We start from the raw sequence: 57671 nt of genomic DNA, 5'->3' as shown, positions 1-57671 counted from the left end.
TATAAAGCCATAAAAGGCTGTATCCATATTGGGCACCAATCATAGATGCTGTTGTAATCGCCCCTGGACCAATGACAATACCGGTCAGGATAATCCCTGGTCCCACCTTTTTCATCAATTCTAAAAATGTAAGCTTCTTAACCTTTGATACATCAAAAATTTCTTTCTCTGCGCTGGAGATATTTACATCATTCATATTCTATTCGTATGGTTTTTAGAGAACCATACCACCCTCCCTTCTCATGAAGACTGAACGTTTATCGCCCACCACGTTTTTTCCATACAATAAGCTCCCCTGCTTTCCATAATGAATATTGATACAGGGGCTGCCGCCAGCCCCTGATATCCGAACATTAATTCTGGTATTGACTCATATCAACGTCCGGAAGTTCACTGCGCTTAAGCCCAAGCGCAACCCAATCCTTTTCCTCCTGATTCAGCGGAAGCACCGGCTTCCTCATCAGAGCTGAGGAAAATACTCCTCTTTGTACCAAAGCCTCTTTCAAACGTGCATGAGCTTCACCGGATGGCTGTCCACCGCCATAAATAGCCTGAGAAATATGGTAAATACGGTCCGACCACTCTTGAGCCTCCTTTAATGTATGCTTTTCCGGATTCTTAAAAACTTCCCATGCCGGACAAATCAATTCCGGAACACAGCCGGCAAATCCAATTAGAGCACCATCCATTCCTGGGAACCAGCTTACGCACAAAGTCTCATCGTGGCATGTAATCAGAGAAATATCCGGGCATTCCTGACGGAGCAGGCGTACATCATGCTCGTAAATAGAAGTAACGCGGGTCCCCATCTTGATACACTTTACGTGGTCGATTTCCTTGCACATTTTTATCAATGACTCTACCGGATAATTCGCCCTGCTCGTTGCAGGATACAGATGGATTACAATGTCAATATCAGCACCTTCAGCCACATCCTTTATATACTGGAAAGGAGCCTCCTCGCTCATTCCAAACCGCAGCCACATATGAGGAGGCATCAGCAGAATTCCATCTGCACCGGCTTCCTTAGCTTCTTTTGCCATCTCAATGGATTCAATTGTATTTTCGCAGTTGATGCCGGACACAATCGTCATAATATCCCCGCATTCTTCACTGCAAATTTCAACCACACGCCTGCGCTCTGCACGGGAAAGACCTGTAACCTCACCCGTATGCCCATTGCACACCAACCCTTCGATCCCCTGTCCATAAAAGCTCTTAATCCAGCGAAGATATGCACGGAATTCTTTTTCATCAATTGAGGAATCAGCATTTAACGGAACAGACACTGCCGGGAAAATTGTTTTAAAATTTTTTGCTTTTGCCATAACTTTGATTCTCCTTTAAACTGTTGTTTGTTATTTTGTTCATAAGCACTGCGCAAATGCTTTTTAGATATATACAAACGTTTGTATATCTTGTGGTTATTTTATATCATGCTTCAATATCTGCGTCAATATTTTATAGAAAGTCTGCAATTATTTGTATATGACATGCAATTTTTTGCACATTTTAACAAAATAATTCAATCGACTAGTGAATAATTGTTTATTTTATTCCATTTTTATATTGAATTTTGGGTATAATTTTATTATACTTTCTATATGCCAACGTTTGTATATCAATGAACTAAAGGAGTGTGAAACATGGCAACTTTAAAAGATGTTGCTCGTATGGCTTGTGTGGATGTGAGCACCGTATCCCGTGCAATCAACAATACTTCTTATGTACATCCCGACACAAAAGCCCGTATTTTTGCAGCAGTAAAAGAACTGGGCTACCAGCCTAACGTCATTGCCCAAAGCTTGAGACAGGGCAGGCGCCATACCATCGGGGTTGTGGTTCCCCGTCTGCATATGACTGTATTCGCAGATATCATGCAGGGAATTGAGGAAGAAGCAAGAAGATTGGGCTATGCAACTCTGATCTGCAACACGGAAGATGACCCAAAGATAGAAAGGGAATGTCTGACCCGCCTTCGTAACGGTTTTGTAGACGGAATTATTATAGCCGGAACCGGACACAATGGACGGCTGCTCCGTGACATCCAGTCCAGCGGCTTAAAGATAACCCAAATCCTGCGCCAGCAGGATACCTCTATAAACAGTGTGATTGTCAATTATGAAAGCTGCGGCTATGAGGCTGCAAAGTATCTGGCTTCCAAAGGCTGCCGGGAAATCGGTCTCATCAATGGAACAATGAAACTCTCCCCTTTCCGGGAGCGGTATAATGGATACTGCCGTGCCTTAAAAGAATTAGGTCTGCCTGAAACAAGCGCCATTTCATCTTCACCGGTAAACAGTCTGGAATATGGTTACCAGTGTGCCCTGGATCTCCTGGAACAAAATCCTGATCTTGATGCCATTATGGCTGCTGTTGATGTTCAGGGTATCGGTGCAATGCGCGCTTTAAAGGTACAGGGAATAAAATTTCCTGATCAAATCCGCATAATCAGCCTCACCGGACACATTATCGGCGGAATGCTGGAAACCACCATGACCTCAATGGAAATGCCTGCACGTGAAATGGGGATGCGGGCAGCGCTTATGACAATCCATGATATTGAATCTCCCTCCGGTCAGAATACTTCCCCGCAGCATCTTGTTTTTACCTCCTCACTGGTTGAGCGGGAAAGCAGTTAAACCATGTCCAAAAGAAATATGAAAAACAGCGGCTTTGGATACAGAAAAACTTCCTGCCCCAAAACCGCTGTTTAAATATATAACCTACCGAAGCTCCGGCCAGAACTCCTTATTTACCTCAATCTGCTGCTCCATTAATCCCTTCTGAAAAACAGGAACTTTCCCCATAGACAAAGCTCTGGTGCGTTTTTTTCTACAATACAAGGAACTCCGTTATTTACGCTTTACTTTTTCCATAGGCAGACCGCCATATCGACCCGGCCATCCGGGAGAAAAGAAACTCCTTCAGCTTTCAAAATGGATTTACGTATTTCTGGAGAACCTCCGTTTGCAAAGGAACCATCAGCCATCACCACCCGCTGCCACGGCAAATATTCCGGGCAGAAACGCATTGCCCGACCGACCTCCCGTGCGGCACGGGGTCTTCCAAGCATATATGCGATTTGTCCGTATGAAATCACTTTCCCGCGGGGAATCTTCTCTACAACATCATATACCTGAGTAAAAAATTGATTCATAATCTCCTTCTCTCTTTCATTAAACGCTGGTATTCTGGTGAAGCTGCCAAAGTTGCCAAAGCTGCCATAACTTCATTTATTCGGTCAGATTAATGGTGATTGCCTTAGGTCTTGTCATTGCTTCTATGGAATACTTTACACCCTGGGTGCCCATACCGGAGGCTTTTACTCCTAAAAATGGAAAATGATCCGGGCCTCTTTCTGTTTTATTATTAATCTGCACCGTTCCCACCTCTAATTTTTCAGCAATGCGAAAAGCCTTATTGATATCTTTGGTAAATACGGAAGACTGCAGGCCATATTCTGAGCGGTTGGCTATCTCTACTGCTTCCTCCATATTTTTCACCCGGATAATGGGAAGAATCGGTGAAAACGGTTCCTTCCACGCAATCTCCATATCAACTGTTACGTGATCCAGCAATGTAGGATAGATCAAATTTCCTTCTCTCTTATTTCCCACAATAAGCCTGGCACCTTTTGCAATGGCATCCTGAATTAAAAATTCGGCAAAATCAGCAGCCTTCTGGTCAATCAAAGGAGTGACCACCACATGATCCCTGGGATCTCCTACAGACAGCTTTTCAATTCCGGCTTTTAGCATATCTGCTAACTGGTCTGCCACTTCATCTGTGGTAATTATGCGTTTCACCGCCGTACAGCGCTGGCCGGAATAAGAGAATGCACCTTCCACAATATTTTTTGCCGCATATTCTAAATCAGCATCTTCCAGAACAAGAGCCGCGTCCTTGCCGCCAAGCTCCAGAAGCAAAGGAGTCATGCAGGATATCTGGGATAAATGCCTGCCCACCTCCGTACTGCCTGTAAAATTAATAAAGTCAATGCCTTCATGAGTTACAATATAGTCGCCGATCTCGCTGCCTTTACCGGTAACGGTCTGCAGCACTCCTCCAGGCAATCCTGCATCCTGCAACGCATTTACAAGGTGAAGGGCACTGATGGCTCCCTGTGTGGCAGGCTTTAATATAACCGTATTGCCCCCAATCAGCGCCGGAGCTATCTTGGAGGCCGACAAATTAATGGGGTAATTAAAAGGTGATATGGCTAATACAGTTCCAAGGGGAACTCTCTTCACATAAGACATCTTGTTGCGGGAACCTCCCGGGAAATTCTCCCCGCTCACCGCTATCCCTTCCAGACTCTTTCCCGCATCTGCAGTAAACCGGAGAAAATCTGCAGTTCTCTTCACTTCTGATACAGAAGATTTCTTATCTTTTGCAATCTCCATCATCAGGATATCCGATATTTCTTCTGCCCTTTCCTCCAAAAGCTCTGCTGCTTTGTACAATATCCCAGCCTTTTCATATATTGGAACGCTGCTCCACAAAGAGAGACTTTCTTTGGAATACCGGATAACCTCATTAACCTCTTCTTTGCTGAGTGCCTGAATCTCACCCACAAGAGAACCGTCTGCCGGGGATGTTATGGTAATGACCTTACCCGATGCTGATTCCACCCACTGTCCATTGATTAAATTTCCATAAATAAGCTTTTCATTGCATAATCCAGACATATCGATCTCTCCTTTCCATATCTCCGCGATTTTCATATGATTATAATATATCATAAATATGAGAGTCAGATACCAATAATATTTTAATAAGCACAGCTTATTGGCTTACAACCTTGTCAACCAGACGCAAAAACGCCTGCACGCCTATTTCCAGCTTATCATCGGGTGTATGTTCTTCTTTACAGTGAGATAATCCGCCTTCCGACATTACGAACATCATAACTGTCGGTACCTGGGTTGCCATTTCTACTGCATCATGCAAAGGTCCGGAATACATATTAGTTGGTTCTCCAGTTTGTTCTTCTACTGCAGTTTTACACAATTCAATCAAATGGTCATCGAATAACTGAGGAGCCACAGTACAAATCTTGTCCCATTTTGCAGTAACGCCATGATCTTTTGCCGACTGCTCAGCAACCTGCCGTGCTCCCTCGTGCATTTTCTTTAAATCAGCAGGATCAATGGTCCTCTGATCCAGAGAAATTACACATTTTCCTGGTACAATGGTTACAACATCAGGCTCCACACGTACCTGCCCAACTGTACATACAGCATTGTATTTCAAGGCAATTTCTTTAAAAGCCAGGGCAGATTGAGCTGCTGCCAAAAAGGCATCCTGGCGCATTCTGGTGGGGAATGAACCGGCATGTGAAGATTGTCCGGTGAATTCAATAGAATAGCGTTCTACCCCTGCAGCACCATAAACACAGGAAACATCTTTACCTGTGTTCTGCAGAACCGGTCCCTGTTCAATATGCAGTTCAAGGTAGCTCATCAGATTACGGGCTTTCATTTGGGTATGAGCATCCAACATATTTGCCGGTTCAACATCATACTTTCTCACCGCATCCTCGAATTTTACTCCATTTACATCTCTTCTTCCCATCAGCTCATTGATATCCAGGGAACCGCTGGCCGCCGAAGAACCAAGGCAGCTGTAACCAAATCTCGCCCCTTCTTCATCAGCCCAGTTAACAGCATATATGGTTTTACTGGGCTTGACGCCATTTTTATGGTATTGTTTTAAAACTTCCAGTCCTGCAACAACTCCCAGTGCGCCATCCAGACCTCCGCCATTGGGAACACAGTCTAAATGACTTCCGATTGCCACTGCTTCTTCTGTTTCACCTTCCATTTTTGCCCATTGGTTACCGGCAGAATCTATGGTAACCACGGCACCGCATTCTTCCGCTTTCGATTTAAACCAGTCCCTGGCTTTCTGCCATTCCGGTGTCCACGCTACACGCTGTGCACCTTTTTCATCAGCAGTAAGCGCTGCCAGCTCCTTTAAATCCTCTACGGTGCGTTTTGCTCCTTCATCTAAGTTGTAACTCATAAGGGTATCTCCTGCTTTCCTCTAAAATATAATGTTCCTTTTACACATGCCGTCCTCCAAACTGGCACAATCGGTACAAATGCTGCAAAAACACAAAATATACTGCTGCTGTCAGAGGATTCATCATCAAAAGCCAAAAGGCTTTCCAGCTCATTCTTCCTTTATTCTCCTGCATCAAACACATCCTCCGAATTCTTACTCCATATTTTGCTGCTGTTCCTGAATCAAGCGAATGTTGGACTGTTCTATTTCACTCAGAATATGTTCATCAAAATCTTCCGGAGCAACCGTTCCTTCATACCAACTGCATTGATTAAAATATCTCTGTAACTCTTCATCATTAAACCGCCTGCCATGTCTTGCATAAATCTCGTTTCTTGCAATCCGCAGCCGGCTGGCTGAAAGATTCCATAAGTCCGGCTCCTGAAGCAGACTGTTGCTGCTGTTAGGAAATACAAATTCATATCCGTCATATTTTGCCGTATCAGACTGAATCCGGAAAGTCTCCCGGATTTGGCTGATTTCATTTTTCATTTTCTGGTATTCCTCCATGATGGCGCTGTCTTCCATATAAAATGTCACATCGGTGGGCAGTGACATCGCATATACGTAGGGACCGTCATACCCCCATACTTCATAATCCGGCAGATTGACATAGCTGCCATCGGAATATGATTGAATAAAGAATAAAACTCCATCACCTATCAGATCATAGGACTTTTTTTGGTAGTAGCTGCACCCTCCCTCAAACTCTTTTCTGATCGCCAGACTGTTCCAATCCTTTGGCATATCCATTTCAAAGCCCGGAGCCTGAGAAGCGGAAGACTGTAAAGCTGACTCCTGTTCCGTTTCAGGCTGCTCTGTTTCTATGGTTTCATCTTCTGCCTTCTTTGTATTATTAATTTTCGGCGCAGACTTCTCTGCTTTCGTCTCCTCATATACTCCCGTTTTACCTGCTCCCCGAAGATACGTCCCCATAAACATCAGGCCTCCAAGCATTGTGTAAATAACAACTATTCCGGTTATAACAATCCGAAACCCAAGCCCGGCCTTATCTTTCAGAAAATCTGAAGGTTCCGTATAGGTACAGGTTCCATATCTCATTGCCTCCCTGACCGATGTGTTTTCGGGGCTGTACGAAAGCAGAGAGTTGCAGATATCTTTTGCCTTCTCAATTTCACCTGCCTGTTCATAGACTTTCATTTGAATGGGCATAATAGGAATGCGGTAATAAGCATCCGGATAACGTTCACAATATACGTTCACATAGGCTTCCACCTGTCCAGATTTCTGTGCCATATAGGCACTCCTGATTTCACCTAACAGAAGCACCGCTTCCCCCGCCCGTTTTAATGAAGGATGCTGTTTTATAAGCTGTTTATGATACGCAAATTCTGCTTCTGCATCTTCATTTCTTCCCAGCCCCAGAAAGCATACCCCCAGCAGATTGCTGTGAGTCATCCGCATCATTTTCTTTTCCCGAACACCATTCCAGTCATAATCTGCAAGCTCCAGCGCCTGAGCATATTTCCCGGCCCGGGCAAGTCCGACGGCAGCATTATGTACTTGTTTCTTATAGTAAGACCGAAGCCAATAAAAACCATATGCTGTCTCCATCAAAAAGGCGAAAGAAGCGGTAAGCGGCCGATTTTCCTTTATAAGTATCTCCATATATTTTTTCGCCCAATAAAATTCCAATGTATATGCTAAACTCGCAATTGCAAGAGTTAAGGTAAAAATAATTCCCATACCGTCTCTTGAATTCAAAAAAGTCCATTTATATAAATATTCCTGAAAAAAGTAAAAAAACAATCCAAAGATTAAAAACAATTCCAGACAGCGATTCCAATACCGCCTCCTGTCATGAATCAAAAACCATCGCTTTCCTGCTTCAAAAGCTGCCTGATTCTCCGCATTCTCCGCAAATTCCAATAGTTTTTCTTTTGCATAGTTTCTCCTTTTCCTGTTATTAAAAGGCAGAAGTAAACATATTACCTCAAATGTGATAACAACATAGGAGTATGCCCGGATATTTGCTATTTCTCCTTCGTCGTATATAATTGAAGACAGCCCTACCCCACTTAATATTTCCCATTCCCATTTTTCTGTGTTGTCAAAACCAAGCAGCAGAAGGCGGATGGGCGCACCATCTAATGTTTTTTCCCTGATATTTCCCTCAATTGTCAGCCTCGTCCGCTTCTCATCTGATCTTTCTACATAGCTGACCTTAACTCGAACATCTTCTTCCGCAGAAAAAACTTGTACATTCCCGCCATTTGCCTCAACATTAATGATAAACGTCTGTTTCGACGGAATAATTTCCATCTCTATCGCATGCAGCCGCTTTCCTTCACTGAGAAAAAGCCACAGTGCAAAGCAGCCGGCTAAGATGAGCAGCCCATAATACAAGATACGCATTTTACTTAACTTCACTCCGCTTGTTTTATCCATTCTTCCACCCCTGCAAAAATATATAGAATAAATTTAATGATAGCATAAAAACAAATTAAAAGAATAGCAAATTCATTAATATTTTCTAACAAATTGACTTTTTATTTTTTTAAATCTATTTGCTCACAAATATTTTCCTCTTTTTCTCCGGCTGTAAACGGCTTGTTCTTTAAGACAAAACAAACAGCCATTGCGGCAGCCGTAATCAAAAGCCATCCAAAGATGGTAATGTCCCAGCCCGCATGCTGTACCAGAACGCCGATCCCATAGGTGGAAATGGCGCACCCCAAGTATGCCATTGCATTTAAAAATCCGGACACGGTTGACACTCTCCCCTCTCTCTCAAAATGAAGCGGAAGCAAATTGACGAACAAAGTATTGACCGCCATCATGGAAGCCGTGATCACGGACAGCAGGCCCGCTGTTAAAAACATGTTGACCGCGCTGAATCTCCACAGCAAAAACAATGCACCTGTAGCCGTAAGAAAGAAAAACGTGGCCGTTTTTACCTCCTGTCTGCCGAAATATCTGCGGTACATAAACTGGGCCGCATAGGCACCTGTCAAGTTGATGACCGGAAGCATGGTAGTCACCAGTATGGAAATCGTGGGTGAGGCCAAAAATGTCTCACTGATATAGGTTGGCACCCAGGAAGTCACTCCATCCTTTAATACGCCGTGCACCACCACCGGAACCAATAAGAAAACCAGTCCTGAACTCACCAGCACCTGGGAAAACGGCATAGCAGAGACTGTTTTTTCATTTCCTTCCACTAGTTTCTCAGACTCATTCTCCTCATACTTTTGTGCATATGCCTCCACTTTGGCAAATCCGCCCCTAAAGACAAGAGCTGCTGCGCACATGCAGACAGATGCCGCATAAAATACGTACCGCCAGCCAGCCGCCGCAATCATGGCTGCAGAAAGCAGATAAGAAGCCAGTGTTCCCACCGCCATGGTGGAAGTGATATGAATGCAGTACTTCATTTTCTTTTCTTCCGTCATCATTTTCGCAAAAATCCTCATAATTGGAGGCCAGATCATAGCCTGGGTATACCCATTGGCACACCAGAACAGTGCCATCATTCCAAAATTTGACAAAAACCCCATGGCTAGATTTAAAAGACCGGAAGCGAACAATCCGGCAAAAATCATTTTACCAGGGTGAAGCCGGTCTGCCAGTATTCCGTTTAGAAACTGCCCCGCGCCATAAGCGAAGAAGTACACCATACTGATGAACCCCGCCTGGGAGGCGGTGATGACGGAACCTCCGATCATAACAGGCATAGCCGACGAATAATTGAGTCTCCCGATATAAGAAGCAAAATACACCAGCCAGCACAGCAGGAACAGTACGTCCTGGGTGTGGCTGTCATGGATTCTGTTTAAATTTTTCTGCATGTTTCTCTCCCGTACATTCTAATTTTATATTTCAACGGCAAACCTATCAACTTCCGCCACTTTTCTATTCCTTCATAGGAAATCCCATGATACACTGCTATTGGTATTGATGAACAGAAATAAGATGCTGTGTCCGCCCTCCCTAGAAGCTATCGGCACAACACCTTACATTTTTAAGATTATTTGTAATATTGTTTTACAATTCATATGTGGTAAAAATAAAAATATTTCTAAAGTACTATTTTATTTTATGAGAAATGGAAAGAACGGCGCAGATTGACTTTGTGAAGAAGCGAGTTTATAATAAAAGCGGTATTAAAAAATATTGAGCGCTATCTACGGATGCAGAATGGGGGTAAATATGAAAGTAACCATGTATGGGTCAGAAATTTGTCCTGATTGTGTTAAGGCAAAAAAGAGCTTAACAGCACTTAACAATATTGAGTTTGAGTATAAGAACATTACCAATGACACAGCCACTTTAAAGGAATTTTTAGCCTATCGGGATAACGACAGCATATTTCAGGAGGTTAAGGAATCCGGGAGAATTGGAATACCGTTTTTTATATTGGAAAATGGAGAAAAAACGTTTGATATCAGTGAATATATAAATATGTCTGCTGAAACCGGAGAATTTGAAAGCTCTGTTGCTTTTTGTTCTATTGACAAAAAAGGGCAATGCTGATCATTTAAAATCTAATTTTTCACACTTATTGATAGCAAAAAATAGGAGTAGGGACGTTTTTCCCTACTCCTATTATAGTACAATCCGACCGCCTTCAGGCATTATATTTTTTTCAGCTATAGAAAATTTCAGAAAACAGCATTGACCCTATTCTTAAAATATGCCAGATTAACCGATTATATTGCATCCAACATTTTCTATACAAGATTTAATTGAATCTTCGTCCGTTGATTCATTGTATCCGACTTCAATGGAACCTCTTGCCGCATCGATATTGACCATAGAAATTCCTTCTATTTTATCTAATGCATTTTTCAACTGGGTTTTAACCTCTGAATTGTTTACGCCTGATATATCATAATGAATTTTGTTCATAAGCTAACTCCTTTCCCGTTTAAGTTATATTTTTTGAACGTTGAAAGCAGATAGGCCTTTATCGTCTTGTCTAACATCAAAATTGACAGACTGGCCCTCATGCAAATCTTTATTATGAGTCTTTTCTTTGACTTGCGAATGATGAACGAATACATCCTGACCTTCGTTGGATGAGATAAAGCCGTAGCCTCTTTCGTTATCAAACCACTTAACTACACCAGTATAGTTGGACATGTTGGGAACCTCCTTTTTGGGAAAATAGACCCATACCTAGCTTTTGGGAGCTTTAAATCCTAAGATTCTTTATCTTTTGAATTATCTGCCTTTAATCCGAATACAGCCCGGGCGCTCTCTGCTTGTGGGTTATGATTAATATGCTTTGAATGAAAAGTACCATCTTCTTTTTTATGATTCTTTTTACTTTTTTTGGAATTATCTCTGCTCATAATTTACCTCCTTTTATTATAGAACTATTTTTAGTATGCCATTCATTCAAAACCTGCATTCTATGATTACGTTCCAATTTGAGCCATTTGTTTTTCTTTTCAAAATAAAAAGGCCATGCTTTTCATTTTGAAAAACATAACCCCATATCTATACCTGCTATTCTTCAATTACGATACAGTTCCGGTTTGCTTTTGCCCGGTACAGGCATTCATCCGCTTTTGAGATAAAGGCATCTGTATCCTTACCCATTGCTAATTTGTATTGAGCAACTCCAATGCTGATTGTGATCTTTATCAGAGTAGAATTATAATAGATATTTAACTCTTCCACATCCGTTCTCAGCTGTTCAGCAATGCCTGCTGCCTCCGATAATACGGTATCTGCAAGACATACTACAAACTCATCTCCCCCAAACCTTCCTAAAAAATCATGAGGACGCAGTCTGGACTGTGCACACTCCGTAAAATACTTAAGGACAATATCGCCTCCCAGATGCCCGTACTGGTCATTGATATGTTTAAAGTAATCTATATCAATCAAAAGTAAGGACATTGCAGTATTTCCGAACTGCGCGCGCTCTATCTCTATTTTTAACTTCTGAATAAAGCTCCCCCGATTAAAAGCCCCTGTCAAATAATCAAAAGTCGCAAGAAAAATAATTTCTTCATTGCTCCTTATAAGATTTTCCACACTGCGCTTATAGAAAGTAATATCCCGGAAGGTCATTGAGGTAAGAATAAATCCTTCTTCATCCTGAAAGATTGTTGACGTACATTCTGCCAGAAATTTACTTCCATTGCTTTTTATGAATGTCAGGATCTCTCTCGTCGATCCTAACCTGTTTCTTTTTCTCATTGCAAGCGCCACCTTCGGATCACCCAGATCAACAATAGCCGCACGGCCGTCACGGCATAATTCTTCTTCTGTTTTTCCAAATAGTTTGCAGGCTTCCGGATTTGCACGGCAGATTTCACCCGACACTGTTGTAATTAATATGGCATCCATGCTATTTTCAAACAATAATCTGTAATGACTTTCTTTAAATATAAAATTCGTATTTATCACCTCCTTGGAACAGGATTTAAAATCAATCCGTGAATTAAAACCATTCCTCGTTCAAACTTTGCTGTAACTTACTTCTTTTCAGAGTAATGCCTCGCATAGTAACCGTGAGCGCATCCGGCAACGGTATCTCCAAAAGATCATCACCAACTTCCACTTCCTGGCTTACCGGCCTTGACAACAGTATGTCAAATCCTGTATCATGGCACAGTACGTACCGGGAAAATAAGCGTTTCATCATACGTTTCCTCCTTCTGTCTCCGCTTCTGGAATATAAGAGAATCTTCTTATTTCTATCTTTTCTTACAATATTCCAATTATGATTATAGCATCTGCCACTCAACGAATTCTCAACACAACAGCATAAAACAAAGGAACCGGACTAAAATCAGCCTTGTCAGCCAATCTTAATCCGGTTCCTTTATACTGTTTTACTCTGCTGCACTTTTTCCTGGGGCAGATAACCGCTCCAGTAATCTCTGCTGTTTCATTGCATAAACCGCTCTTTTTCCCCTTGCCCAGTTCCAGTCCTCATATGCCAGATAGTCTTCCGTATACAGTGCTGCCGCCTCACTTCCTGCGGCAGAACTGCCGGTTGCCATAAATTGCTCAAACACCTCATCATACCGCCTCACATCCCACTGAGAATCCTTCAGATTGAGAATATAGCTGTCATTTGCATAGGCAATGGACGCCCCGGAAATCCCATATTCACGCAGACATTTGCGAATAGCCCAAACCGCCGTCTGCAAATTGCGCAGTGCCTGATCGGGGCTGTTTTCGGGCCAAAGATCATCACAGATTTTGAACTTATCCAGCCAAATGCCTTCATTTGCAAGAAAATATGCCAGCAGCTCTCTTGGCTTGCTTCGGCTCCATTTGACAGCTTCTTTTCCCATATAGATACCAAATTTTCCAAAAAACTGTATCCTGAGAGTCTCCGGCTCCTGGGGGATTCTCCGTTTGCACCGTATCCGTTCCATGGTCTTTTGCAGCCGTTCCGGACGGACAGGTTTTAGAATATAGTCAATGGCATTGATTTCAAATGCTTTCACTGCATACTGGTCATAGGCCGTAACGAACAGCACGTTCAAATCTGGGTTTCGCTGCAGCAGCAGCTCAGCAAGCTCAAGCCCGCTCAGGGTACGCATTTCTATATCCAAAAAGGCCAGCTCAGGCCGTGTTGATTCTATTTCTTTTAATGCTTCCATAGGATCTGTATAGCTGCCCACAATCTCCAAATCAGGATAGTCTGCAAGCAGCTTTTCCATCTCGCGCACAAGCAGCACTTCATCATCCACTAAAATTGTCTTCATGCACTACCTCCCTATATGGAATTTTGAGAGTCACTACCGTTCCCATTCCCTCTGTGCTTTCAATCTTCAGCCGGGCGCCTTTGTAACGCTCAAGCCTGCTCCGTATATTTTTTAATCCTACTCCGGCAGAGGGGCTGTCCCCCCGGCGGATTCCCTCTAATAATTCTTTGGGAATTCCAACGCCGTTGTCCTCCACCCGGATCACGGCAAAATCATGTTCCCTGAATATCTGCAGCCGGAGTCTGCCGCCCTCCGCCCTTTTAAAAATACCGTGGCGGACGGCATTTTCCACAATGGGCTGGATGCTTAGAAGAGGCACCATGGTATCCAGCTCTTCCTCTATGCAATACTCCACCTCCAGTAAATCCCCAAACCGGGCCTGTTCTATGGAAAGATAGGCTTTTACCGTATTCATTTCATCAGACAGGGGAACCATGCCGTCATGTGCTTCAAAATGAAAGCTTCCCCGCAGATAATCAGTCAGGTCATAGAGCAGATTCTTGGCCTTTTGAGGTTCCTCGGTTGTCTGCGCAGCGATAACACTGAGGGAATTGTAAAGAAAATGCGGCTTGATCTGTGCCCGCAGAAAAGCGATTTCCGCATCCTGAGCCTGCTTCATAGAACGGCGGAGACGGTCAACGGTATTGCGGTACTCCATGGACAGATCTGCAATCATTGCTACAGTGAAAAGCAGAATAAATACCTGCATAGAGCTGGAGCCTGACTTAATTCCCAGAGAAAACAAAATCGTATCTGCAGAATACAGATTGACCGATAACAGGGCTACAAACAGTAAAAACCCTTCCCCATTCCGGACATATAAATGAACTGCCCGGACCAAAAGCAATAGCAAAACAACTGTGTTGAACGCCATCACTGATGCATGGATTTTATAGTATACATGGATGGGAAGTACCAGAATTATCACCAAATAGATGGTATAGATCAGCGAAACCAGCCGGGCTAAGCGCAGCTGCAGCAAACCGCTCCTGAATTTATAAAATATCCAAATCACAACAATAAAATCTGCGGACAGGCAAATGTCCTTGAGCTTAAAGGCCAAAGTAAAAGGCATATCCGGCAGGAGCAGCAGCAAAGAACGATGATCAGACAGCCCGTTTCCCCACGCAAGTAAAAGGCAGAACAGAGAAAAGAGCAAAAGCATAGGATTTTTCAGTACACCGTCCCAGGTAATAGCAAAGAAAATCATATATAAAAGGGCAATTGTGCACAGTGCTGCAAAAATCAAAAGCGCCGACAGATGATTACGCTGATGCTGCTTCAGCATGGTATGCTCCCGCCCAAGCTGGGGGGATGAAGGAATGCCTGAATTGATATACTCATAATTAGCTACCTGAATTATAATCTCGATTCTTCCGCTGCCATGTTTAAAAAAAACCAACTCCGGTGTATTGCCGGAACGGTAGTCCTCTGCCCGCTGTGCAGGAATGCCATCAGTAAGCAGCTCCTGTCCATTAACGTATACCCGGCTGGAAAAACGTGCGTTGACTTTTTTCAAAACCAGCTTTCCCTGAAACGGGACATTCTCTATCACCAGACGATAGGTTGCACAGCCAAAAACCGGAAGATTTGTTCCCTGAACGGTCTTATTATTCCATAGAGAAGGGACCTGCATATAAACAGCGGATTGTACAATGCTTTCATCCTGGAAGTCTTCCGGCGTAAGCAGCTTATTCCAGTAAAATTCCCACTCACCGTCCAGGCGGATGACCGGATCACGCTCTATATTCCACTCAGAGGCATCCATTCTGCCCTGTATTGCCGTCGGTCCGGCATCCGGGACCTGTGCTTTGCCACACAGTATGGAAAGCAATAGTGCAAGCACACCGGATATGGTGACTGCACTGATGATCAAAAGCCGTTTTAGCATCCTATTTCCTCAATTACTGTAATTTTTTACGATCATTGGTTGCGGTTTTATTATACTATGTTTTTTGTCGAATTTCCAGAATCTTCTTTCTCAGGTTTTTCAGAAATGCCTGCTGCCTCCAGTTAATGGCTGTTATATTACAAGGCCCCATCTCCCGACATGCCGTCATATCCTAAGACTGCAGCAAAAAATGTCAAAGCCATGCCCTGTCCCCAGCCCTGAATCCATTTTTTCGAAACATTCCGATAGCCATCCCGGTCCTTCATAACGGCAGTTCCGCCAGAAACATCGGTCACTCTTCCGTCAGAAGCTACATGATCCAAAATTCCGTCAACAGACTTTTTAATATACTTAATATAAAGGGAGTTTCTTTTTAAAATCATGGCTGCTGCGATTCCGGCAGATGCGGATACTTCCTCATAGGATTCTTCATCATTTAAAATAGTTCTCCACAGGCCATTGCCCGTCTGCAAAAACTTTATAGCCGACAACTGCTCATTTAAGCTTCCTACGATTTCCAGGTATTGAGGATAAAGGTAACACTCCGGTAAAATAACTCCTGCTTTGCTCATGGTATAAGCTGCCCAGCAATTAGCTCTTCCCCAGTAAAAGCCCGACATATGGTCCTTTGTTATATTATTATAGCCGTGATACCATAATCCTGTCTCCTCATCCTGAAGATATTGAATATGCCAATAGTACTGATTCAGTGCATCATCAATTAAAGATGCATCCTTAGTCATAACTCCCACTCTTAAAAGAAAAAAAGCAGCCATAAATAAGGTGTCTGCCCAGCACTGCTCGGGGAAATCATTGGTGGCTGAAACCGTATGCTGCAGCACGTTGTCTCCAAATCGGAGGGCATCCTTCCTCAAATACTCTACCTTGGACTTTATAATATCCATATATTTTTCTTCCCCTGTAGATTCATACAAAGTGATCAGACAATGCCCCATAGCACAGGTGTTAACAGTCCACCTTGGAAGTCCCAGCCCAATCAGTTCATCCACACGCTCTTTAAGAAATTTCAGATAGCTTTCCTTTTTTGTTGCTTCATAGGCTTCCGAAATGCCATAGTATGCCACACCGCAAGGCCAGTCCCATGGCATATCCATTCGTTTTGTACGGTTGAGAATGCGATCCATTGCCTCCTCGATTCTCTCTCTGTCATAATGAATCTCACTCATATCTTAATCCTCCTTTTTTCATCTGTACCTGCTTGAATTACCATATGAGAAAATCTCGTTTCAACAAGCGCAGAATTCCCTCTGTTAAAAAATAGTCTCCATAAATAATTGGCACCTGGCGGTCGGATTCACGGTCATATCGGGCAGATCCAAAGGATACAATGGAATCCTTCTCCGGGTCCCACTGGCAAAATCGGTCTGTAACCGCTTTTAAACAGCGGACTGCAGACTTCACATAGAGATCCTTTTCCTGAATCCTCACATGCCCGGAAAGCTCCAGAAGCCCGCAGGCTGCACATACTCCGGCGGTCGTATCATAATAAACCGGCTGTACAGGCGCCCGGAAATCGATGAGCGGAATGTAATCATTAATTGCCAGATTTGCACAAAAATAATGTGCCACACGTTTTGCAGCGTCCAAATAGGCCTCATTTCCGGTGTAGCGGTATGCCAGAGACATCCCATAAATCGCCCAGGCCTGTCCGCGGCTCCAGGAAGATCCCCTTTCATAGCCCTGTCCGCCAGGGTTGTCCAAATACTCCCCCGTGGCCGGATCAAATTCCACCATATGATTACAGGATCCATCTGGTCTGATAATATAATTCAGAGCCATTTCCGTATGATTGACGGCAATCTGCCTATAAGCGCTGTCATGTAATTCTTCAGCCGCCCAGTATAAAAGGGGCAGATTCATCAGACAATCTACGATGGCAATACCTGCCCGTTCCCCATTCCACGCCTTAATATACCTGCCCTTTGGATTATAACGCCCAGCCAGAATTCCTGCTGCATGAAGTCCCCTGGTGCGGGAAACCTGGCTGCCTGTAAGCCGGTAATCAGCTACCGCCGTATGCAGCCAGAGAAACCCCACATCGTGATCCAGCTTTGTAAATGCCGCCAACGCCTCATCCAGCCGTTCCTCAATTCCGGCTGCAGCGTCCTTATAACACTCTTTTCCTGTTGCATGATACATCTGCCATAGCATCCCGCTGTAAAAACCATTGGTCCATGCAGTCAGCTCCTTCTTCCCCATATCCTCATACGTTCCATTGATCGGAACATACGGCATCATGGATCCAAGCCTCCTGCATTCTGCCTCCAGCTTAATCTCCAGTTTTTCCCAAACAGATTCTGCCCAGTTCAGGGTTTCCTTCTCAATCTCGTAATGCATAGCAGTTTCCTCCTCCAATCACAATCTCCTTGTCCGTAAATTCCGTTTCTATCAGTGTTTCGATTTCAGTCACTCCTGGTTTAATCTCAAATTGGATTGCCGGAATGCATACATTGGGAAACACAAGATTCATATTGGGATACGCCGCAATGACAATTCCCTTTCCCTGGTTCGATCCGATCCGGCTCCCTCCATTTTTATCTGAAACAGCAGCAAATCCCTTTACCTCCTCCTTCGCAGTCTCCTCCATACAATTGGGATAGGAAAAGCCGCAGTCATATGCCAGGCAGTTTAAATTGCTGGTAACCCTATGCCGGCGCTTATGGCCGTTTGGAACCGGCATGATCCAGGTTTCCACCTCAATGCCTTCCACAGGACTCCATCTGGCATAAACCTCTTTATCTGTGACATGATATTCCAGGCAGGTTCTCCGCACATAATACATGCCATGAGCATAAAAAGCCAGCATGCTGTCAGTTCCCGCCTGCTCCAGATGATGATAAGAACGAGGTACACAAAAGCCAAACACAGAAGAATAAGCAAACTTTGCATATTTCTCTGCCCCATAGGGATGCTCCATCACCGGATACTGGCCTGCTGTCAGGGCCACCACCTCATGCTTCCTGTGGCAGAGCACCATGTCACATTCCTTCACCGCATATATTTCTTTCAGTTCCGGCAGCTCTTCGCACTGAGCCTGCCAAAACGGATGATCATCAGGCAATGCAAGGAACACAAAAGTCTTCAGCGCCCAGTATGGGGAGCCCGGGGCATTATAGGCCTCAGACATCAGCAGATTGGGATAGGTATACCCAACCGTAAGCACTCCTCCATTGTCAAAAATCGGCTGCCGCAGCCAATAGTCCATATGCCTTTTTATTAATCCTTTCATGACTCCCCAGGAAAAGCATTCCACTCCCGCCAGAGCGCAGGCGCTGAAAAATGCGGCCTGTGCAAAACGGTACGTCAGGGAACGTCCAAAAGGAAGTGCCTTTCCTGCATCATCAAACCAGTAAATAAACGTTTTTGCAAAAACTGCTGCCCGCTGCTTAAAACGCTCTGAAGTCTCAGGGTCTTCTTTTTCCATAAATTTTGCATATAACAGGCAGTAAAAATGAATGCCAAAGGACGTATAATAATCCTTTTGAGGCCGGTTTCCATCGGAATACCAGCCATTACCCAGATAAAAGGATTCGTATCGGTTCATAGCATCCCTTACCTGATCCCGGTCCCATTTCTTTCCCACACTTTTCAAAGCCAGATTTGCAATGACCTTAAAATACTGCCAATTATTGTCTGCCTGGGAATAAAGGTTAATCTGATACAGCCAGTCTGCCAGGTTCTGCTTTTCTGCAGCACTCAGGGGAGCCCACAGCTTTTCCGGAACCATCAGGATTCCGTAGCTGATAGCAGCCATCTCAACCATTCTCTGGTCTTTATGATGCAGATCCCCCCAGTATTCCTCTGATGCAGGGTTGGTACCTGTACATAGTCCCTTTTGATAAACCGGCAAAAGGCTTTCATCATTTCCTCCCCCGGCCCAATAAGATGCCATTCCCCATAAAATACGGGAAAACCCTTCCATTCCCGCAATTCGGTTGCCATAGCCTGCTGCAAATGCTCCAAGCTCCAAGCCGGCGCAGTTTTCGCTGTAATATTTTTTCAGCGGCTCTACCAGACCCAGCAGCATTTCCTGATAAAATGCCTTATCCTTCATATGTGTCTCCATTCTCCACTCGCTTCCATCTGATTAAAGCAAAGGATGCTGCAAAATATAATTTTACAACACCCTCCGCTCTGTGATTTACTATTTCTATTATTTATTTCCTTTCAGTTCATCCAGAATTGTCTGATACTGCTCTGCCAACTCTTTTGCTGCTTCCTCTGGAGTAATATCTCCGTAAACAACCTCCTGGATCAGGTCTTTCCGTACTACCTCAAGCTCGGTATTTCCGCTGATCATATTGTTAGTATAAGAATTAGGCTCAGAAATTTCGACACCCTTTTTCTGAATTTCACTTACAACGCCGGCTGCAATCAGAATGTCATCAGACTGCTTAGTGGGGCAGTATCCCACATCGGTTTTGCAGATTGCAATGGACGCCGGATCATTCATCAGGAAATCCAGGAATTTCGCAGCCTCATCCTTATGTTCAGAATTATCATTGATTGCGAATCCCCTGTCTCCGCTGTATGCAACGCCGCTGCTTTTCGCATCATTGGTAACGGGCATGGGAATGACATCTAAGGGGCTGTCAATAGAAGCAATATATTTAGGTGCACTTCCTGTATAGTCTACGATCATGCCGATCTTTCCATTAATCCACTTGTTATTCTGATCTGCCTGTCCTGCAAAAGTTGCTGCTTCTCCAAATGGCTCCAGGGTATTGGTTTCATACAGATCCACAATATTCTGAAATGCCTCTGCCGCATCCTCTTCTGAAAAATTCATGGCATAGGTTTCCTCATTAATCAGAGGCTTTCCCGTCTTCTGTACCAGGTAAGGCTGGACAAATAACCGGTTCAGCATATCCGCATCTGCTGTCATCAGATATGCATCGCCATCCTGCTCATGAATGGATTTCCCCAGTTCCTTAATCTCATCCCAGGTATAGGTCTTGCTTAAATCAATTTCATACTGCTTTGCAAAATCAGTATTAATATAAGTAACAGAGCCTCCAACAGTACATGGGAACACATTGGGTTCACCGTTATAAGTACCTGCGATTTCCAGCAGACGATCCTTTAAGGTGCTTAAGTCCACCGGCAATGCGGATAAATCTGCCAGATAATGCTTGGCTCCCTGGATATCAGGCAGCCATTCTTTGCTCAGCTGGATAATATCCGGTGCAGTATTGCTGGAAAGGGTTGTCATGATCTTCTCATAGTATCCGTCATATCCCTGATACTCTGCTTCCACTTTTACATTGGGATTCTTTTTTTCATAGGCTTCAATCACAGCCAACAGGGCTTTATGCCTGCTGTCACTTCCCCACCAGGAAAAACGCAGGGTTACAGGTTCTCCCCCGGCTGTCTGCTTTCCGGTCTCTGTACTCTCCGCCCCCGTGCCGCTCTGAACTGCTGCGGTGGTTTCCGTACTTTTAGCACCTGAACCGCAGCCCATCAGGGATACTGCCGCCATGGAAGCTGCCATAAGCAGGGCTGCGCTTTTTTTGAGTTTCTTTTTCATAAAATCTTTCCTCCTTCTCCTTTATCAGGTTTCCCCTTAATTTTGATATTTCCATTCTACCATAAATCAGATATTTCAAACCCCTGTTCAGATTACAGATGCATATCTTTAAAATCTATCTTCATATTGTTCATCTATCATTTTTTTATCCCTTTATACCCCCGGCAGTGATTCCCTCTACAAAATACTTCTGTGCAAAGAAGTAGAGCAAAATCGGCGGAATTAAGGATACAAAGGACATTGCAAGCACTTGGTTCCATGGCGTAGAGGCTCCCTGGCTGTCAATGGACATTTTTAAGGCCAGGGACAGGGTATAATTCTTCACACTGCTGATATACACCAGATTATTGAAATAATCATTCCACCTCCAAAGAGTCTGGAAAATTACAACGGAAAAAACAGAGGGTTTTAAAAGCGGAGCCAGTACCCTTACATATACCATAAAGGGATTGCAGCCATCCATATAGGCCGACTCGTCCAACTCTCTGGGGATTCCTCTCAAAAACTGAATCTGCATGAAAATCAGGAAAGGATAGCAGGCCAGGATTGCCGGAACCCAGAACGGCAGGTAGGTATCAACCCAGCCGAATTTGTTGAATGCAACATATCTTGGAATCATAATAACCGCATCCGGCAGCATCAGAGTAGAAATCATCAGCATAAACAGTATCTTCTTAAATGGAAATTGGAATCTGGCAAATCCGTATGCAACAATTCCTGTGGACAGGGCTGTAAATACCACAGTAGGAATGACCAGCTTAAAGGTATTTAAGTAAAATGTCAGGTAGGTAAACTGCCCGCTCCCTTTCCACCCTTCCTTGTATGCACTGAAAGAAAAAAGCTCCGGAAGCAGACTCATCTTTCCGAACAGTTCCTTATTGTCCTTAAATGTGGCAAAGAACAGCCAAAACAAAGGATAGATCATAACGGTTCCTACAACAATTAAAATAACATACGCCATAAAGTTGTTCTTTTTCATTCTCATTAATCCATCCCTCCATCATTATAGAATACCCAGGCACTCGATGAGCGGAATACAAGAAGCGTGATCAGAAGAATGGCCACAAACATCACCCATGAGGAAGCAGATGCATATCCCATTTTCAAGTTTTTGAATGCGTCTTCATAAATCTTAACTCCCATCAGGTAGGTTCCATGGTTAGGCCCGCCGTTGGTAATAATGAAGGCAGAAGTAAACTCCTGCAGGGCATGAATGATCTGCATAATCAGGTTAAAGAAGACAACCGGTGTCAGCATGGGAAAAGTAATACGCCAGAACTGGACCCACTTAGTAGCCCCATCAACCTCTGCCGCTTCGTATAACTCTGTCGGCACGTTTTTAAGACCCGCCAGAAACAGAACCATGGAAGAGCCAAACTGCCAGATGACCAAGAGGCTGATGGTTACCAGTGCAATATCCGGATCTCCAAGCCAGTTCACTGCCGGAATACGTAAAACCCCTAAAAATTTGTTCAGCATACCTTCCTTCATAAACATAAATCTCCATAAAATAGAGATAGCCACGCTGCCTCCCATAATGGAGGGCAGATAGTATATAGTACGAAACAGGTTGATTCCCTTTAAACGCATGTTCAGGATCATCGCCACAATCAAAGCCATGATTAACTTCATAGGCACTGACATGAGAGCGTACTTAAAGGTCAATAGAAATGATTTTACGAAATACTTATCCTTTGTAAACAACTTGATATAATTCTCCGGACCAACCCACTTCCCTTCCGACAGAATCGAAAAATCTGTAAAAGAGTAGTACAGCGACATTACCAGCGGATAAGCCTGGAGCACACAGAATCCCAGCAGCCATGGCAGAATAAAAAGCAAGCCCCATCTCCAGTTTTTCGGATACTTTCTCACAGACGGCATTCCCGCAGCATTGGATTTTAACGGTGACATAGATAATTCCTCCTTCACTCATTTGCCGGTTCCATTGGAACACAGCTCATTATCCGTATTTTATCATGGTGCTGCGGCTGTGCGCCCTTGTACCCATTATATCTCTCTATCATTTCAATCTATCTTTATTTTACCCAGCTATCTTTATTTTGGGGAAATGTCCTTTGGCAGCTATCACCTTTGACTATCATATTGCCGCATGCTATAATTTTTTCATATCAATGTAATATAGTGGGGAGGAAAGGAAATGTATGAACTTCTGATTGTTGATGATGAAGCAAATTCCCGCAATATGCTTGCGTCCTGTTTTCCATGGAATGAACAAGGGTTTCATGTATGTGGTCAGAAAGACAACGGTCGGGAAGCTATAGAATTTTTAAAAGAGCAAACAGTGCATGTGATTCTGACTGATATCAGCATGCCTGATATGGACGGGATCGAACTGGCAAAGATGGTTTCAGAACTGACAGGATTCAGACCAACAGTGGTCTTCTTAAGTGCCTATGATAACTTTAAATACGCTCAGAATGCAATCCGGTACGGTGTTCGTTACTATGTACTAAAGCCTACCAATTTTTCAGAGCTGAAGGAAATCTTCGGAACAATAAAAAAAGAGTTGGATTTAAAATACAATATCGCTCCTGACCATAATCCCAGCCATTGCTCCGATGAGATTATAAAAAAGACTCTGGCCTATTGTATCCAAAATTACAGGGAAGGCTCTCTGGCCTCTCTTGCAGAATCCCTGTATTTAAATCCCTCCTATCTCAGTCAGTTGATTAAGATGAAAACATCCAAGACCTTTTCAGATATACTCAATGAAGCCAGGATGAAGCAGGCCGCTCTTCTGCTCAAAGACCCTGATACAAAGATATACAACATCAGCAATATGATCGGATATGTAAATCCAAATAACTTCGCAAGAGCCTTTAAGGCATATTGGGGCATCACTCCCACTGAATACAGAAATCATGAAAAATAATTCACTTTTTGATAGTCTAAATAAAAAGCATCATTCCACAACCGTCCGTTTTTTCATCCGCAGCCTGTTGATCAACAGCCTGCTGATTTTAATACCGCTTTTGCTCATTGGTTTATACAGCATTTTCCGAACAGCAAAGGAAAGCACACAAGAAGCCGAAAAGCGGGCTTCCCGTATTCTAAATCAAACAGACGATATACTGGAAACATTTTATACACACGTAGATAACGCATATCTTTTTTTTGCCTCCAATCCCAGGGTAAACTTACAGCTAAAAAATGCGTTTGTAGAAAAGTCGCTCTCCTTAAATTCCATAAAATCTGTTGAAAACATTTCTCTGAACTTTCAGAATCTGATTTACACGGATGATTATCTGCAGAATATTTACATTTACTATAAAAATGATTACAGCCGTATTTTTATTCCCTTAAGCGCAAAACTAATTTCTTTTCCTCCTAATGAGGAGAAGGAAATTCTAGTTTCCTATCACCATGCCGGAGCAGAAGACGTGTGGATGGAATTCTCTGATGATCCGCTGCTGTATACCGAATACCCTGCTCCCAGCCTGGTCATTTACAGAAAACTATACCACAGAACCACTGATGTACAGAACGGCTTGATTATCTTCAGTTTCAATGCAGACCGGCTGAAAAATAAGCTGCAGAAGTTACTGGAGTACGAAGACCAGCAAATTTTCTTAATTGACTCTGACAACCGTATTGTCTGGCCTTCCACCAGTGAATTTTCAGAAGAAACGCTCCTGTCTCTTTCAGAGAAGATAGCCTCTGATTACCAACAGAGTGCTGCTGCAGTAGCAAGCCAGGATTATTCCTCCTATTCCGCAACCTATCTGCACTCCCCCCGTTCCTATGGATTCTCCTATTTATTACTGACTCCTAAGGATAAAATCTATGAAACCACCATAAATCTGACCAGCATGTACATTTTCATTACATTGGCAGCCATTGGGATGGCCTGTATGATCGCTTTCTTTAAAACCCGGCATGATTACAAATATCTTCGCAGAATTATCAGTACTTTCAGCATGCCGGATACTGCCCTAAAAAACATACAGCCCCCTTCCAAAAGAAGTTCCAGTCCCTTTGAGTATATTCTGCTGAATGTAATCAGACTTTTCATTGAACATGACTATCTAAAAATGCAGGACTCGGAAAAAACTGCCAAGCTTCAGCTATCCAAAATGCAGGCGCTTCAGCACCAGATCAATCCTCATTTTCTTCATAATACGTTAAACAGTATTTACTGGGAATCGGTGAAACTGACCGGCTCAGAAAACCAATGCAGCCATATGATATCGCATCTTTCCGCAATTATGCGTTATTCACTCAGTGATCCTCAGGAAAATGTAAAGATTCAGAATGAAATTGATTATTTAAAAAAATATCTTGAGATCATGAAGGTTCGCTATATAAATAAATTTGATGCAAAATTTCAGGTCGACCATGACTGTTCCATCTACCCGGTCAAGAAAATGCTGCTGCAGCCCCTTGTGGAGAACTCAATTTATCATGGCTTTAAAGAAAAAAAAGGGAGAGGTGTGATCCGTATCTCGGTGCATAGGAAAAGGAACCGGATTTATTTCAGTATCTATGATACAGGAAGTGGAATTTCTGCCCATAAGCTTGCAGCGATCAGACAGGACTTAAATCAAGTCAACCCTGTATCCAATGAGAATATTGGGCTGATGAATACAAATTCCAGACTTGTTTTATCCTACGGACCTGATTCTGGTCTGCATATTAACAGCCGATACAAAGATTTTACAGTAATCTGGTTCTCTATTCCGGTTCCCCCAAAAGAGGACAGCCAGCCTTTTACAGATTCCATATAACGGTTTCATATGTGAATGAATGGTATTGGTAGTATAAATAAGGCGGCGTTGCTCTAAAATGCGAAGTTGCTGTTACAAAATGCAAAAGTTCAACAAGATACGGTTCCTGGCTGCTTATTCAACGCCAATATCTTGTATGAAACATTCATTTTGCAACAGCCCCATTCACCATTATCACTTTAAAACATCTCTTAAATCCTTATTTTACATAAGATAAAAGCCCCACTGTCTCCACATTCCTTACTTTTACGAAATTACTATTTTGTGCTCTACTCCGTCCTGGTCACTCTCCAGATGACCCCTGTATTAGGAATAAACTGATCCGGATTCCCCTGAATATTCAGTCCCGTATCTACGATATACATTGCTCTGTCAGGGCCGAATAACAGGTGGGCCACTCTCTCAAGACCTCCTCCCGTTGACAAAGAGGAGGGAAAACCCGTCCGATTGATGGCAAACGTACTGATAGTTCTGGATTTCATATCGATTTTGGATATTCTGTGTCCTGCATTGGCATAAGATATGGTATCGCCGACCTGGGAGTGTATGGTGCTGCCGTATTCAGCGATGTACACATCTCCATAAGGACCGAATTGGGGATTATAATTAAAATCAAATCCTCTTATCGAAGAATTGGGCGGAAATGTGACAAAAGGTCTTGGTGGAACATTGGGCTGATTTTTAAAGATAAGAGAAGGCTGTATGCCTCCGATGGGCGTAAAACGCGGTGAATTTACAGGTTCACCTCCGGAATAATCCGGCCAGCCATACCACAAATTAGGTGTAATATAATAAAAATCATCGGTAGCATTCTCAATGGGCCTGCTGCCCACCGCCTGATAACCGTTATTGCCCACATATAACTGACCGCTGGAATCAAATTTTAAGTAAGAAGGATTTCTAAATCCCCATGCGACCTGTTCTAAATTGGAGCCGTCCAGGTTTGCCCTGAGAATGCTTCCCGATGCCTTGATATACCGCTTTCTGATCTCGTACTCGATATTAGGAATGCCATAGGGAGAAAAAGCTCCCGTTAACGCGGTATCATCCGGCAAGCCTTCTGTCAGTATGTTATGTGTTGCGAAGTTTTGTCCATGAATCATGATATAATCTCCTGCGTAATCACACAGAAGCGGAGAAGCAATCACCCACTCGTTGTCATTGCCAACGACACCGCTGTTAGTCACCGTTCCCTGTCCGAAATACATCTTATTATCCGGAGAAAATGCCACCGGACTGTTATAGTGGTCACCGTTGCTGGGCAGTCCCATAATGACATTCTGCCTTGTACCATCTTTGTAAATCTTTGTGATAAATCCTCTGTGAGATACATAGATCACGCCGTTTAAATAGTTAATCCCTGATATAGGAGTAACAAAACCATCTGCGATGGTTTCAAACTGACCGTTAATCAGTTGTAATATCCGGGGATTTCCGTCAGCCAAACCGGAATCAGCCACCAGGATTTCCCCGTTTTCATTAAAAACCATTCCAATTGGAGAATTCAGGTTTTTTATAAATACTTCTATCTGATAGCCTCTGATGATATAGATATCAGATGGATTCAAATACCTTTCCCCAAAACCATCTTCTTCATTGCAGGAGCTGATTCTTCTCCCATTATTGTTATAGAACATTGGCTTTATCCAGGAACTTTTATTACATTATATTACAGTTATATAAAGCTGTGAATCAGATCCTTGAGCACATTTTCCTTTGTTTTTTGTTCTATCAGGGGCTGCCCGTCTTTTAAAAGCCTGTTCTTTCGGTGAAACTCCGTTTTTTCTTCCCGATAGAGAATGCCGGTGGGGATTTTTTCACTGATTTCTATGGACATTTTAATAGCTTCCAGCCGATCCGCCGGGTCATAATCGTCTCCCAGAGGCTCCACCATATTTTTATAATAGGCAAAGGTATTGACTTTGTTGAAGCTGATACAGGGCTGCAGGATATCCACAAATGCATATCCCGGATAAAGGATGGCCTCCTTCATGATGCTCACCAGCTGCTTTGAATCACCGCTGAAACCTCTCGCAACAAATCCCGCCCCCGAAGCAATAGCCAGGAGCACCGGATTTAAGGGGGTATTTCTATTTCCGTCGGTCTGAACTCCTGTGATATGTCCTTCACCGCTGGTGGGTGATGCCTGCCCCTTGGTCAGGCCGTATATCTGATTGTCATGAACAAAATGTGCAATATTGACGTTCCTTCTTATGTTGTGAATAAAGTGGTTGCCTCCTTCACCGTAAGAATCCCCGTCTCCGGAATTTACTATGACCGTGAGCTTTTCATTGGCTATTTTGGCGGCAACTGCAGCCGGAAGGGCTCTTCCGTGAAGCCCGCAGAAGCTGTTGGCACTTAAATACTGAGGTGTTTTCGCTGCCTGACCGATTCCTGCCACCATCAGCACTTCATTTGGTTCTATGCCCAGCTCCTCCAACGCGGTTTTTAAGCTGTTTAATATGGAGAAATTTCCGCATCCCGGACACCAGGCTGTTTCATAAGCTGTGAATTTATCCATCTACTTGGAACCTCCTTTCAACACCTGCTTTACAATTTCTTCTCCGGATATCTGTCTGCCGTCATATTTCAAAATACTTTTATGGCATTCTATACCTGTCTGCTCTCTTATAAGAGAAGCCAGCTGGCCTGTGGCATTTTGTTCTACGTTGATTAAAGTCCTGCCCTTTGCATAAGTTTTCAGCTTTTCCTGAGGAAGGGGATAAATGTCTCCAAACACCAAAGCTCCATAGCTTCTATACCCACTTTTATTCAGCAGGGATAAGGCATCCTTGATAGGACCATAGGTAGAGCCCCAGCCCAGCAGTAGAGTTTCGCACTGCTCTTCTCCTATAAACTCCGGCTCTGACAGCTCCTGGATAAGACCCTTTAATTTTCTCATCCTCTTATCCACCATCTGATTCCTCACTTCTGCCGATTCCGTTATCCAGCCTCTTTCATCATGCTCATCACTGTCAGCAGCCACAAGATGGCTGGTCAGTCCCGGAATAAGCCTGGGAGAGATTCCGTCTTCCGTTATCCTATAACGCAAATACTCCCCTTCCGCTTCTCTGGCATGGCTGATCAGTTCCAATCCGGAAGTGTCAAAGGGCTTCACACTGGCTGTGGTATCTCCAAGATACTGGTCACTGAGCAGTATAACAGGAATCTGGTATTTTTCAGCCAGGTTCAGCGCCCGGAAGGTCTGATAAAAAGCGTCTTCATGATTTCTCAAGGCTATGACTAACCTGGGAAATTCCCCCTGTGATGCAGAAATAACGAACTTTAAATCACTTTGTTCTGTTCTTGTAGGGAGACCGGTCGCCGGACCGGGCCTCTGCACATCTATGGCCACCAGCGGAATCTCCGCAATACCGGAAAATCCCAATGCTTCCACCTTCAGACAGAAGCCGCCTCCGCTGGTCCCGGTCATGGCTCTTGCTCCCGCATAGGAGGCGCCTAATGCCATATTGATGGCAGCGATCTCATCTTCCGCCTGTTCCACCACAATTCCCGCCTCATGTCCCACAGAAGCCAGATATTCCAAAACAGCAGTGGAAGGAGACATAGGATAAGCGGAATAAAACTTAAGCCCTCCGGCCACCGCACCAAGTCCCAGTGCTTTGCTGCCTGAAATGAGCATGTAATCCTTATATCCGCCATCCAGATGCTTAAATTTCGCTTCAACAGATGTGTATCCTGCTTCAGCCGCCTTTACATTAACCTCAAGAATATCTTTCTTCATGACACCGGCCATGACTTCACCTGCATATGTAAATGGCTCACCAAAGAGCTTCAATACCGCACCCACTGCCACGCTGCCGGAAGCCTTCACATTCCCCAGTTCCTTCGCTATTTTATTCATAGGAAGCTTAATAATGCTGGAATCCCCATCAGGATAAGCAAAGCTGCTGTCACACAATACAAATCCTTTGGCCGTCAGTTTATGCTTATGTAAATCAATGGTTTCCTCATTTAAGGCAACGATGCCATCCAAAACATCGCTGTGTGAGGTTATTTCCTCCGTTCCGAAACGAAGCAGGGAAAAATTGTGTCCGCCGCGCACCCTGGACATGAAATCCCTGGTGGTATAGATATAATAGCCGGAATGCTTCAGCAGCTTTTCCAGAATTGCGACCATGGTGTCAATGCCCTGCCCGGCAGCACCGCCAATCAAAATATTATACATAGACTTTCCTCCTTTTTGAATTTTGACTAATTATACCTTATTTTTACATTGTTTTCAATATTCCTCTTGCCAAGTATAAAATATTCACATCAATATTATTAATCTTTTATTTATTTAATAAAATGCTATAAAATATGTATTTTAACAGATCAATTATTGAACCAATTCAGAGTGCTTTTTCTCTTGTTCCACAGAATCACTGGGGGTTTACTGCCAGGTGCAACGGTAATTTTGAGATAGTTAAATATTCAGCCCATGATACAAAAACTTTATTTTGTTTAACTATATTCTGCTTCTTTATCTATCTTCAAACCTCTGTAAGAATCATATAAAATGAGTTTTATAATAATATAAGAATGAATGAAAGAAGTAGCAAAATCAAGCCACTTTTATTCATGCCTTGTTGGTAAATTCAGTCCGGAAAAGCCGCATTGGAAACAATTCAAATCTTTGTTAATATACTATATTAAGTGGTTGTAAAATTCATAAAAAAACTGATATTTATATAGCATTCAGAGTTTTGCAGACACCTAAAATATAAGCAGAAAGGAGGTCAAATAATGGCTACGCAATTATTCAAACTCGTAATAGATGCTGCTACTACAACCGATACTGCTATTAATCCGGAAGTTGATAAATATTTTTATGAGCTGAGGGAAGACGAAAGAACTGCTGGTACAATTACTATTCCAGCTATTCAATTTACGGATAACAATGGTGATATTATGACAGGTAATCTTACCACTGCAGCTACAGATAATGGATATTACCTTTTATTTATAAATGGCGTATTACAGCAATCCAGTTTATATACAGTCAGTACCGACGGTTCGCAGGTTGTTATTACTGATGCAGCCACAGTTCCTGTTGGCGCACCAATTACCTTAATTGTAAATAACTTTGCTCCGGTATCTGATTCTACAACTACAGTAACAACGTAACTATTATATTTCAGGATGTGTAATCATTTACACATCCTTTTGCTTACAAGGATTTCTATATTTATAGTAAAGAACCTATTTTTTATGGAATACATAAAATAATAAAATAGTATATCCTTATTCTTGGAGTGATTGCTATGTTTTCTAAAAAACTATTACATGCAGATGTTTATCAATACAACACCTTGTCTGATGGCATAAAAAAAGTTTACACAAGTAATGATGAATTAAAAGAATATGGGAACAGAGGTATACTTAATCCAGATAGTGTTTCTTATTATAATTTGTTTATTAACGGTGTATTGCAGCCAAGGGTTAACTATGAAATTCAAAAAGATCTCCTTCTGCTTAAAACCGAAGATGTTCCTATCATAGGTTCCACTATCATTATTCTTTTCGTCGCCTTTAAAGACGAGGGATTCACGAACCTTAACTTTGCTGAAGCAAAAGGAACATTACCTTCCGGCCATATTTCCGTTGGACCGGTAACAGATGGGGGGATTTCCATTAAGGATACCGTTCCATCTTCCCTGAAACTGGAGAAGGTTATAAAAGCCGGTCCTGATTTTCTTCTCTCTGGTTATATAACCTGTTGGGAATTTATGCTTACAGTAAATAATACTGGCAATACGCCAATCAGTCATATCGTTGTAACTGATCAGATCTTATTAGATTCAATTTTAAATATAAAAAGCTTGTCCTCCTCTCATGGTAATATTTTAATTGATGAAGGGGTTATTAACTGGAATATAGACATGTTAGATGCAGGAGAATCTGCCACTGCGACTTTTATGGCAGAAGGTTACTTTTCTGCCAGCGGTATCCGCTGCCTCAGCAGCGGCCTTGCAGCCGGAAACGGTCCTTCGGGACCTATGAAAACCGATATCATTTGCACCGCTCCAATAAATGTAGGAAAAGGCTTAAACCTTAACACAATCACTACATGCGGCCCTGTAAAAGTGGATGTTAAGAAGAACAACACCTGGAGAGTTGAAATAAACTTATCCAATCTTAGTGATAATAAAATATTTGATATTTTTGTAGAAGATGTTTTGCTGATTGAAAACATCAGTTGTATTAAAATTGTCAGTGTATCTTATGGAACTGCTGTTTTAAAAGACAATAAGATTCTCTGGAGTATTGATATGTTGGACAAATCAGAGAATGCCATCCTTATAGCAGACATCATCGGCTCATTTTCTACAGATGGGATCAGAAGCTTAGATGCCGCTTCAGGAATTGGTCATATAGGTACGGGTAAATTATTAACAAATACTTCCCGGGATTTTCAAATCATAGTATCCCCGGCCACAGAACCGGTTAAAAAAGAATTATTGCTGCAAAATTTTGTATTAAATGAATCATTAACTGTACCTTTGGGCCAGGTTAAAAAATGGTGGTTTTCTCTAAAAATCACTAATCCCACAAATGATGTTTTAAAAAATATTATTGTAACCGATTATATCCTGCTTGATGAGCTTCATAGTGTATGTACGAAATCCATATCATCAGGCCATATTTCAGTTTCTGATAACTCTATCATCTGGAATATTGAAGAACTTCTTCCTTGCAGTACATTAACAGCCACCTTTAAAGTGGAAGGCTCTTTCCATGCTGCCGGCCTGCGTTCTCTCAGCAGAGCTATAGGAACGGCCTTAAGCCCAAATTCAGACGCTTGTATCATATCAAAGATATCTTCCGGATCATCAATCAGCGTTTGTGTTTGCAAGCATAATAAAAAAAGAATCCCTGTTGTGGGCAAAGCCTTTCCTCAATACAAACAAAAATATTGTGTTAAAGATGTTTGTGTGGATATGGCTGACCATGATTTTAAGAGTATTACTTTTAAACCTGGAGTTATCACTGAAAACTCTCTGACAATTACCGACCTGGAAGAGAAATCAAATTACAAAAAAGTCAGCTTCCTCTTAAAACTGCCTTTTGAAATAACAACTTCAAATAATACTGTCCTTGAAGGCAGTCTGTCAAATATAGAAGAGAACATTATTATGCTTTTCCCTGAATCAGAGGATGACCTATCCTCTCATGTTGTAGTGGAAACCAGTTCAGAGATTTTAGAAACTTTTATGGATCGAGACGGTGAATTATATTTTTCAGTCAAAGCATATATTATGATTAAAACAGCAGAAACTGTACAGACATTAATTCCTGAACTTGGATTTTATTCAGATCCTTCCGCCCGGGAAAAAAAGCTTAAAAATTCAGCCAATGTTTCCGGAAATAACCAGTGTGCGGATATATTCGGCAATCTGACTATAGAAAAATACATTGTATCAGGGCCTTTAGAAGTCAGCAGCAATACCCCCTATACCTGGAGAACCGAAATTAAGATAACAAACAACGGATATGGGCCGGTCAGTAATATTGTTATGAACGATCATTTGCTATTAGATACATTTGAAAATTTTCATATTGTCAGCCTTACACAAGGAACAGTAATCAGAAATAACGCTCAGATTATCTGGAATATAGGAACCTTAAATTCTTACAGCACCGCAGTAATGACGGCAGAAGTTACCGGATTCTTTTACAGCAAAGGGAATCGGATTCTTAATGCAGAAAACTATCAATATAACACTGTGTCCGACGGAATAAAAAAGGAGTTCACCTCTGATGACGAACTGGTTCTGTATGACAGACACGGCATACCTGATCCAAATAATGTGTCCTTCTTCAGTCTGTTTATCAATGGAGTATTACAGCCAGAACCTGTCTATACAGTAGAACCGGGGCTTTTAATCCTGAAAACGGAAAATGCACCTCAAGAAGGAGTACCTATTACTCTTGAATACTTAATTATAAAGGATGAATCAGGCCAGCTTTTGAAAGCAGAAACATATCAATATAACACGCTTTCAAATGGAGAGAGAATTTATACAAATTCGGATGAATTGACTATGTATGGTGACAAAGGAATCCTTGATCCCAAACAAACTTCCTATGAAAGTCTTTTTGTAAATGGAGTAATACAGCCCGGAATCAATTATATAGTAAAAGAAGGTATGCTTATATTAAGAATAGAAAGCACGCCTGCAAAAGAAATTCCTATTACAATACAATTTATTTCTTTATTCTCTTAAATGAACTGTTTTATGAGAAAACCATCATATTCTAAATATCATATGCTTTAACTATAAAAATGTATAGGAGTTTTATCAATGGACAATAACACGAAACTAATGAGCATTGTTTTTAGTTCGGAAGAAAACCCATTATTTACAAGAGAATATGCTTCTGACATTGTCTTATTCCAGACGTTTTCTACCGCACAGACCAATACAGCAATCTGGACACCAGATTCCGGTAAAAGTATATTTCTTACGGCATTTCAGGTCTCGGCTTCTGTTCCGCTGACTATTCAACTAAAGAGAGGAGGTAATAATTCTTTTTTGTCAATTATTCTTACAAGTACACTTGCCACTTATGGTGAAAGCTATCCTTCTCCAATTAAGTTTAACCCGGATGAAGGAATCTCTGTCACTACAAGTGCTGCAGGAACTGTAAATATTTCCCTCATGGGCTATGAATTTTAAGACCATGATAAAGCATCAGAGGAGGGTTGTATGGCCAAACAAATTATTCAAAAAAACAACAGTATGGTACAAGATAACCAACAAATTAATATAACCCTGGAAGAAAGCTCAGATATTATTAAATATGATAGTTTTGGTATTTTATCTATAAAAAAGAGTATTTGGGTTCCAGAGGCGCAGAAAAGCATTCTTCTCACTGCAGTGGAGGTATCAGCTCCACTGGATATATCCATTATACTAAGTGATGGCGATAATAACTTTCTCTCTCTGAGAGTAACGGAACTGCTCAGCACTGTAAGTCAGCGTTTCTCTTCCGCCTACAGGCTTAAAACCAACAATGCCCTTATGGTCAGCACATCTGATGAAAAAATAAAATGTAATACTTCCGGTGCTGTCAGTGCAGCACAAGTTGCTTATAACAGCAGAAGTGATTTCGTTAATGTTAATAATGCCGTCGGCCTTGCTAACGGAAGTCTCGCTGTTTTAAATTCAGGATTGCTTACTCAAACCAGGGGAAGGATCATTTTAGGATATAGTATGCTGCCATCAAACTATGCGTATTTAGAAATTACAAGTGTTGTGATTAAATATTATTGCCGCCTTAGTCTGACCCTGGCAGTGGGGGTCAGTTCAATGATAATCTATTGGCGGCCTGATTCCCAGGCAAACTGGACCGAATTACAGCAAATGAGCCTTTCCTTAATAGGAGCTATTGATTACTTAACAGTTCCGGTCACATATGACATAACCAATGCAGTACTGCAGGCATCTAATCCCTGGGAAGTAATCAGTAATATGCAGACATCATTTGTCGGAACTCACACCGGATTGGGGCTTGGAAATGCAGTGCAGCTGGATGCGGTAGAAGTTGAAATCTGTATGTCCGGCAAAAATCAGATTACACTTTATGGCTATGAAGTCTAGGTTGCATAATCCTTTCCGCCGCTTTCCATTCATGCGGCGGAGCAGCAACCTCCATTGCAATGAAGCCCGTGTACGCAGACAGCACATTCACCTAACTGATTCGTTTCACTATTTCCAGCATTTTCGGCAGACATGCATCAAAGAACATTTGGTATGACTGGCAAAAATACTGATGGTGGGCCTGGTCCGCCTGTCTGGTCCTTTTGCATCCTCCCCGGCAAAGTGCCTCGTACCTGCAATTTAAACAGGCGGTTTCTTTTTGCTGAGATTCTTTGATAAAACCAATCTGCTCTCTCACCTTGTCAATCTCTTCCACAGAATTCTCACAAAAATTCCCCAGCCTGTAGTGATCCGTTACATAAAAGTCGCAAGGATACACCGAACCGTCCGCTTCCACCACATACTGCTTTCCGCAGATTCCCTGCATGTCACAGGATTCAGGAAACTGCCCCAGAAGAATTCCAATGTAATTTTCAAAATGGCGGATGTAAGGCTGTTTACCTAACCGCAGATCTTCGTACCAGAGATCAAACAGATCAGTAAGAAACCTGCCGTAAGCCTCCGGAGTCAGGGAATATTCTCTTAAACCAGGCGGTTCCCCCATAGGATCCAGGCAGGAAATAAACTGTAAATAATTCAGGTGGTTTTTCCTGTAAAATTCATAGGTTTTCCGGATTGCAGGAGCCGTTGCTCCGTTTACCACTGACAGGATGTTAAACTCCACTCCTGCATTTTGAAGCAGCTCAATGTTTTTCATAACCTTGAAAAAGGTTTCTTCACCCTTTGTATTTTTCCGGTAACGATTATGGATTCTTGATCCTCCATCCAAAGATACGCCTATTAAAAACTTATTTTTAACAAAGAATTCCGCCCATTCCTGATTTAAATGATAGCCGTTGGTCTGTAATGCATTTTGAATTTTGACATGATTGATATTGTACTTTTTCTGAAAAAGGATAGTCTTTTCAAAAAAATCCAGACCGCACAATGTGGGCTCCCCTCCCTGGAAGGCAAAGGTACAGCTTCCTTTTGCATATGCAAGCACTTTTTGAATCACCTTTTCCAGAGTCTCAAGACTCATGAAGCCATAGGATGACTGTTCTCTCTTAGACATGGTATCGTAATAAAAACAGTAATCACAGCGCATATTGCAGTTACCGGAAGCGGGCTTTATCAGTACATTAATCGGCGGCATATCTTTCTCTCCTTTATACGGTTTTAATGCTTTCAGATTCTCTCCAAGACAGCTCCTAAAATATTATAGATATTGATTCCTGCTATGCCCCAGGTTGCTCCTGCGGCGGAGGCAAAACAGTCAATCCCTGATTTTTTAGTGCTCTGTCAGTCCTAGACGGATGTACTGTTCTTCCGGTGTATCGTTTTCTTTCATCAGCTTTTTGACCTGTTCTATCATCTGCCTCTCCAATTCCGGATTCTGAATGGGTTTCATCTGATACGGATCCTGCTGTAAATCATACAGCGCAGTTTCCGGCGGATTCTTTATTGAAGTATCCCCTGATGTGTCTTCGATGGACACTATTTTCATAACCGGAGTCTCTTTGGTAAAAGAAAATCCGGGGTGCCATTTCATAGTCCGCATTTCTTTAGGTGAAAACCGGCAGCGCATATGAGTGGGCATCTGTGTGTAATGATAAAGGGGACTGTTATCAGGTACAGGACTCCGCATATAAACATAACGGCCATCCGTGATATTGACCTGCCCGCCGAACATCCCAAACAGCGCATAATCCCTCACCGGCTCATCTCTAAGGATTACAGGCGTTAAGTTCTTTCCCTGCATGTCCCCAGTCGGTTCCTGTCCAAAGAAATTCAGCAGAGACACGGATAAATCAATATTCTGAACCAGCGAATTTCTCCGTTCCCCGCAGATGCCAAACCTGGGATCCCAGACAAAAAGAGGAATATGAACCGTCTCATTATACCAGGGATGAACACTTTTGGCCCATAGGTCATGCTCTCCCAAAAGAAATCCATGATCTGTATTCACAATCACCATGGTGTCCTTCCACATATCGTTGTCATCCATAAAATCCAGGAACCTTCCAAGATAAGCATCGCACATGGAAAGGAGTGCGGCATATTCATACCGGCAATGTTCCACCTGTTCTCTGGTTTCCTGCACCTTTCCGTACTCGGGCCAGTCGAATTGGGGACCGCCATACCGGTGAGGGTATAGCTCTTTATATTTCTCCATGGTGTAAAACGGTTCATGAGGATCAAAGCATTCCCAATGAAGAAACCAGTTGTCTTCTTTCCTGTTTTTTTCAAGAAAATCCAGCCCCAGTTCAAATACCTGAGCCAGAGGATGCTTTTCCTCGCTGTCCATATACGTCCTGTTTATCAGGTCCTGCCTCCACATACGTCCCAGATGCTCCGGCACTTCCGGGTCTTTCACCTGCCCTTTCCAGCAGTCACCTTCCTGTCCCCGGACGATCTCCCATGAATGAAAGCGGTTATGGTATGTGGCACCGCCATCCTCCCAGTAATGCTGATGGTCACTGATCATGTGAGTATAGACCCCCTTCTGGCTCAGCATTTCCGGTACGGAATCATCAAAAGGTTCCAGAGGCCCCCAGCCCCGGTGAAGAAAATTATAACGGCCTGTGTGCAGCTCTCTTCTGGCTGGCATACAGGGAAGACTTCCGGCATAACAGTTGTCAAACGTAACAGTCTTTTCTGACAATCTCTTAAAATTGGGGGTTTTCGTCCAATCACAGCCATAAGGAGACAGCATTCTGCGATTGAGAGTATCAAACAGTAACATTATTGCTTTCATACTTGCATTCCTTCCTCTCTACCACCATTTAATCAACTCAGTCACCTGATTTCGTACATCAATGAATTCCGGTGATACCACATTTCTGGGCTGAGGAAGTTTGTTGGGGAGTTTTTCCTTAATCGTCGTAGGCTTGTTTGTCAATACCAGGATATTCTCGCTTAAATAGACAGCCTCTTCAATGTTGTGAGTAATAAAAATAACTGTTGTTCCTGTCTTTTTCCAAAGATTCAGCAGTTCATCTTCAAGCTTGAACCGCAGTTCCACATCAAGCTGACCATATGGTTCATCCATGAGAAGCAGTTCCGGCTTTACGGCAAATGCCCGGGCAATTACCACCCGCTGCAGCATGGAAGTAGAAAGCTCTACCGGATAATAATCCTTGTACTTTGTCAGACCTACCATTTCCAGGACTTCCGCCACTTCCTTTTGAATTACATCTTTGGGCACCTTCTTCATCTTCAGTCCAAAGGCCACGTTCTGTTCCACTGTCAGCCATGACATGGTGGAATACTCCTGAAAAATATAGGCTACATTATGCTTTTTTAAGTTTACCGGCTCTCCATTAATTAAAATCTCTCCCCGGGTAGGTTCATATAATTTGGTAATACAATTTAAAAAGGTGGTTTTTCCACATCCGGTGGGTCCTACGATACAAAGAAACTCTCCTTTTTTTACTTCAAAGGAAATATCATTTAAAACCAGCAGATCACCGAATTGCTTTGTCATATGGTCTACCTTAACCTTAATGTCTTCCATAGTTCCACCTCCTTACAGTGTTTTATCTACGACCGCACTGATCTCCTCGCGCAGCTTAAGAAATTCAGGGTCTACATAATCCCTTGGACGAGGCAGGGATATCTGATATTCCTTTTTGATGGTTGTGGGGCAATTGGACAATACCACAATCCGGTCTGCCAGATAAATGGCTTCTTCAATGTTATTGGTTACAAAGACCACCGTCCGTTTTTCTTTCTCCCAGATGCGGATTAAATCTTCCTGCATCAGATAACGGGTCTGGGCATCCAGATGTCCGAAGGGCTCATCCATAAACAGTACGGCCGGCTCGTTGCAGTAAGCACGGGCAATTCCAACTCTTTGCTGCATTCCGCCGGACAACTGGTTAGGGTAGGAATTCTCAAACCCTTCCAGCCCCACCAGACGGATATAATATTCTGCCAGTTCCCGGCGTTTCTTCTTGTTCATCCCCCGGACTTTGGGACCGTATTCCACATTTCCCATAACGGTCAGCCAGGGAAATAATGCAGTCCGCTGGTAAACAACGCCCCTGTCCGGGCCGGGTTTCTCCACTTTTTTGCCGTCAACTGTAATCTCTCCGTCCGAAACAGTTTCAAGGCCGGACATACAGTTAATCAAGGTGGATTTTCCGCACTGTCCGGGTCCAAACAGGACAAGCAGTTCATTTTCCTCTACTGTCAGGCTCAAATCATCAATTACATGCACCTCGCCTCTGGCCGTATGAAATACTTTCGATACATGATTACAGGCAATAATATCTTTTCTCATTTTCCTCTCACACTCCAACTGCAAAGTTTTGCTTCAATTGCCCTCATGGCAACAGCTAAAATATAGCCTACTATTCCTACTGCCATGATTCCTACCATGATCTGAACCGTGCTGTTGGAATCCTGTCCTTTAATAATGACCCAGCCAACACCTTCTGACGAACGGACCATCTCTGCCGCCACAACAGTTGCCCAGGCAGAGCCCACGGCAATTTGCAGACCGGCAAAAATATGAGGAATGCAGGAAGGCAGAACAATGGTGCTGAACACCTGACGGTCATTGGCTCCCAGCATCCGTGCCGCTCCCATAAGGGTCGGGTCCACGGAACGGACACCTGCATAGGCATTCATGGTAATGTTGGAAAATGCCGCCAGGAATATCAGAAAATACTTGGAGGGTTCCCCCAGCCCGAACCACACGATGGAAAGGGGAATCCATGCAATGGGGGGGATTGGACGGATCAGTTCATAAAGCGGGCGGAACAGCGCTTCTATTGGTTTTGACCAGCCCATCAAAATTCCTGTAATAATTCCTGCCAGAGAACCCAGAACAAATCCAATCATAACCCTGGTTAAGCTCCAGAAGATATGGCTTTGTATGGTATTGGTTCCAATAGGCTCCACAATACTGGATACAAATTTATTAAGAACCGTAACTGGCCCTGCCATGACAATTCCCGCTTTTGTGAAAGAGACTACTAACTGCCACAAGCAAAGAAACAGAAAAATAGCAATTGCGGCACAAATGGTTTTCTCATACCGTTTCGCATCCCGGAAGCGTTTGTTCATTCCTTTCTCACTCCTTTCACCACCTGCTCCTCAATCAGAGTGAGAATCCAGGAAAACAGTGCACCAATGGTTCCAATAGCAATCATACCGCAGATAATGATATCCGGACGGTAGATTCCCCGGGCCTGCTGAATCATATATCCCAGTCCCTTGGTGGAGGCCAGCATTTCTGCCGCTACAATGCAGGTCCAGGAGGCCCCCAGAGCCACCCTCACGCCCGTCATCACAAGCGGCAGGGAAGTAGGAACGGCAATGTTCTTAAGCATCTGAAAATTAGAAGCTCCAAAGGTCTGTCCCACCCATAAATGCACGTCTTTCGTCTGCCTCACTCCTGTGTAGCTGTTCAGCACACAGGGAACAAATGCCGACAAGAACACCGTCACAATTTTTGATGTGATTCCGATTCCAAAAAGAAGGATCATAAGGGGAATCCATGCAAGCCCTGGTATGGGGCGGATCAAATCAAATACAGGCCGCACAAATAAATCAATTCTCTTATACCATGCCATAAATATCCCAAGAGGGGTTCCCACCAGCACTCCCATCGCCCATCCGCTCATGGCGATTTTTAAGGAAGACAGGATATGCTGGGGCAGAGTTGCACCATCAGGTGCGGTGGAAGTAAGTTTTTTTACAAATGTTGCCCCAATTGTCACCGGTCCCGGCAGGGTGGAGCTTTTGGTCATCTTTAAGACGTCACAGCACAGCCACCAGATACCAATAAAGAACAGAACTGACAAAACAGAGAGCCACCAATAGTTGTTTTTCTTTTTCACGATTTTCCGCCTTTCGGATTCCCCATTGGAATTACTTTATTGTAATTCCTGCTGCTTCAGATACATAGGTTGAGTCAATGGACTTTTCCACGTTGGGCGCATTGTCTGCCACGATCTTTTCAGCTGATACCAGGAAGTCTGTAATAGCAAGCCAGGCTTCTCCCAATTTGTAACCATCGCGGCTCATAAATGCCGTACCTACATACTTTCTGTCTTCAATCTCTTTTTTTAAGTTTTCTTCTGTAAAATCCTGTCCGTTGTCTGTATAGAATTTCTTTGTATACTCATACCTGGTATTTTCATCCTGCAAGTCATCCATAGCTCTTACCAGGCATTTCACAAATTTTGCCACATCCTCGGAACGGTTTTCTACTACTTCTCTTCTTGCAAAACTGCCGTCACACATATTGACTCCGGTGGCATCTTCAAAGGAGCAGACTTTCGTATACCCTAAATCTTCCATCTGGTAGCTGTAAGGAGGATTCATGGCAGCAATATCACCTTCTCCTGTCTGGAATGCCTGAAATGCAGATGCATACTCCATGTTCACCTGCTCCACATCTGTGGGGGACAGACCAAACTTTGCGGCATAACACTCTGTCATGTACTGAACTGCCGTTCCCAGAGGCTCAAGAATCTGTTTGCCCTTTAGCGTCTCTGCACTGCCGTATATATCAGGTTCTTCAGTCAGATTTTTTCCTGCTGCCACAAGTTCGCTGTCAGAGCGTGCATAAAGTCCCATACCTCCTGTCGTATTTACATCTGCCAGCCATACGCAGTCTGCATTGGCAAGAGAATAAATAGAAGCAAAGCCAGAGCATGCAATATCCAGTTCCTCTGCAGCAATTGCCTCATTTACCGGGGCTCCTGTAGCAAAGTATTCCAGACTTACATTTAATCCCTCTTCTTCAAACCAGCCCTGGTCTGCCGCATACTGAGCCGGAACTCCTACGGAAAGAGGAAGAACCCCCACTCTTAAAACCTCACCGCCAGACTCCGATCCTTTCTTTGATTCCGTGCCGTCTGTCTTTGCCTCCGCAGCCTGTGTTGCATCGCCGCCTGCCTTTGCGCCCCCACATCCAGTCATGGAAACCGCCATAACGGCTGCCAATGCCAGAGCTGCCATTGATCTTCCTGTCATGTACCCTCTTTTTTTCATGTTTACCTCTCCTTTTTCCCAAAAGATTGTTTGCGTGCTCGATAACGCTAATCTCAATATAGTTGACTGCCACTGATTTGTCAATATTTTTTCTTTAAACAAGCTTTTTTTGTATGTTTCGCCGTATTTTTACTTTTATTTTTGTTTATAATTACAATAATACATCGTATTATTTTGCTTTTTTATTTTACTTTTTACAATCCCGGAACACTTCTTTTTTGTTTTGCGTTATCGAAAACACTTCCAAGGCTTTTATCCCCTCATTTTCTTGACACTTTTCCCGCACTTTGTTAATATAGAGTCATCTTATAGGGATGGAATACAATCATTGGAGGTTGACAATGGGGATTACGCAGAAACAAATTGCAGAATTAGCCGGAGTTTCCATCGGAACAGTAGACCGGGCACTTCATGACCGGGGACGGGTGGATCCGAAGGTTGCGGTAAGGATCAAACAAATAGCAAAGGAACTTGGTTACCGCCCTAATTCCGTAGCTCAGAGTCTTTCAATCCTTAAACGGAACTTAAAGATAGGAGTTATACTGCATATTCAGAGCCATAACGCTTTTTTTGACGATATTATTCGGGGAATTTTAAAATGCAAAGAAGAAATTTCTGATTTCGGCATTGCCGTAGAGATCAAAGAATGCCCTGATTTCAATGCCAGGGAGCAGTTAAAGCTGATTAATCAGGCAGTGGAGGAAGGCATAAGCGCCATTGCCATTGTTCCCATTAACCATCCGGTCATTAAAGAACGTCTTAACGAACTACATAAGCAGCAGTTTCCGGTAGTTTTTCTGACCAATATCATTGATGACACGGAATATTTAAGCTTTGTGGGCTGTAACTACAACCTGACCGGCTCCATAACCGCCGGCCTTTTAAATCTGGTATGCCCAAAGAGCGGAAAGCTGCTTTTGTTCTCCCCCAGCTTTCAGATGCTGGGACACATACACCGAATGAATGGATTGAAGACATCGCTGGAGCAGGAATATCCCCAGATCCATCTTCAGGATGTGATTGAGATGACCGGCAATGATATAAAGGATTACCAGCTGACCAGAAAGGCTCTGGAGGAATTTCCGGACACCAATGTAATCGTCTGCCCCGGCGGTTACAGCTGCGGAAATCTCCAGGCCATTCAGGAAATGGGCTATTTCAAAAGCTCCCGGATTATCTGTTACGATTCTTCCGCTGAAATTGAAAAAGAGCTCCGGAACCGGAACATCACAGCCACCATCATTCAGCAGCCTCAGCTTCAGGGTTACACGGCTGTAAGAACACTGTTTGAATATCTCTCTTCCGGAAAATCTCCCGCTTCCAAAAATCAGTTCATCCAGACCCGGATCATATTAAAGGAGAATCTTTCCGAAATTTAATCATATCCGCAGAGAATCATTGCGAAATTGAGATGGAAGAACGTATCTTTCAGGAATATCAAACTGTCAAAATACGAAACATTAACAAGCCTTTGGATACATCCAAAAAACAGGATAGATCATGATTCATTACCGATCTATCCTGCTCTATTATGATGAAGATTTAATCAAACTCTGATACCAGTAAAAACTGTCTTTTGGAATCCGTCTCTGGGTTTCATAGTCTATATAAACAATTCCAAACCGGTCATCATAGCCTTTTTCCCATTCAAAATTATCCATAAAGCTCCATAAAAAGTACCCTTCCACTTCTGCTCCGTCTGATATGGCGCGCTCCAGTTCCGATAAGTGCCGTGTCACGTAATCTATTCTGCCCGGATCGTGAACAAAGCCGTCTAATGATATGATATCCAGGGCAGACATTCCATTCTCTGTGATAAACAAAGGAAGATGGTAAGTTTCATAAAAATTCTTCACTGCCCAATACATAGCCTTAGGAGTAATGGGCCATCCCATCCCTGTTTTACCATGGCCGGCAGGAAGTTTTCCAAGAACTGCTTCTCCGGTTCCACCAAGGCTCACTGAAGTTCCCTGATAGAGATTCATTCCGCAAAAATCCAGGGGCTGACTTATGAGAGCCTGCTCCTGTCCTGTCAGTTCCGGTAAATCTTCACCGAACAAGGTTTTGCACTGCTCATGAAATCTTCCATTTAAAAAGAGTTCATTCCAGAATGCAGAAGAATAAAGCCAGTCATTTATATTTATGGAGTTCTGCAGTTCTTTCGCTTTTGCTGCCAGAAAATCAGTCTCTTCCAATGGCCAGTAAGCATTGCCGCAGGTTGGTGCATATCCTACCCTGCAATCCGGAGCCAGTTCCCGCAGCTTTATTACAGATTTCCCGTGAGCCAAGGCTATGTTCCTGCACATGGCAAGGATTCTTCCTGTGGGATATTTAATTCCAGGAGCATGGGTGCATTTATCATATCCAAGCCAGGTAAATATCTGTGGTTCGTTGAAGGTAATGTAATTTTTCACCCGGTTCCCAAATGCACTTGCTACAGCCTCTGTATATGCAGCAAACCAGTTGGAGCTTTCGGGATTCAGCCATCCTCCCTGCATTTCCAGTTCATTGGGATAATCCCAATGAAATAAGGTGACATATGGAGTAATCTGATGTTTCAAAAGTTCATCTACCAGATCAGAGTAAAACTGTATGCCCTTTTCATTTACTTCTCCGGTTCCATGAGGTATAATTCTGGGCCATGAAATAGAAAAACGATAAGCTTTTACACCAAGCTCTGCAAGTAATGCCACATCTTCTTTCATGCGATGGTAATGATCACACGCCACCTCTCCGGTATGCCCTTCAAAAATTCTGTTATTCTCTTTTGTAAAAATATCCCATACAGACAATCCTTTTCCATCTTCAAAGGCTGCTCCTTCGATTTGATAGGACGAGGTTGCAGTACCCCACACAAAGTCTTTTCTCCAGTTCATCTTTTATCCTTTCACACTTCCTGCAGTTACTCCTCCGATAATCAATTTAGAGAGGCATAAATAAATTATGGCAACCGGTACAATAGCAATGGTAATCAACATGTAAACCTGGCCCATATCAAATTTCAGAAAATCCGCACTCCGCAGCTGAGCAATTAATATGGGGAGCGTTTTCTTTTCATTGGTTTTCAGTACAAGGGAGGGAACAAAATAATTGTTCCAGGAAGCCACAAATGCAAAAATTCCCTGTACTGCCAAAGCCGGTTTTACAATGGGAATTACAATATAATTGAATGTGAAAAATTCATTAGATCCATCAATCCTGGCTGACTCTACTATTTCCAAAGGTAAATTACTTTCAAAGTAAGACACCATAAAATAAAACACAACAGGAGCTGCCATAGAAGGAAGGATCAGAGGAATGAAGCTGTCCATAAGCCCCATTTTACCAATCAACCTTAAAAAACCGAGAGTTGTAACCTGTGTGGGAATCATCATAATGAGAATGATAAAGAGATAAACTGCGTTTCTGAATTTAAAATCATATGCATGGATTGCATAAGCTGTAAGTGCCGATACATATACTGACAGGGCTGCAGAAACACCGGCAATGAACAGACTGTTGATAATTCCATGGAGGACAGGCAGATTCTTGTTGTGAAGTACATGATATAAATTAGAACCAAATGATTTACCTGGCACAAATGAGAATCCCTTTGCAATTTCCGGATGGGATCTGGTGGCATTAATGATCAGACAATAAAAGAAGAAAAGGCATAAAAAGGTCAAAATTGACAGCACGGCATATATGATTGCCTTTTTCAAATTTATCGCTTTTCTCATTATCTTGATCCTCCTCTCTTTTTACCTGACCCTGTCAGTATAAAGAATACCACAAGGCTGAGTGCTGCTGTAATGATAAACAGTATCACGGATAATGCCCCCGCCATACCATAGTTTTTACTGTATAAGTGATTGTTTAAAAACATGATTAATGTCATGCTGGTCCGGTCCGGGGCCCCTTTTGCATTGGTCAATACCTGCGGGACATCAAACATCTGAAGTCCGCCGATCAGTGAAGTAATTAATACATAAATGAATATGGGTTTTATCGTTGGCATTGTTATTTTGGTAAATATCTGAAAAGGTTTTGCACCATCAATGGATGCCGCTTCAAACAAAGCAGCATCAATGCCGAGAATAGCCGCCATAAGAAGTATGGTGGTATTTCCAAACCACATCATAAAATTCATAAGGCCGATCAGACCTCTGGTTCCCCAAACTGTAGCCAGATAACGGATAGGGCTGTCTGTTGCACCCATCTTTATAAGAAGGTTATTCATTGGACCATCATCTGAAAACAGAGCGAAAAACAGCATTGCAAAAGATGCTGCCATAATTACGTTGGGAAGATAAATAACTGTTTTAAAAAAGCTGCTTCCTCTTAATCTCATTCGGAAATCAGCAAACCAGACAGCCAGAATCAGAGAAATGATAATCTGGGGAATAAAGCCGATAATCCAGAGAATGATGGTATTGCCAAAGTACTTCATGAGATCGCTCTGAAAAATGGTGATGTAATTTTCAAATCCAACGAAGTTAGGTCCGATCTGAGTCAATCCTGAACGGTAATTTTCAAACATGCTGTTATAAACCGTATTTACCAGAGGAATAAAGGAAAACACAAAATACGTGGCAAAAAACGGTATCAGAAATATGTATCCCCATCTGGAGTAGCTGATCTTTTTTCCGGCCTTTGCCTTTTTTTCTTTTACCATGGTAGAGCCTCCTGTTTTCATACAGGGCGGGATAATCCCGCCCTGTACCATACTTCTACTCTGTCTCTAAATCCGGATATTTTTCTTTGATTGACGTGTAGAAATTCTTAAATGCTGTATCTTTATCAACGGTCCCGTCGAAATAATCATGCATTGCCGTCTGAAGACTTTCATTCAGTCCCTGATCGTAAGGAGAAATTTTGCTCATATCGATCTTATCAGCAGCATCACAATACATCTGAAGAGGATTCTGTCCTCCAAGAAATGCTGACTTATAATCGCTCTTTGCCAACGCTTCCATAACAACTTTATTATTCACAAAGTCATTCTTTTCTTCTACAATCTTTTTCATGGTTGCATCATCACTGCAGATTGTTTTCATAATGTCCGCTATAATATCTGCATTATCTGTTCCGTTTGCTGCGCAAATCCAGGTTCCGCCCCAGTTATAGGATTCCGGTCCGATGGTTGCAGCCCAGTCGCCATAAACGCCGTTGCCTATTTCCTGTTTACCGCCGTCAGCTTCCGCTTTTTCAAGGGAATTCTTTGCAAGTACGAAGTCTACGCCCCATGCCGGCATGAAATATCCAAATACCTTGCCTTCAGGTCCCTGTCCGGAAGCCCACTCAGCGGCCCAGAGTATGGTATTCTGATTGTAACCTTTTTCTGTATAAGCCTTGGTCTGATCGATCCATTGTTCTAATTTGGCATCAATTACTACTTTCTTTCCATCTACCCACGGAGCAGACACATTGTTAGAGAAGGTACGATAGGTATCATCATAACCGGATACCATATAATATCCTTTTTCTTTCATCTGAGCGGCTGTTTTATCAAAGGAATCCCAATCACTGATTGCCTTTTGAACTTCTGCAGGATCATCGGTTCCTAAAACATCTTTGGCAATGGAACGGCGGTAGATATAAAGCCCGGGACAGCCCTGCCATGAAATACCCTTCTGAGCACCATTTGTATCCTGTGCAATTACTTTTGTGTAATCATACTGTTTTGACATATCCTCATCTGTAATTCCAATCTCCTTTAAATCAAGGGTATAATCAGAATTAACATACTTCAGAATATAATCTGCTTCAACCAGGAACATATCCACTTTATCATCAGTCTTTGCTTCATTCTGATTTAACAGAGCTTCATCAAGGGCATTCTGATAGGCATTGTTTTCACTGGGTGTCATTACAAAATTAACCGTATAACCAGCCGGAAGCTTGGAAGCATAATAATCTTCATATCTGTCTTTGAATTCATCGTTCCAAACATAGATATTAATAACTTTCCCCTCTTCACCGCCTGACTGGCTCTGCGCTTCTGTTTTTTCCTCTGCTGCCTTGGCAGTTGTCTCTGCAGCTTTGCTTCCGTCCTGGCTTTGTGCGCTCTTGGAGGAACAGCCGGCTGCCAATGAAGCCGCCATTACTGCGCATAGTAATCCGCTTACAACTTTCTTCTTCATATTTCCCTCTCCTTTTCTGATATTACTATCATGAAATATTAGCGTTACCAACCGATTCCCCTGTAATCAGCTCTCCTTCTACAATAATCTGTTCCGTAAGAGTCGTCTTGGGTTTTTCGATCGTGCTTATTAATTTTTTAGCGGCCTGCATACCAATTTCCGCTGTATCCTGGCGAATGGTAGTAAGCCTGGGGTTTAATAACTGGGATATTCTGCTGCCATCGTAACCGACAATGGAAATATCATCCGGAACCCTTAAATTTCTTGCCCGTATTTCATTGAGACCGCCGATCAGTGCAGTATCATCCGGATATAAAATACAGGTAGGAGGATCTTTTCTGTCTAACAGTTCCCTGGTGCATGCCATAGCCTGACTGACATCCAGATAATCCGCCTCCAGTACATAATCATCAGGTACTGAAAGCTCCTGACTTTCAAGGAAACGGTAGAAGCTGGTGAGCCTGGCCTTTGTTACAGTCGTGCTCATCTGTCCATGTATGTAGGCAATCTTTCTATGCCCTTTCTCATAGACGTATTCCATCAGGTTCTGGATTCCTTTTATGTTGTCAGATAAAACAGAAGAACAGTTTTCATTTATGTGATCGATGGTAATTACGGGAATGTCTCCGTTTAAAAGATCGATTACTTCAGGATTGTCAAATTTTACACAGGCAATCACCACTCCATCTACATTCCTGTATTTACAGTGGTCATAATAGGAAACCTTCTTTTTTCCTATCTGCCCATTGATAAATGTAATGTCATACCCCTGCTTTTCTGCTTCTACCTTAAACCCCTCCAAAACCGCGGCAAAGTACTCATGAGTCAGGCCGCTGTTTGCCTCATCTACAAATAAAACTCCAATGTTGTAGCTTCTATTTGTTTTTAAAGATCTTGCTGCAGCATTAGGATAGTATCCCAGTTTTTCCGCTGCATTTTTGACCTTTATTTTAGTGCTCTCCCCGATGTCACTCTGATCATTGAGTGCCTTACTCACTGTGGCAACGGATACTCCGCAGTGCTGTGCCAGTTCTTTCATAGAAATCATATGTCTCACCCTTTTTAACTTAATCGTTTTCGTACTTTCACTATACGCCTTTTTTGCATAAAAATCAATATATTTTTAATTTTCGTCTATTTTATATAGTTTATATTGAATTTATTTATACATTTTTACCAATAACATCAAGGGTTTAAATTAAGATTTTATTCTTTATAAAAATTCTTCTTGTATTTTTTCTTAATCCGCGATATTATGACCGTATAACTCCCTATAATCCTTCTTAATCGTTTTCGAAAAATGTCGTTTTAAGGGTTTGGGTCATTCAACAGGAAGGAGTTATTCAATTATGAAATATGGATATTTTAATGACCAGGATAAAGAATATGTAATTACTGCCCCAGATACTCCTCTGCCATGGATCAATTATCTGGGGAGCGAGGATTTCTTTTCTTTGGTTTCCAACACCGGAGGCGGTTACAGCTTTTATAAAGATGCAAAGATGCTTCGGCTGACCAGGTATCGTTATAATAATGTTCCTCTGGACAGCAATGGCCACTACTATTACATCAATGAAAATGGCACCGTCTGGAATCCGGGATGGCAGCCATCAAAGACTCCCCTTGATTTTTACCAATGCCGGCATGGTCTTGGAGTGACCCGTCTCACCGGGAAGAAAAACGGCTTATGTGCTTCTGTAACAGCCTTTGTGCCTTTAGGGGATTCCTGCGAAATCAATCAGGTGACACTTAAAAATGAAAGCAGCCAGTCCAAAGATTTTACGCTTTATTCTTATGTAGAATTTTGTTTATGGAATGCAATGGATGATATGACCAACTTTCAGCGGAATCTTAATATCGGTGAAGTTGAGGTGGAAGGTTCTGTCATTTACCATAAAACAGAGTACAGGGAAAGAAGAAATCATTATGCCTATTATTCTGTCAATACAGACATTCAAGGTTTTGATACAGATAGAAACACCTTTACAGGCATGTATGGTTCTAATGAAAATCCAGCTATGGTACAGAACAACCGTTCCGGCAATTCTATGGCAAGCGGCTGGTCTCCCATCGGCTCACACCGGATCCTGCTTCATCTTGAGCCCGGTGAAGAAAAAACCTTTGTCTTTATTCTGGGTTATGCGGAAAATGAACAGGAACTAAAATGGAGCGCTCCTGGAATTATCAATAAAGAGCCCTCCAATACTGTGCTTGAAAAATACCGCACTGCTTTGGACGTTAAAATTGCCCTCGAAAAACTGAAGCAATACTGGGACGATCTTCTCTCCATATATAACGTAACCCTGGAAGAAGAAAAAACAGCACGCATGGTTAATATATGGAACCAGTATCAATGCATGGTAACCTTCAATATGTCCCGTTCTGCTTCCTATTACGAGTCAGGAACAGGCAGAGGCATGGGATTTCGGGATTCCTGTCAGGACTTGCTTGGATTCGTCCACATGATACCGGAACGTGCTAGAGAACGAATTATTGATATCGCATCAACCCAGCTTTTAGATGGAAGCGCATATCATCAATATCAGCCTCTTACCAAAAGAGGCAATATGGACATTGGAAGCGGTTTTAATGATGATCCTCTCTGGCTGATCGCAGGTGTTTCTGCATATATCCGTGAAACCGGAGACTGGGATATCTTAAAGGAAGATGTTCCTTTTGATAATGATGCCAGCAAAAGCCAACCTCTTATGGAGCATTTAAGACGATCGTTTGAATTTACAAGGTCTCATTTAGGACCCCATGGGCTTCCTCTGATCGGACGCGCCGACTGGAATGATTGTCTGAATTTAAATTGTTTTTCAACGGAACCAGGGGAATCATTTCAGACGTCAGGCCCCTCGGAAGGACCTGTTGCAGAATCTCTCATGATTGCGGGAATGTATGTGAAATACGGAAAAGAATATGCTGAAATCTGCCGCTTAACCGGACTGGAGGAGGAAGCCTTGGACGCAGAGGCTTCTGTAAAAAAGGTATATGATGCTGTCATTGAATCCGGCTGGGATGGCGGCTGGTTCCTGCGTGCTTATGATGCGTTGGGAAATAAGGTTGGTTCCAAAGAGTGCAGGGAAGGTCAGATCTTTATTGAACCTCAGGGATTTTGTGTTATGGGCGGAATTGGAATTGAAGAAGGCCTTGCAGAAAAAGCTCTGGACAGTGTAAAGGAACGGCTCGATACTCCTTACGGCATTCTTCTCCTTCAGCCGGCTTACCAGACCTATTATAAAGAACTGGGAGAAATCTCTTCCTATCCGCCGGGATACAAAGAAAATGCAGGAATCTTCTGCCACAATAATCCATGGATAGCTATTGCGGAAACCATAATTGGCAGAGGCAACCGTGCATTTGAAATTTACCGGAAAACGGCACCTGCCTATACGGAAGAAATCAGTGAAATACACAAAACAGAACCATACTGTTATGCGCAAATGATAGCTGGAAAAGATGCTGCCAACTTGGGGGAAGCAAAAAACAGCTGGCTGACCGGTACTGCGGCCTGGACCTTTGTCTGTATCTCGCAGTACATTCTTGGCATCCGTCCAAGCTTCCACGGTTTAATTGTGGCCCCCTGTCTTCCGGATTCAATCAGGGAGTTTTCTGCTGTCCGCAAATACCGGGGGGCAAGCTACCATATCCATGTAATAAGAAAAGGGGAGACTGGAAATAGAATTTCTTCATTTCTGGTAGATGGAACTTCTATTGAAGGAAATGAGATTCCATTCCGGGAAGGAAAAAAAGAATACCATGTTAATCTGACACTGGAATAATATGAGGATATCCCCTTCTACGAGTCTAAAAGATCGTAGTTTGGGGACACCCTCATTAAGTGCAACGTATTATATTATTGTACCAACCGGAGGATTTTATCATCCCCGGGATTAGGAAGCCCTCTGCCATCCAGGTTACTGGTTGTAAGGTATATAGAACCATCTTCCGCCTGATAAGCTTCCCTTAATCGTCCGTAATTACCTTGCAATAACGGTTCCACATTAACCACTTGTGTTCCGGATTCATCGAAGGTGATTGCCAGGAGTACATTCCCCCGGAGTGTGGATACAAGCAACTGCCCCATTCTGGGGCCTTCGGTTACAAAGGCAATTCCCGAGGGGGCCCAAGTATTATCCCCACTTTGTATGACAGGCTTAATAAAATCATATCCCTGCATTTCCTCATCACCTGTAACGAGAGGCCAGCCATAGTTGCCGCCCGGCTGAATAAGATTAATTTCATCATGGGCTGTTTCTCCATGATCCGAGGCATATAACATCCCCCTGTTATTCCAGGCCAGGCCCTGAGGATTTCTAAGTCCCAGAGCGTAAACCGGTGAACCCTGAAAGGGATTATCAGGCGGAATACTTCCGTCTGTTCCAATCCGCAGAATCTTACCTGCCAGACTGTTTACATCTTGTGACAGATAACGTTCACCAGCATCCCCGGTAGTTATATACAGATAACCATCGGGTCCAATTTTTATCCTTCCGCCATTATGGTTCTGGCCTGCAGGAATTTGGTCCAAAATAATTTCCTCTCCGGATGCTGTATTGTCCTGGATACGCATACGTACCACACGGTTGTAAAGTCCTCCGTTTTCCCTATAAGTATACATGAGATAAATATATCCGTTTGAAAGAAAATCCCTGTCCAAAGCAAGCCCCATAAGCCCGCCTTCTCCGGTACTGACAAAAGGAGAATTGAATGTATGCACCGGTACAGGATTTAATATCCCGTTTTCTATGACATGCAAGCTTCCGCTGCGCTCCGTAAAAAACAGCCTTCCGTCTTCACTGATGTCTATTGCCCAAGGTATACGGAGGTCTTCTGCAATAGTCTGAATCTGAAATGAAGAATTCCAAAAATTAAGTATACCTAACTGATCATAATACTCTTCGTATAATCTGATAAACCTTCCGCTAAGCATGGCTTCTTCCTTCATATGCTTTACCGGCATTGCCCGCCGTTTCTTTCCTAGTACTATATGTAAGGAAACAGGGTTTTGTGCCCAGTATGCACTCATCCCCGCCAAAAGTACAATGCTGTTAAAACATTGATTCCGGCGGGGATGTTCTTATTTACGATTGAAGTGGTTGATACCTAGTATAATCCTGTCATTAATCCAATACCAAGCATGCCTAAAGCTACTATTATACAAGATGCAATAGACATAATTACTCCTACTTTTGCAAAGTCTTTGATTGAAAAATAACCGGCAGAATATGCAATTACGTTTGTTGGAGTAGAAGTAATTAAAATAAATGCCAGAGAAGTTGCTAATGCTGCAGGAAATGCAACAGATAATGTAGGAACTCCAATAGTCATAGAAAGCTGTATAACAATTGGAATAACAATACTTGCAGATACAGTAGCACTTGAAAGAGCAATATTCATAAACGATATACTTAATACAACAACAAAAATCATCATAAAGGTACCAAATTCACCTATGCTTCCTAATAAACCAAGAGCGATCCAGTTTGCAACTCCGGTATCATAAAGCAGCGTACCAAGTGATATACCGGAAAGAACTAATATGATACTGCTCCAGGACATGTCTTTTTCAATTTCTTTATATTTTGTTTTACTGGCACCCGGAAAGAAAAACAGCATTGTGGTACAAATAACAGGCAATGAAATAGGAATGGAAACGCCTAGTAATTCTGATAATTGAGGAGAAAATATCCAAAGTAAAACTGTAACTATAAAAACAATCAGGGTTAGTTTTTCATCGCGGCTGAACTTAGGTTGATTTTTTGCTTCACTTTTAATTTCTTCATTTGTCTTTTTAAGATACTTAATTTCAGGTTTAAACATTAATAAGAGCAGCCCCCATGCAACAGGAATATGTACTAATGAAATTGGAACCCCATATATCATCCAATCTAAGAATGTCACTTCAATTCCCGCCATATCTTTCATAAAACCAATTGCTAATGGATTTGGGCCGTTTCCTGCAGGAGTTCCAAAGCCTCCTATTAAACTGCCCCATGCAACAGAAATGAGAAGAGCCTTACCAAAATTACTTTCCATTGGCTTTACTCCTTCTTCATCTAAAAGGGATTTAGCCAGGGGCATAAGCATAGCAGCAACAGCCATATTTGAAATCCACATGGACAATAAAGCACCTACTGTTATAAAGCCCAATAAAATGTATTTTGTATTATTTCCGGTTACTGAAAGACAACTGATAACAATTCTTTTTCCAAGTCCTGATTTATTGATAAATGCACTGAGAATAAATACACCTATAAAAAACACAACATTATTATTACCAAAACCCACTTTAACAATATTAGGAAAGGAATCAATTCCAGTCAATGCCAACAGCACCATTGCCAGTAAACCTGTAAAGTGAAAAGGAATTGCTTCTGTTATCCAAAGTATGAGAGAGAAAACTAAAACAGCCAGTGCTTTTTGTCCTTCCGCTGTTAACGGTGCATCCTGTATATCTGTAAAAGATGCCGGCAAGTTAATACTCATAATAAATATCAACACAACAATACTAATACCTATATAAATCCATCTTTTTGAATCTAAAGATAAACCATTTGATTTACCGGGTACGTTTTCTACATTTTTCATTACCTATCTCCTTTTAGTTATTCACCCTGATTTTTGTGCAACTTGACACACCAATACCATTCGATAATCCCCCCATAAATTTAAATACTGATTAATTATTGTTTTGACATTTCGTTTAACAGCTTTTCCGGGTTCGCCGGAAGTGAAGTGATACGCACCCCAACCGCATCATAAATTGCATTAATAATTGCCGGTATCGTTGGCAGCGGAGCCGGTTCCCCAATTCCTTTTGCTCCAAGAGGGCCAAAAGGATCTATGTCTTCCACTACGCTGGAGTGAAACATTGGGACATCCACACTGGTAGGCAGAATATACTTTGCAAAATCCTTATTTACAGGTATGCCTTCTGAAAATTCAAAGTTTTCCATTATGGCTTGCCCAACACTTTGAACGGCACCACCTTCAATCTGCCCTTCAATACCCTGAGAATTTATTGCTCTTCCAACATCATGAGAAGCCCAAATACCAAGGACATGAACCTCTCCTGTAGATGAATCAACAGCGACCTCTGCAATCTGAGTTCCAAACACATATGCCTGCCAAGGTTTGCCTTTACCATCTATAGGGTCTATGGCTTCATGATGAGCTGTAAAAGTGCCTGAACCCAAAGGAACGATACCTCTGACTTTTTTACAAATATCTACTGCCTCTTTAAGCGAAAGATTATAATTGGAATGTCCTGGTACAAAAATTCTTCTGTTTTTCATATATATTGAGGATGAATTAACATTCCAATATGCTGCAATTTCTTTCATGAACTTTTCTTTTACATCTCTGCAAGCGTTTAAAACTGCATTACCAATCATATAGGATTGTCTGCTTGCTCCGGCATGAGCTGCTTCAGGAGCTCTCGCCGTATCATTATCCCCAATAATAATATCCTCAGGATACATTCCAAGTTCATCTGCTGCAATCTGTGTTAAAACAGTCAAAATGCCTTCGCCAAGCTCAGTAACACCGGTTAATATTTTAGCAGTACCCCCATCATCAATTTCAACAAATGCACCGGCTTTATCAACAGTTGCGGCACGTCCTATTCCATACCATGAAGTTCCGACACCACGGCCATATTTAAACCTTGATTTGCAAAGTTCAAGTGCAGCCGGAGATTTAAACTCACTTCCCGGTATAAAAGGTTCTGCAACCTGATCGCCTTTTAAATCTTTTCTCACCTGGCCTCTTATATTGGAAGGACCTGATTCCCATTTGGCTATTTGAGCACATTTTTTTAATGTTTGTGAATAAGCTACCCTGCCTAGTACCTGCTGAGTATGAGTTGTACCTCCATCCTTTAATCCGTTTATTAAGCGGAGTTCAATAGGATCGATTCCCAAACGCTGTGAACAAATATCAATCGTGGATTCAATTGCAAAAGTTGGCTGTAACACCCCAAAAGTTCTCATTGCACCGGAAGGAGTATTGTTTGTATAATAGCCTTTGGAAATAACCTTTACATTATCAATTTCATAAGGGCCTGCTCCTAACATTGCCGCTTTTGCTACAGTTCCTTTCGTTGAAAAACAGTATGCTCCCCCATCTGCTTTTATATCAATTTCTATAGCTTGTATTTTGCCATTCTTATTTACTCCAATTTTATGATGAAGGAATACGGGATGGCGTTTCGCACTGCCAATCATGGAATCTTTTCTGGAAAAGACCAGCTTCACAGGACGTTTTGTTTTAAGTGCGGCAATAGCAAGAATTCCTTGATAAATCATGTCTTCTTTCCCGCCAAAACCTCCGCCTACAGGTGTCATAATAACCCTGATTTTGCTTATAGGCATATTTAAAATCTTTGCTAAAAGCATACGGTGGTGCGTAATATCCTGATCACATGATTTTACGACCAATACACCATCGGGATCTAAATATGCAAGACCTGCTTCCGTTTCAAGATAGGCATGTTCCACACATTGAGTGGAATAATCTTGTTCTATAATTACATCACTATTGCTAAAACCGCTTTCAACATCTCCTTTTATAACAGATGTTGTACTGACTATGTTATTGGGATGATCTTCGTGAAGGACTGATTTACAATTTACCGCCTCTTCAACGCTGGAAACTATGGGAAGTTTACTATATTCAATTTCAATTAGTTTTTCAGCTTCCTCAGCTTCCTCTAAAGTTTCTGCAACAATAGCTGCAACCGGTTCGCCGTAAAAGCGAATTTTATTCTTTGCTAAAACAGGTTGATCGTGATAGTAAACTCCAAACCCATCCTCTCCGGGTACATCCTGGCTGGTAATAACAGCTTCAACACCGGGCATTTTTAATGCCTTTTCGTAGTCAATACGTAAAATATCAGCATGAACTTCTTTGCTTCTAACAAGGTGCATATGAAGCATTC

General features: G+C 42.5%; 49 protein-coding genes (1 of these 49 running past the window's edge). 10 read left to right on the top strand and 39 right to left on the bottom strand.

Annotated elements, in window-relative coordinates; genetic code table 11:
- Positions 1–196, bottom strand: the 5' end (the start) of a protein-coding gene (locus V7M78_RS14065; protein WP_333650595.1) for an Nramp family divalent metal transporter. Its footprint begins 1073 nt before the window's first position; 196 of the gene's 1269 nt are visible here — the first part of the coding sequence; it begins with the start codon at positions 194–196; its stop codon lies beyond the left edge, outside the window.
- A 157-nt stretch (positions 197–353) separates the two neighbouring features.
- Positions 354–1328, bottom strand: coding sequence for a dihydrodipicolinate synthase family protein (locus V7M78_RS14060; protein ID WP_333650593.1), 975 nt, complete (start codon positions 1326–1328; stop codon positions 354–356).
- 318 nt (positions 1329–1646) lie between these two features.
- Between V7M78_RS14060 and V7M78_RS14055 the strand changes: the two genes are divergently transcribed.
- On the top strand, positions 1647–2642 hold the full coding sequence (locus tag V7M78_RS14055) for a LacI family DNA-binding transcriptional regulator (RefSeq protein WP_333650591.1): 996 nt from the start codon (positions 1647–1649) through the stop codon (positions 2640–2642).
- A 224-nt stretch (positions 2643–2866) separates the two neighbouring features.
- Here the strand turns inward: V7M78_RS14055 and V7M78_RS14050 are convergent, their stop codons facing one another.
- The 6 genes from V7M78_RS14050 to V7M78_RS14025 form a co-directional block, all read right to left on the bottom strand.
- Positions 2867–3160, bottom strand: a complete 294-nt coding sequence (locus V7M78_RS14050) for an MGMT family protein (RefSeq protein ID WP_333650589.1) — start codon at positions 3158–3160, stop codon at positions 2867–2869.
- Positions 3161–3236: 76 nt separating this feature from the next.
- Entirely contained in the window at positions 3237–4691 is a 1455-nt protein-coding gene (locus tag V7M78_RS14045) for an NADP-dependent glyceraldehyde-3-phosphate dehydrogenase (protein WP_333650587.1), read from the bottom strand.
- A 97-nt stretch (positions 4692–4788) separates the two neighbouring features.
- Complete coding sequence (locus V7M78_RS14040; RefSeq protein WP_333650585.1) at positions 4789–6027, bottom strand: M20 family metallo-hydrolase; 1239 nt, start codon at positions 6025–6027, stop codon at positions 4789–4791.
- A 40-nt stretch (positions 6028–6067) separates the two neighbouring features.
- The gene (locus V7M78_RS14035; protein WP_333650583.1) at positions 6068–6202 is read right to left on the bottom strand and encodes a hypothetical protein; all 135 of its coding nucleotides are present in this window, start codon (positions 6200–6202) and stop codon (positions 6068–6070) included.
- 20 nt (positions 6203–6222) lie between these two features.
- Positions 6223–8478 (bottom strand): YARHG domain-containing protein, encoded by a 2256-nt coding sequence (locus tag V7M78_RS14030; protein ID WP_333650581.1) that lies wholly within the window; start codon positions 8476–8478, stop codon positions 6223–6225.
- Between the two features lie 101 nt (positions 8479–8579).
- Positions 8580–9878 (bottom strand): MFS transporter, encoded by a 1299-nt coding sequence (locus V7M78_RS14025; protein ID WP_333650579.1) that lies wholly within the window; start codon positions 9876–9878, stop codon positions 8580–8582.
- Between the two features lie 361 nt (positions 9879–10239).
- Here V7M78_RS14025 and V7M78_RS14020 point away from each other — a divergent pair, with 361 nt between their 5' ends.
- Positions 10240–10563: a glutaredoxin domain-containing protein gene (locus tag V7M78_RS14020; RefSeq protein WP_333650577.1), complete on the top strand. Its 324-nt coding sequence runs from the start codon at positions 10240–10242 to the stop codon at positions 10561–10563.
- Positions 10564–10731: 168 nt separating this feature from the next.
- On the opposite strand, the gene V7M78_RS14015 is transcribed toward V7M78_RS14020, so the two are convergent.
- From V7M78_RS14015 to V7M78_RS13955, 13 genes are all read right to left on the bottom strand, one after another.
- A complete protein-coding gene (locus V7M78_RS14015; RefSeq protein WP_333650575.1) occupies positions 10732–10938 on the bottom strand; it encodes a heavy metal transporter in 207 nt (68 codons plus the stop codon).
- Between the two features lie 24 nt (positions 10939–10962).
- Complete coding sequence (locus V7M78_RS14010; RefSeq protein ID WP_333650572.1) at positions 10963–11172, bottom strand: cold-shock protein; 210 nt, start codon at positions 11170–11172, stop codon at positions 10963–10965.
- Positions 11173–11231: 59 nt separating this feature from the next.
- On the bottom strand, positions 11232–11384 hold the full coding sequence (locus V7M78_RS14005) for a CPC_1213 family protein (protein WP_333650570.1): 153 nt from the start codon (positions 11382–11384) through the stop codon (positions 11232–11234).
- A gap of 157 nt (positions 11385–11541) precedes the next feature.
- Positions 11542–12450 carry a sensor domain-containing diguanylate cyclase gene (locus tag V7M78_RS14000; protein ID WP_333650568.1) on the bottom strand — a complete coding sequence of 303 codons (909 nt, stop codon included), beginning with the start codon at positions 12448–12450 and terminating at the stop codon, positions 11542–11544.
- 34 nt (positions 12451–12484) lie between these two features.
- The gene (locus tag V7M78_RS13995) at positions 12485–12688 is read right to left on the bottom strand and encodes a hypothetical protein (RefSeq protein ID WP_333650566.1); all 204 of its coding nucleotides are present in this window, start codon (positions 12686–12688) and stop codon (positions 12485–12487) included.
- Positions 12689–12878: 190 nt separating this feature from the next.
- Entirely contained in the window at positions 12879–13763 is an 885-nt protein-coding gene (locus V7M78_RS13990) for a response regulator (protein ID WP_333650564.1), read from the bottom strand.
- The gene (locus tag V7M78_RS13985) at positions 13741–15654 is read right to left on the bottom strand and encodes a sensor histidine kinase (protein ID WP_333650562.1); all 1914 of its coding nucleotides are present in this window, start codon (positions 15652–15654) and stop codon (positions 13741–13743) included. Before V7M78_RS13985 ends, V7M78_RS13990 begins: the two co-directional genes overlap by 23 nt.
- Before the next feature lie 137 nt (positions 15655–15791).
- Positions 15792–16841 (bottom strand): glycoside hydrolase family 88/105 protein, encoded by a 1050-nt coding sequence (locus V7M78_RS13980; RefSeq protein WP_333650560.1) that lies wholly within the window; start codon positions 16839–16841, stop codon positions 15792–15794.
- A 37-nt stretch (positions 16842–16878) separates the two neighbouring features.
- Positions 16879–18012 carry a glycoside hydrolase family 88 protein gene (locus V7M78_RS13975; protein ID WP_333650558.1) on the bottom strand — a complete coding sequence of 378 codons (1134 nt, stop codon included), beginning with the start codon at positions 18010–18012 and terminating at the stop codon, positions 16879–16881.
- Positions 17996–19729, bottom strand: coding sequence for a DUF2264 domain-containing protein (locus V7M78_RS13970; protein ID WP_333650556.1), 1734 nt, complete (start codon positions 19727–19729; stop codon positions 17996–17998). Before V7M78_RS13970 ends, V7M78_RS13975 begins: the two co-directional genes overlap by 17 nt.
- A 99-nt stretch (positions 19730–19828) precedes the next feature.
- On the bottom strand, positions 19829–21202 hold the full coding sequence (locus tag V7M78_RS13965) for an ABC transporter substrate-binding protein (RefSeq protein WP_333650554.1): 1374 nt from the start codon (positions 21200–21202) through the stop codon (positions 19829–19831).
- 145 nt (positions 21203–21347) lie between these two features.
- A complete protein-coding gene (locus V7M78_RS13960; RefSeq protein WP_333650552.1) occupies positions 21348–22187 on the bottom strand; it encodes a carbohydrate ABC transporter permease in 840 nt (279 codons plus the stop codon).
- On the bottom strand, positions 22187–23116 hold the full coding sequence (locus V7M78_RS13955; protein ID WP_442914660.1) for a carbohydrate ABC transporter permease: 930 nt from the start codon (positions 23114–23116) through the stop codon (positions 22187–22189). Before V7M78_RS13955 ends, V7M78_RS13960 begins: the two co-directional genes overlap by 1 nt.
- A 247-nt stretch (positions 23117–23363) precedes the next feature.
- On the opposite strand from V7M78_RS13955, the gene V7M78_RS13950 reads away from it, so the two are divergent.
- Together V7M78_RS13950 and V7M78_RS13945 are read left to right on the top strand one after the other, a co-directional pair.
- Positions 23364–24098, top strand: coding sequence for a response regulator transcription factor (locus tag V7M78_RS13950; protein WP_333650550.1), 735 nt, complete (start codon positions 23364–23366; stop codon positions 24096–24098).
- Positions 24088–25950, top strand: a complete 1863-nt coding sequence (locus V7M78_RS13945) for a cache domain-containing sensor histidine kinase (RefSeq protein ID WP_333650548.1) — start codon at positions 24088–24090, stop codon at positions 25948–25950. The genes V7M78_RS13950 and V7M78_RS13945 overlap by 11 nt, the downstream gene beginning before the upstream one ends.
- A gap of 269 nt (positions 25951–26219) precedes the next feature.
- Here V7M78_RS13945 and V7M78_RS13940 read toward each other — a convergent pair whose 3' ends face one another.
- The 3 genes from V7M78_RS13940 to V7M78_RS13930 are packed head-to-tail and all read right to left on the bottom strand — an operon-like array spanning position 26220 to position 30139.
- On the bottom strand, positions 26220–27587 hold the full coding sequence (locus V7M78_RS13940; RefSeq protein ID WP_333650546.1) for a PQQ-dependent sugar dehydrogenase: 1368 nt from the start codon (positions 27585–27587) through the stop codon (positions 26220–26222).
- 38 nt (positions 27588–27625) lie between these two features.
- Positions 27626–28471 carry a 2-oxoacid:ferredoxin oxidoreductase subunit beta gene (locus V7M78_RS13935; protein ID WP_333650544.1) on the bottom strand — a complete coding sequence of 282 codons (846 nt, stop codon included), beginning with the start codon at positions 28469–28471 and terminating at the stop codon, positions 27626–27628.
- Complete coding sequence (locus tag V7M78_RS13930; protein ID WP_333650542.1) at positions 28472–30139, bottom strand: 2-oxoacid:acceptor oxidoreductase subunit alpha; 1668 nt, start codon at positions 30137–30139, stop codon at positions 28472–28474.
- Between the two features lie 560 nt (positions 30140–30699).
- Here V7M78_RS13930 and V7M78_RS13925 point away from each other — a divergent pair.
- The 4 genes from V7M78_RS13925 to V7M78_RS13910 all read left to right on the top strand — a co-directional run bounded on the left by V7M78_RS13925 (position 30700) and on the right by V7M78_RS13910 (position 35558).
- The gene (locus V7M78_RS13925; protein WP_333650539.1) at positions 30700–31080 is read left to right on the top strand and encodes a DUF4183 domain-containing protein; all 381 of its coding nucleotides are present in this window, start codon (positions 30700–30702) and stop codon (positions 31078–31080) included.
- Between the two features lie 137 nt (positions 31081–31217).
- Positions 31218–34181 carry a DUF4183 domain-containing protein gene (locus tag V7M78_RS13920; RefSeq protein WP_333650537.1) on the top strand — a complete coding sequence of 988 codons (2964 nt, stop codon included), beginning with the start codon at positions 31218–31220 and terminating at the stop codon, positions 34179–34181.
- A gap of 78 nt (positions 34182–34259) precedes the next feature.
- Complete coding sequence (locus tag V7M78_RS13915) at positions 34260–34634, top strand: hypothetical protein (RefSeq protein ID WP_333650535.1); 375 nt, start codon at positions 34260–34262, stop codon at positions 34632–34634.
- A 30-nt stretch (positions 34635–34664) separates the two neighbouring features.
- Complete coding sequence (locus V7M78_RS13910; RefSeq protein ID WP_333650533.1) at positions 34665–35558, top strand: hypothetical protein; 894 nt, start codon at positions 34665–34667, stop codon at positions 35556–35558.
- Positions 35559–35649: 91 nt separating this feature from the next.
- On the opposite strand, the gene V7M78_RS13905 is transcribed toward V7M78_RS13910, so the two are convergent.
- The 7 genes from V7M78_RS13905 to V7M78_RS13875 form a co-directional block, all read right to left on the bottom strand.
- Entirely contained in the window at positions 35650–36753 is a 1104-nt protein-coding gene (locus V7M78_RS13905; protein WP_333650531.1) for an anaerobic sulfatase maturase, read from the bottom strand.
- Positions 36754–36888: 135 nt separating this feature from the next.
- The gene (locus tag V7M78_RS13900; RefSeq protein ID WP_333650529.1) at positions 36889–38355 is read right to left on the bottom strand and encodes a sulfatase; all 1467 of its coding nucleotides are present in this window, start codon (positions 38353–38355) and stop codon (positions 36889–36891) included.
- A gap of 18 nt (positions 38356–38373) precedes the next feature.
- Positions 38374–39114 (bottom strand): ABC transporter ATP-binding protein, encoded by a 741-nt coding sequence (locus V7M78_RS13895; RefSeq protein ID WP_333650527.1) that lies wholly within the window; start codon positions 39112–39114, stop codon positions 38374–38376.
- A 12-nt stretch (positions 39115–39126) separates the two neighbouring features.
- The gene (locus V7M78_RS13890; RefSeq protein ID WP_333650525.1) at positions 39127–39882 is read right to left on the bottom strand and encodes an ABC transporter ATP-binding protein; all 756 of its coding nucleotides are present in this window, start codon (positions 39880–39882) and stop codon (positions 39127–39129) included.
- Positions 39879–40670 carry an ABC transporter permease gene (locus V7M78_RS13885; protein ID WP_333650523.1) on the bottom strand — a complete coding sequence of 264 codons (792 nt, stop codon included), beginning with the start codon at positions 40668–40670 and terminating at the stop codon, positions 39879–39881. The genes V7M78_RS13890 and V7M78_RS13885 overlap by 4 nt, the downstream gene beginning before the upstream one ends.
- Positions 40667–41446, bottom strand: coding sequence for an ABC transporter permease (locus V7M78_RS13880; protein ID WP_333650521.1), 780 nt, complete (start codon positions 41444–41446; stop codon positions 40667–40669). Before V7M78_RS13880 ends, V7M78_RS13885 begins: the two co-directional genes overlap by 4 nt.
- Positions 41447–41477: 31 nt before the next feature.
- Positions 41478–42605 carry an ABC transporter substrate-binding protein gene (locus V7M78_RS13875; RefSeq protein ID WP_333650519.1) on the bottom strand — a complete coding sequence of 376 codons (1128 nt, stop codon included), beginning with the start codon at positions 42603–42605 and terminating at the stop codon, positions 41478–41480.
- A 341-nt stretch (positions 42606–42946) separates the two neighbouring features.
- Between V7M78_RS13875 and V7M78_RS13870 the strand changes: the two genes are divergently transcribed.
- Positions 42947–43984: a LacI family DNA-binding transcriptional regulator gene (locus V7M78_RS13870; protein WP_333650516.1), complete on the top strand. Its 1038-nt coding sequence runs from the start codon at positions 42947–42949 to the stop codon at positions 43982–43984.
- Positions 43985–44134: 150 nt separating this feature from the next.
- Here V7M78_RS13870 and V7M78_RS13865 read toward each other — a convergent pair whose 3' ends face one another.
- From V7M78_RS13865 to V7M78_RS13845, 5 genes are read right to left on the bottom strand one after another with little or no spacing between them, the layout of a single operon-like run.
- Entirely contained in the window at positions 44135–45481 is a 1347-nt protein-coding gene (locus tag V7M78_RS13865; RefSeq protein WP_333650514.1) for a GH1 family beta-glucosidase, read from the bottom strand.
- Between the two features lie 3 nt (positions 45482–45484).
- Positions 45485–46324 (bottom strand): carbohydrate ABC transporter permease, encoded by an 840-nt coding sequence (locus V7M78_RS13860; protein WP_333650512.1) that lies wholly within the window; start codon positions 46322–46324, stop codon positions 45485–45487.
- On the bottom strand, positions 46324–47259 hold the full coding sequence (locus V7M78_RS13855) for a carbohydrate ABC transporter permease (RefSeq protein WP_333650510.1): 936 nt from the start codon (positions 47257–47259) through the stop codon (positions 46324–46326). The genes V7M78_RS13860 and V7M78_RS13855 overlap by 1 nt, the downstream gene beginning before the upstream one ends.
- A 55-nt stretch (positions 47260–47314) precedes the next feature.
- Entirely contained in the window at positions 47315–48727 is a 1413-nt protein-coding gene (locus tag V7M78_RS13850; RefSeq protein ID WP_333650508.1) for a carbohydrate ABC transporter substrate-binding protein, read from the bottom strand.
- A gap of 28 nt (positions 48728–48755) precedes the next feature.
- A complete protein-coding gene (locus V7M78_RS13845) occupies positions 48756–49799 on the bottom strand; it encodes a LacI family DNA-binding transcriptional regulator (protein WP_333650695.1) in 1044 nt (347 codons plus the stop codon).
- 277 nt (positions 49800–50076) lie between these two features.
- Here V7M78_RS13845 and V7M78_RS13840 point away from each other — a divergent pair, with 277 nt between their 5' ends.
- Positions 50077–52512 carry a GH36-type glycosyl hydrolase domain-containing protein gene (locus tag V7M78_RS13840; RefSeq protein ID WP_333650506.1) on the top strand — a complete coding sequence of 812 codons (2436 nt, stop codon included), beginning with the start codon at positions 50077–50079 and terminating at the stop codon, positions 52510–52512.
- 74 nt (positions 52513–52586) lie between these two features.
- Here the strand turns inward: V7M78_RS13840 and V7M78_RS13835 are convergent, their stop codons facing one another.
- The 3 genes from V7M78_RS13835 to V7M78_RS13825 all read right to left on the bottom strand — a co-directional run.
- Positions 52587–53693, bottom strand: coding sequence for a PQQ-dependent sugar dehydrogenase (locus V7M78_RS13835; protein ID WP_333650504.1), 1107 nt, complete (start codon positions 53691–53693; stop codon positions 52587–52589).
- Between the two features lie 143 nt (positions 53694–53836).
- On the bottom strand, positions 53837–55321 hold the full coding sequence (locus V7M78_RS13830; RefSeq protein ID WP_333650502.1) for an SLC13 family permease: 1485 nt from the start codon (positions 55319–55321) through the stop codon (positions 53837–53839).
- 95 nt (positions 55322–55416) lie between these two features.
- A partial coding sequence (locus V7M78_RS13825; protein WP_333650500.1) for a xanthine dehydrogenase family protein molybdopterin-binding subunit occupies positions 55417–57671 on the bottom strand: 2255 nt, incomplete at its 5' end.

It is taken from the genome of Lacrimispora sp., assembly GCF_036758025.1.
In the GTDB taxonomy this organism is placed as follows: Bacteria; Bacillota; Clostridia; order Lachnospirales; family Lachnospiraceae; genus Lacrimispora.
Note: the sequence above shows the minus strand (reverse complement) of the source record. Positions and strands in the feature narration are given on the sequence as shown.

Excerpts from the sequence above, each read along its gene's own strand:
- V7M78_RS13910 (WP_333650533.1), top strand. The coding sequence starts at position 34,665 with ATGGCCAAACAAATTATTCAAAAAAACAACAGTATGGTACAAGATAAC.
- V7M78_RS14055 (WP_333650591.1), top strand. The coding sequence starts at position 1,647 with ATGGCAACTTTAAAAGATGTTGCTCGTATGGCTTGTGTGGATGTGAGC.
- V7M78_RS13890 (WP_333650525.1), bottom strand. The coding sequence starts at position 39,882 with ATGAGAAAAGATATTATTGCCTGTAATCATGTATCGAAAGTATTTCAT.
- V7M78_RS13965 (WP_333650554.1), bottom strand. The coding sequence starts at position 21,202 with ATGAAAAAGAAACTCAAAAAAAGCGCAGCCCTGCTTATGGCAGCTTCC.
- V7M78_RS13870 (WP_333650516.1), top strand. The coding sequence starts at position 42,947 with ATGGGGATTACGCAGAAACAAATTGCAGAATTAGCCGGAGTTTCCATC.
- V7M78_RS13860 (WP_333650512.1), bottom strand. The coding sequence starts at position 46,324 with ATGAGAAAAGCGATAAATTTGAAAAAGGCAATCATATATGCCGTGCTG.
- V7M78_RS13915 (WP_333650535.1), top strand. The coding sequence starts at position 34,260 with ATGGACAATAACACGAAACTAATGAGCATTGTTTTTAGTTCGGAAGAA.
- V7M78_RS13925 (WP_333650539.1), top strand. The coding sequence starts at position 30,700 with ATGGCTACGCAATTATTCAAACTCGTAATAGATGCTGCTACTACAACC.
- V7M78_RS14010 (WP_333650572.1), bottom strand. The coding sequence starts at position 11,172 with ATGTCCAACTATACTGGTGTAGTTAAGTGGTTTGATAACGAAAGAGGC.
- V7M78_RS14060 (WP_333650593.1), bottom strand. The coding sequence starts at position 1,328 with ATGGCAAAAGCAAAAAATTTTAAAACAATTTTCCCGGCAGTGTCTGTT.
- V7M78_RS13970 (WP_333650556.1), bottom strand. The coding sequence starts at position 19,729 with ATGAAGGATAAGGCATTTTATCAGGAAATGCTGCTGGGTCTGGTAGAG.
- V7M78_RS14015 (WP_333650575.1), bottom strand. The coding sequence starts at position 10,938 with ATGAACAAAATTCATTATGATATATCAGGCGTAAACAATTCAGAGGTT.
- V7M78_RS13885 (WP_333650523.1), bottom strand. The coding sequence starts at position 40,670 with ATGAACAAACGCTTCCGGGATGCGAAACGGTATGAGAAAACCATTTGT.
- V7M78_RS13940 (WP_333650546.1), bottom strand. The coding sequence starts at position 27,587 with ATGTTCTATAACAATAATGGGAGAAGAATCAGCTCCTGCAATGAAGAA.
- V7M78_RS13835 (WP_333650504.1), bottom strand. The coding sequence starts at position 53,693 with ATGCCGGTAAAGCATATGAAGGAAGAAGCCATGCTTAGCGGAAGGTTT.
- V7M78_RS13920 (WP_333650537.1), top strand. The coding sequence starts at position 31,218 with ATGTTTTCTAAAAAACTATTACATGCAGATGTTTATCAATACAACACC.
- V7M78_RS13960 (WP_333650552.1), bottom strand. The coding sequence starts at position 22,187 with ATGAGAATGAAAAAGAACAACTTTATGGCGTATGTTATTTTAATTGTT.
- V7M78_RS13865 (WP_333650514.1), bottom strand. The coding sequence starts at position 45,481 with ATGAACTGGAGAAAAGACTTTGTGTGGGGTACTGCAACCTCGTCCTAT.
- V7M78_RS14045 (WP_333650587.1), bottom strand. The coding sequence starts at position 4,691 with ATGTCTGGATTATGCAATGAAAAGCTTATTTATGGAAATTTAATCAAT.
- V7M78_RS13995 (WP_333650566.1), bottom strand. The coding sequence starts at position 12,688 with ATGATGAAACGCTTATTTTCCCGGTACGTACTGTGCCATGATACAGGA.
- V7M78_RS13980 (WP_333650560.1), bottom strand. The coding sequence starts at position 16,841 with ATGAGTGAGATTCATTATGACAGAGAGAGAATCGAGGAGGCAATGGAT.
- V7M78_RS13850 (WP_333650508.1), bottom strand. The coding sequence starts at position 48,727 with ATGAAGAAGAAAGTTGTAAGCGGATTACTATGCGCAGTAATGGCGGCT.
- V7M78_RS13900 (WP_333650529.1), bottom strand. The coding sequence starts at position 38,355 with ATGAAAGCAATAATGTTACTGTTTGATACTCTCAATCGCAGAATGCTG.
- V7M78_RS14050 (WP_333650589.1), bottom strand. The coding sequence starts at position 3,160 with ATGAATCAATTTTTTACTCAGGTATATGATGTTGTAGAGAAGATTCCC.
- V7M78_RS14005 (WP_333650570.1), bottom strand. The coding sequence starts at position 11,384 with ATGAGCAGAGATAATTCCAAAAAAAGTAAAAAGAATCATAAAAAAGAA.
- V7M78_RS13945 (WP_333650548.1), top strand. The coding sequence starts at position 24,088 with ATGAAAAATAATTCACTTTTTGATAGTCTAAATAAAAAGCATCATTCC.
- V7M78_RS13830 (WP_333650502.1), bottom strand. The coding sequence starts at position 55,321 with ATGAAAAATGTAGAAAACGTACCCGGTAAATCAAATGGTTTATCTTTA.
- V7M78_RS14025 (WP_333650579.1), bottom strand. The coding sequence starts at position 9,878 with ATGCAGAAAAATTTAAACAGAATCCATGACAGCCACACCCAGGACGTA.
- V7M78_RS13930 (WP_333650542.1), bottom strand. The coding sequence starts at position 30,139 with ATGTATAATATTTTGATTGGCGGTGCTGCCGGGCAGGGCATTGACACC.
- V7M78_RS13955 (WP_442914660.1), bottom strand. The coding sequence starts at position 23,116 with ATGTCACCGTTAAAATCCAATGCTGCGGGAATGCCGTCTGTGAGAAAG.
- V7M78_RS13905 (WP_333650531.1), bottom strand. The coding sequence starts at position 36,753 with ATGCCGCCGATTAATGTACTGATAAAGCCCGCTTCCGGTAACTGCAAT.
- V7M78_RS13855 (WP_333650510.1), bottom strand. The coding sequence starts at position 47,259 with ATGGTAAAAGAAAAAAAGGCAAAGGCCGGAAAAAAGATCAGCTACTCC.
- V7M78_RS13875 (WP_333650519.1), bottom strand. The coding sequence starts at position 42,605 with ATGAAAAAAAGAGGGTACATGACAGGAAGATCAATGGCAGCTCTGGCA.
- V7M78_RS13950 (WP_333650550.1), top strand. The coding sequence starts at position 23,364 with ATGTATGAACTTCTGATTGTTGATGATGAAGCAAATTCCCGCAATATG.
- V7M78_RS13990 (WP_333650564.1), bottom strand. The coding sequence starts at position 13,763 with ATGAAGACAATTTTAGTGGATGATGAAGTGCTGCTTGTGCGCGAGATG.
- V7M78_RS13985 (WP_333650562.1), bottom strand. The coding sequence starts at position 15,654 with ATGCTAAAACGGCTTTTGATCATCAGTGCAGTCACCATATCCGGTGTG.
- V7M78_RS13895 (WP_333650527.1), bottom strand. The coding sequence starts at position 39,114 with ATGGAAGACATTAAGGTTAAGGTAGACCATATGACAAAGCAATTCGGT.
- V7M78_RS13935 (WP_333650544.1), bottom strand. The coding sequence starts at position 28,471 with ATGGATAAATTCACAGCTTATGAAACAGCCTGGTGTCCGGGATGCGGA.
- V7M78_RS14020 (WP_333650577.1), top strand. The coding sequence starts at position 10,240 with ATGAAAGTAACCATGTATGGGTCAGAAATTTGTCCTGATTGTGTTAAG.
- V7M78_RS13975 (WP_333650558.1), bottom strand. The coding sequence starts at position 18,012 with ATGCATTACGAGATTGAGAAGGAAACCCTGAACTGGGCAGAATCTGTT.
- V7M78_RS13840 (WP_333650506.1), top strand. The coding sequence starts at position 50,077 with ATGAAATATGGATATTTTAATGACCAGGATAAAGAATATGTAATTACT.
- V7M78_RS14030 (WP_333650581.1), bottom strand. The coding sequence starts at position 8,478 with ATGGATAAAACAAGCGGAGTGAAGTTAAGTAAAATGCGTATCTTGTAT.
- V7M78_RS14040 (WP_333650585.1), bottom strand. The coding sequence starts at position 6,027 with ATGAGTTACAACTTAGATGAAGGAGCAAAACGCACCGTAGAGGATTTA.
- V7M78_RS14035 (WP_333650583.1), bottom strand. The coding sequence starts at position 6,202 with ATGCAGGAGAATAAAGGAAGAATGAGCTGGAAAGCCTTTTGGCTTTTG.